At 74.0% G+C, this 42,868-nt stretch carries 44 protein-coding genes, 1 rRNA gene and 1 CRISPR repeat array; of the genes, 28 read left to right on the forward strand and 17 right to left on the reverse strand.

The genetic code is table 11. The annotated features are described in order from the left end of the window. Positions 1-92: ribosomal RNA gene (gene rrf / locus ACWEPX_RS26360) — 5S ribosomal RNA — on the forward strand; the annotation flags it as partial. A gap of 87 nt (positions 93-179) precedes the next feature. On the opposite strand, the gene ACWEPX_RS26365 is transcribed toward rrf, so the two are convergent. After that, positions 180-1,931, reverse strand: coding sequence for a hypothetical protein (locus ACWEPX_RS26365; protein ID WP_451899934.1), 1,752 nt, complete (start codon positions 1,929-1,931; stop codon positions 180-182). An 81-nt stretch (positions 1,932-2,012) separates the two neighbouring features. Here ACWEPX_RS26365 and ACWEPX_RS26370 point away from each other — a divergent pair, with 81 nt between their 5' ends. The 11 genes from ACWEPX_RS26370 to ACWEPX_RS26420 all read left to right on the forward strand — a co-directional run bounded on the left by ACWEPX_RS26370 (position 2,013) and on the right by ACWEPX_RS26420 (position 13,450). Next, positions 2,013-3,356 (forward strand): hypothetical protein, encoded by a 1,344-nt coding sequence (locus tag ACWEPX_RS26370; RefSeq protein WP_451899935.1) that lies wholly within the window; start codon positions 2,013-2,015, stop codon positions 3,354-3,356. A gap of 4 nt (positions 3,357-3,360) precedes the next feature. Further along, positions 3,361-4,347, forward strand: coding sequence for an HAD-IIA family hydrolase (locus ACWEPX_RS26375; RefSeq protein WP_451899936.1), 987 nt, complete (start codon positions 3,361-3,363; stop codon positions 4,345-4,347). 9 nt (positions 4,348-4,356) lie between these two features. Then, complete coding sequence (locus ACWEPX_RS26380) at positions 4,357-4,530, forward strand: hypothetical protein (RefSeq protein ID WP_451899937.1); 174 nt, start codon at positions 4,357-4,359, stop codon at positions 4,528-4,530. Positions 4,531-4,532: 2 nt separating this feature from the next. Next, complete coding sequence (locus ACWEPX_RS26385) at positions 4,533-5,330, forward strand: TlyA family RNA methyltransferase (RefSeq protein WP_451899938.1); 798 nt, start codon at positions 4,533-4,535, stop codon at positions 5,328-5,330. Continuing rightward, positions 5,327-6,211, forward strand: coding sequence for an NAD kinase (locus ACWEPX_RS26390; protein WP_451899939.1), 885 nt, complete (start codon positions 5,327-5,329; stop codon positions 6,209-6,211). Before ACWEPX_RS26385 ends, ACWEPX_RS26390 begins: the two co-directional genes overlap by 4 nt. 42 nt (positions 6,212-6,253) lie before the next feature. Further along, a complete protein-coding gene (gene recN / locus ACWEPX_RS26395; protein ID WP_451899940.1) occupies positions 6,254-8,053 on the forward strand; it encodes a DNA repair protein RecN in 1,800 nt (599 codons plus the stop codon). Between the two features lie 82 nt (positions 8,054-8,135). Then, positions 8,136-9,311: a putative cytokinetic ring protein SteA gene (gene steA / locus ACWEPX_RS26400; protein WP_451899941.1), complete on the forward strand. Its 1,176-nt coding sequence runs from the start codon at positions 8,136-8,138 to the stop codon at positions 9,309-9,311. Further along, positions 9,308-10,249: a copper transporter gene (locus ACWEPX_RS26405; RefSeq protein ID WP_451899942.1), complete on the forward strand. Its 942-nt coding sequence runs from the start codon at positions 9,308-9,310 to the stop codon at positions 10,247-10,249. Before steA ends, ACWEPX_RS26405 begins: the two co-directional genes overlap by 4 nt. A 124-nt stretch (positions 10,250-10,373) precedes the next feature. Next, positions 10,374-11,018 carry a hypothetical protein gene (locus tag ACWEPX_RS26410; protein WP_451899943.1) on the forward strand — a complete coding sequence of 215 codons (645 nt, stop codon included), beginning with the start codon at positions 10,374-10,376 and terminating at the stop codon, positions 11,016-11,018. A 117-nt stretch (positions 11,019-11,135) separates the two neighbouring features. Further along, a complete protein-coding gene (locus ACWEPX_RS26415) occupies positions 11,136-12,839 on the forward strand; it encodes a CTP synthase (protein ID WP_451899944.1) in 1,704 nt (567 codons plus the stop codon). After that, complete coding sequence (locus ACWEPX_RS26420) at positions 12,836-13,450, forward strand: NUDIX domain-containing protein (RefSeq protein WP_451899945.1); 615 nt, start codon at positions 12,836-12,838, stop codon at positions 13,448-13,450. The genes ACWEPX_RS26415 and ACWEPX_RS26420 overlap by 4 nt, the downstream gene beginning before the upstream one ends. On the opposite strand, the gene ACWEPX_RS26425 is transcribed toward ACWEPX_RS26420, so the two are convergent. Further along, entirely contained in the window at positions 13,447-13,932 is a 486-nt protein-coding gene (locus ACWEPX_RS26425) for a DUF1707 domain-containing protein (RefSeq protein WP_451899946.1), read from the reverse strand. The genes ACWEPX_RS26420 and ACWEPX_RS26425 overlap by 4 nt on opposite strands. Before the next feature lie 79 nt (positions 13,933-14,011). Here ACWEPX_RS26425 and xerD point away from each other — a divergent pair, with 79 nt between their 5' ends. The 9 genes from xerD to ACWEPX_RS26470 all read left to right on the forward strand — a co-directional run bounded on the left by xerD (position 14,012) and on the right by ACWEPX_RS26470 (position 20,986). Further along, complete coding sequence (xerD, locus tag ACWEPX_RS26430) at positions 14,012-14,914, forward strand: site-specific tyrosine recombinase XerD (protein ID WP_451900056.1); 903 nt, start codon at positions 14,012-14,014, stop codon at positions 14,912-14,914. An 11-nt stretch (positions 14,915-14,925) separates the two neighbouring features. Further along, complete coding sequence (locus tag ACWEPX_RS26435; RefSeq protein WP_451899947.1) at positions 14,926-15,930, forward strand: Gfo/Idh/MocA family protein; 1,005 nt, start codon at positions 14,926-14,928, stop codon at positions 15,928-15,930. Positions 15,931-15,963: 33 nt separating this feature from the next. Beyond that, positions 15,964-16,272, forward strand: coding sequence for an ArsR/SmtB family transcription factor (locus ACWEPX_RS26440; RefSeq protein ID WP_451899948.1), 309 nt, complete (start codon positions 15,964-15,966; stop codon positions 16,270-16,272). 100 nt (positions 16,273-16,372) lie between these two features. Next, a complete protein-coding gene (locus ACWEPX_RS26445; protein WP_451899949.1) occupies positions 16,373-17,314 on the forward strand; it encodes a ParA family protein in 942 nt (313 codons plus the stop codon). Beyond that, positions 17,248-17,550, forward strand: a complete 303-nt coding sequence (locus ACWEPX_RS26450; RefSeq protein ID WP_451899950.1) for a hypothetical protein — start codon at positions 17,248-17,250, stop codon at positions 17,548-17,550. Before ACWEPX_RS26445 ends, ACWEPX_RS26450 begins: the two co-directional genes overlap by 67 nt. Further along, positions 17,547-18,368 carry a segregation and condensation protein A gene (locus tag ACWEPX_RS26455; RefSeq protein ID WP_451899951.1) on the forward strand — a complete coding sequence of 274 codons (822 nt, stop codon included), beginning with the start codon at positions 17,547-17,549 and terminating at the stop codon, positions 18,366-18,368. The genes ACWEPX_RS26450 and ACWEPX_RS26455 overlap by 4 nt, the downstream gene beginning before the upstream one ends. Continuing rightward, on the forward strand, positions 18,365-19,168 hold the full coding sequence (gene scpB, locus ACWEPX_RS26460; protein ID WP_451899952.1) for an SMC-Scp complex subunit ScpB: 804 nt from the start codon (positions 18,365-18,367) through the stop codon (positions 19,166-19,168). Before ACWEPX_RS26455 ends, scpB begins: the two co-directional genes overlap by 4 nt. Further along, positions 19,158-19,901 (forward strand): pseudouridine synthase, encoded by a 744-nt coding sequence (locus ACWEPX_RS26465; protein WP_451899953.1) that lies wholly within the window; start codon positions 19,158-19,160, stop codon positions 19,899-19,901. Before scpB ends, ACWEPX_RS26465 begins: the two co-directional genes overlap by 11 nt. 2 nt (positions 19,902-19,903) lie before the next feature. Continuing rightward, positions 19,904-20,986 carry a DUF1015 family protein gene (locus ACWEPX_RS26470; protein ID WP_451899954.1) on the forward strand — a complete coding sequence of 361 codons (1,083 nt, stop codon included), beginning with the start codon at positions 19,904-19,906 and terminating at the stop codon, positions 20,984-20,986. Here the strand turns inward: ACWEPX_RS26470 and ACWEPX_RS26475 are convergent. From ACWEPX_RS26475 to ACWEPX_RS26535, 13 genes are all read right to left on the reverse strand, one after another. Next, positions 20,983-22,161, reverse strand: coding sequence for a cation:proton antiporter (locus tag ACWEPX_RS26475; RefSeq protein WP_451899955.1), 1,179 nt, complete (start codon positions 22,159-22,161; stop codon positions 20,983-20,985). The genes ACWEPX_RS26470 and ACWEPX_RS26475 overlap by 4 nt on opposite strands. A gap of 4 nt (positions 22,162-22,165) precedes the next feature. Beyond that, positions 22,166-22,648 (reverse strand): cation:proton antiporter regulatory subunit, encoded by a 483-nt coding sequence (locus tag ACWEPX_RS26480; protein WP_451899956.1) that lies wholly within the window; start codon positions 22,646-22,648, stop codon positions 22,166-22,168. Continuing rightward, complete coding sequence (locus ACWEPX_RS26485) at positions 22,645-23,175, reverse strand: DUF4240 domain-containing protein (protein WP_451899957.1); 531 nt, start codon at positions 23,173-23,175, stop codon at positions 22,645-22,647. Before ACWEPX_RS26485 ends, ACWEPX_RS26480 begins: the two co-directional genes overlap by 4 nt. 261 nt (positions 23,176-23,436) lie before the next feature. Then, a CRISPR array of direct repeats spans positions 23,437-23,770; the repeat unit is 28 nt; unit sequence GGACCAGCCCCGCGTGCGCGGGGACGAC. Between the two features lie 166 nt (positions 23,771-23,936). After that, entirely contained in the window at positions 23,937-25,025 is a 1,089-nt protein-coding gene (locus ACWEPX_RS26490; protein WP_451899958.1) for an acyl-CoA dehydrogenase family protein, read from the reverse strand. 100 nt (positions 25,026-25,125) lie between these two features. After that, positions 25,126-25,344: a hypothetical protein gene (locus ACWEPX_RS26495; RefSeq protein WP_451899959.1), complete on the reverse strand. Its 219-nt coding sequence runs from the start codon at positions 25,342-25,344 to the stop codon at positions 25,126-25,128. After that, on the reverse strand, positions 25,341-25,565 hold the full coding sequence (locus ACWEPX_RS26500; protein WP_451899960.1) for a hypothetical protein: 225 nt from the start codon (positions 25,563-25,565) through the stop codon (positions 25,341-25,343). The genes ACWEPX_RS26495 and ACWEPX_RS26500 overlap by 4 nt, the downstream gene beginning before the upstream one ends. Continuing rightward, on the reverse strand, positions 25,562-25,960 hold the full coding sequence (locus ACWEPX_RS26505; protein WP_451899961.1) for a RidA family protein: 399 nt from the start codon (positions 25,958-25,960) through the stop codon (positions 25,562-25,564). Before ACWEPX_RS26505 ends, ACWEPX_RS26500 begins: the two co-directional genes overlap by 4 nt. Beyond that, a complete protein-coding gene (locus tag ACWEPX_RS26510; RefSeq protein ID WP_451899962.1) occupies positions 25,957-26,778 on the reverse strand; it encodes an enoyl-CoA hydratase family protein in 822 nt (273 codons plus the stop codon). The genes ACWEPX_RS26505 and ACWEPX_RS26510 overlap by 4 nt, the downstream gene beginning before the upstream one ends. Further along, positions 26,775-27,455 (reverse strand): SDR family NAD(P)-dependent oxidoreductase, encoded by a 681-nt coding sequence (locus ACWEPX_RS26515; protein WP_451899963.1) that lies wholly within the window; start codon positions 27,453-27,455, stop codon positions 26,775-26,777. Before ACWEPX_RS26515 ends, ACWEPX_RS26510 begins: the two co-directional genes overlap by 4 nt. Next, positions 27,452-28,951 (reverse strand): benzoate-CoA ligase family protein, encoded by a 1,500-nt coding sequence (locus ACWEPX_RS26520; protein ID WP_451899964.1) that lies wholly within the window; start codon positions 28,949-28,951, stop codon positions 27,452-27,454. Before ACWEPX_RS26520 ends, ACWEPX_RS26515 begins: the two co-directional genes overlap by 4 nt. Then, on the reverse strand, positions 28,951-29,724 hold the full coding sequence (locus ACWEPX_RS26525; RefSeq protein ID WP_451900057.1) for a creatininase family protein: 774 nt from the start codon (positions 29,722-29,724) through the stop codon (positions 28,951-28,953). The genes ACWEPX_RS26520 and ACWEPX_RS26525 overlap by 1 nt, the downstream gene beginning before the upstream one ends. A 392-nt stretch (positions 29,725-30,116) precedes the next feature. Then, the gene (locus ACWEPX_RS26530; RefSeq protein ID WP_451899965.1) at positions 30,117-32,144 is read right to left on the reverse strand and encodes an FAD-dependent monooxygenase; all 2,028 of its coding nucleotides are present in this window, start codon (positions 32,142-32,144) and stop codon (positions 30,117-30,119) included. Beyond that, positions 32,141-32,971: an LLM class flavin-dependent oxidoreductase gene (locus ACWEPX_RS26535; protein WP_451899966.1), complete on the reverse strand. Its 831-nt coding sequence runs from the start codon at positions 32,969-32,971 to the stop codon at positions 32,141-32,143. The genes ACWEPX_RS26530 and ACWEPX_RS26535 overlap by 4 nt, the downstream gene beginning before the upstream one ends. 87 nt (positions 32,972-33,058) lie before the next feature. Between ACWEPX_RS26535 and ACWEPX_RS26540 the strand changes: the two genes are divergently transcribed. Genes ACWEPX_RS26540 through ACWEPX_RS26550 form a run of 3 tightly spaced genes read left to right on the forward strand, consistent with a single transcriptional unit; the run spans position 33,059 to position 35,801 of the window. Further along, positions 33,059-33,850 (forward strand): PaaX family transcriptional regulator, encoded by a 792-nt coding sequence (locus ACWEPX_RS26540; protein WP_451899967.1) that lies wholly within the window; start codon positions 33,059-33,061, stop codon positions 33,848-33,850. Further along, the gene (locus ACWEPX_RS26545) at positions 33,847-34,638 is read left to right on the forward strand and encodes a tryptophan 2,3-dioxygenase (protein ID WP_451899968.1); all 792 of its coding nucleotides are present in this window, start codon (positions 33,847-33,849) and stop codon (positions 34,636-34,638) included. The genes ACWEPX_RS26540 and ACWEPX_RS26545 overlap by 4 nt, the downstream gene beginning before the upstream one ends. Continuing rightward, positions 34,635-35,801: a kynureninase gene (locus tag ACWEPX_RS26550; RefSeq protein WP_451899969.1), complete on the forward strand. Its 1,167-nt coding sequence runs from the start codon at positions 34,635-34,637 to the stop codon at positions 35,799-35,801. Before ACWEPX_RS26545 ends, ACWEPX_RS26550 begins: the two co-directional genes overlap by 4 nt. Here ACWEPX_RS26550 and ACWEPX_RS26555 read toward each other — a convergent pair. Further along, a complete protein-coding gene (locus ACWEPX_RS26555) occupies positions 35,786-38,161 on the reverse strand; it encodes an ATP-binding cassette domain-containing protein (protein WP_451899970.1) in 2,376 nt (791 codons plus the stop codon). The two genes, ACWEPX_RS26550 and ACWEPX_RS26555, sit on opposite strands and share 16 nt — an antisense overlap. Positions 38,162-38,347: 186 nt before the next feature. On the opposite strand from ACWEPX_RS26555, the gene cmk reads away from it, so the two are divergent. Genes cmk through der form a run of 3 tightly spaced genes read left to right on the forward strand, consistent with a single transcriptional unit; the run spans position 38,348 to position 41,084 of the window. Then, positions 38,348-39,037: a (d)CMP kinase gene (gene cmk / locus ACWEPX_RS26560; protein WP_451900058.1), complete on the forward strand. Its 690-nt coding sequence runs from the start codon at positions 38,348-38,350 to the stop codon at positions 39,035-39,037. Then, complete coding sequence (locus ACWEPX_RS26565; protein ID WP_451899971.1) at positions 39,034-39,678, forward strand: lysophospholipid acyltransferase family protein; 645 nt, start codon at positions 39,034-39,036, stop codon at positions 39,676-39,678. Before cmk ends, ACWEPX_RS26565 begins: the two co-directional genes overlap by 4 nt. Further along, positions 39,675-41,084, forward strand: coding sequence for a ribosome biogenesis GTPase Der (gene der / locus ACWEPX_RS26570; RefSeq protein WP_451899972.1), 1,410 nt, complete (start codon positions 39,675-39,677; stop codon positions 41,082-41,084). The genes ACWEPX_RS26565 and der overlap by 4 nt, the downstream gene beginning before the upstream one ends. Here the strand turns inward: der and ACWEPX_RS26575 are convergent. Beyond that, positions 41,081-41,830, reverse strand: coding sequence for an alpha/beta fold hydrolase (locus ACWEPX_RS26575; RefSeq protein WP_451899973.1), 750 nt, complete (start codon positions 41,828-41,830; stop codon positions 41,081-41,083). The genes der and ACWEPX_RS26575 overlap by 4 nt on opposite strands. 104 nt (positions 41,831-41,934) lie before the next feature. On the opposite strand from ACWEPX_RS26575, the gene ACWEPX_RS26580 reads away from it, so the two are divergent. Further along, positions 41,935-42,600 (forward strand): response regulator, encoded by a 666-nt coding sequence (locus tag ACWEPX_RS26580; protein ID WP_451899974.1) that lies wholly within the window; start codon positions 41,935-41,937, stop codon positions 42,598-42,600. Positions 42,601-42,868: the final 268 nt, after the last annotated feature.

Genomic DNA, 42,868 nt, shown 5'->3' on the forward strand with positions numbered 1-42,868 from the left:
CGCCCGGTCCCATTCCGAACCCGGAAGCTAAGCCCATCAGCGCCGATGGTACTGCACTCGTGAGGGTGTGGGAGAGTAGGACACCGCCGGACTTCTTACCAGAGAAGGGGTTTGTGGGGGGACGCAGCTAGCTGCGCCCCGGCCACAAGCCCCTTTTCTGCGTCTGCAAAGGTTGTCTGTCAACGTTTGACGGGTGGGGTGGGACTGCCCCCACCCGAGCTAGCAGGAGGATTCGGGTGTCGGAGTTCGGGCGAGGCGACGACGGCGGTCGCGACCGCGGTGACCGCAGGTCGGAGCAAGGCCGCGGCGACCGCAAACCGCGCCGCGACGCAGGCGACGGCCCGCGCCGCCCGCGCTCCGACGACGACCGCCGCGGCGGCTTCCGCCCGCGCGGCGAGGGGGGCTTCGACCGCGACCGGGACCGCGGCCGCAGCCATGACCGCGACCACGGCCGCCGCGACTTCCGCGACGGCGACCGCGGCTCGCGCGGCGGCAACCGCGACTACCGCAGCGACGACCGCGGCTTCCGCGGTGGTGACCGCGACAACCGAGGCGGCGACCGCGATTCCCGCGGCGACCGCCCCTACAACTCCCGCGGCGACCGCTCCTACGGCGGCCCGCGCGGCGACCGCGACAACCGCGGCTCCCGGGACGACCGCCCCTACGGCAACTCCCGCGAGGGCCGCTCGTACGGCGGCCAGCGGGACAACCGCTCCTTCGGCGGTGACCGCGAAGGTCGCTCCTATGGGGGCGACCGGGAAGGCCGTTCCTACGGCCAGCGTGAGGGCCGCTCTTATGGTGGCCAGCGCGGTGATCGCTCCTACGGGGGCCAGCGCGACGACCGCTCCTTTGGTGGTCAGCGTGAAGGTCGCTCTTTCGGTGGCCAGCGCGACGACCGTTCCTTCGGCGGGCAGCGCGACGACCGTTCCTACGGTGGTCAGCGCGACGACCGTTCTTACGGTGGTAAGCGCGAGGGCCGCTCTTTCGGGGGCCAGCGCGACGATCGCTCCTTCGGCGGGCAGCGCGGGGATCGGTCCTTCGGTGGTTCGCGGGACGACCGTTCTTCCGGCGGTCAGCGGGAAGGTCGCTCCTACGGCGGTCAGCGCGAGGGCCGTTCCTACGGCGGGCAGCGTGACGATCGCTCGTACGGTGGGCAGCGGGAGGGGCGCTCCTACGGCGGGCAACGCGGGGACCGTTCTTACGGTGGCCAGCGGGAAGGCCGTTCCTTCGGGGGTGACCGCGAAGGTCGCTCCTATGGGGGCGACCGGGAAGGCCGTTCCTACGGCCAGCGTGAGGGCCGCTCTTATGGCGGTCAGCAGGAAGGGCGTGGCGGTCCGCGGGAAGGGCGTTCCTTCGGCGGGCAGCGCGAGGGCGGCTCGTTCGGTGGCCAGCGCGAGGGTCGGTCCTTTGGCGGGCAGCGCGAGGAGCGGTCTTACGGCGGTCAGCGCGAAGGGCGCTTCGGCGGCTCGCGGGATGAGCGCTCGTTCGGTGGGCAGCGGGGGGATCGATCCTTCGGTGGTTCGCGGGGTGAGCGGTCGTATGGCGGGTCTCGTGGGGACTCGCGGGATGAGCGGTCCTACGGCGGGCAGCGCGGTGGGTACCGCGACGACCGCGGGTCGCGGGATGACCGCTCCGGTGGGCAGCGGTCCTACGGGGGTCGGCGGGATGACCGCGAGTCGCGGCCCTCTGGCGACCGGTCCTTCCGGGACGACCGCGGGCCGCGTGGGGATCGCAAGCACGAGCGGCCGCGCGAGGAGCGTCCGTACGGTAAGCGCGATGACGAGCGCGCGCCGCGGATCGACCGCGGTGAGCAGGACGCCACGCAGCTCGACGCGACCCAGGCCGACCTGACCCAGACCGAGGCGGGCCAGGCTGACGCGCCCTCCGCCGACCGGGCTGAGGCGGCGCAGACCGAGGGCGGTGCCCCCCATGGCGAGGCGGATGGCAGCGCTGGCCAGGGTGGCTACCGCGCTGACGAGCAGTTCGAGGACCGGCGGGAGCGGGAGCCGGAGGTGCCGCAGGGCGCCGACTACTCCGCGCTCGACGTCGAGGTCCGGGCCGGGCTGCGGAGCCTGCCCAAGACGCTCGCCGAGCGGGTGGGCAAGCACCTGGCGGCGGCGGGCCTGCTCATCGACGAGGACCCGGAGCGGGCTCTTGCGCATGCGCGGTACGCGCGGGCGCGGGCGTCGCGGGTTGGTGTTGTGCGGGAGGCCACCGGGCTGACCGCGTACCACGCGGGGGAGTGGGCCGAGGCGCTCGCCGAGCTGCGGGCTGCGCGGCGGATGACCGGCGGCGACTACCACATCGCCGTCATGGCCGACTGCGAGCGGGCGCTCGGCCGCCCGGAGCGGGCGCTGGAGCTGGCGCGCGAGGCGGGCCCGGACCTGCCGCCGGACGTCGCAGTCGAGCTGCGCATCGTCGTGGCGGGGGCGCGGCGGGACATGGGGCAGCTGGACGCGGCGGTCGTCGGCCTGCAGGGGCCCGACCTCGACCCCAAGCGCCGCGACCCGTGGAGCGCGCGGCTGTTCTACGCCTACGCGGACAACCTCGCGGCCGCCGAGCGCACCGAGGAGGCCATCCGCTGGTTCCTCAACGCCGCCCAGGCCGACGACGACGGTGAGACCGACGCCGCCGAGCGCGCCTTCGAACTCGGCGCCGACGAGTCCGCGGTGGCCGCGGTCCGCCCGGAGACGATCGTCGAGCTGATCGAGGACCGCCCCAAGCGCGACCGCCCCACCCCACCCCAGCAGCCGCAGCGCCCCACCGAGCCCGAGGCAGCCGACGACCCCACCACCCCGGACGACACCGATCCCTCCGACTCGCCCGACAGCGAGGACGAGGACAGCGCCGATTCCGCCGATAGCGCCGATTCCGCCGATAGCGCCGACTCAGCCGATAGCGCTGACTCCGCGGACAGCGCGGACTCGGCCGACTCTGCGGATTCCGCCGACTCTGCGGATTCCGCCGACTCAGCCGACAGCGCCGACTCAGCCGACTCGGCGAACTCGGCGGACAGCCCGGACGAAGACGAGGAAGAGGACGAGGAAGAGGAGTCCGAACCCGAGGAGTCCGAAGCCGACGAGCCGAAGGCGGACGATCCCGAATCAGGCGAGCCCGCAAGCAGCGAGCCGAAGGCAGACGAGCCCGCGGCAGACGAGTCCAAGGCGGACGACCCGGCCGATGAGGCTGCGCGGATCGACACCGCGGTCACCGCGGCCGACTCCCCGGACGAGGCTGGCTCGGACCGGGCTGACTCGGACGAGGCCGAGTCCCCGGGCAAGGCTGAATCGGGCGATGGCGACTCGGACGGGGCCGGTTCCTCGGACAAGGGCGACGCTCCGGGGAAGGCCGACTAGGGCGATGACCGGACGGCTGCTCGACACCTGTGATGCCCTGCTCCTCGACCTCGACGGCACGGTCTTCCGGGGTGGGCAGGCCATCCCGGGGGTGCCCGCCGCCATCGAGGCGGTGCGGGCCGAGGGGGTGGCTGTCCGGTTCGTCACCAACAACGCATCGCGGGCGGCCCGCGACGTCGCCGCGCACCTCACAGCGCTCGGCGTCGCGGCCGATCCGGATGAGGTCAGCACCAGCGCCCAGGCGGGCGCGCTCGTCCTCGCCGAGCGGCTGGAGCCCGGCGCGGAGGTCCTCGTCGTCGGGTCGCCTGCCCTCGCCGACGAGGTCCGGGCGGTCGGGCTCACCCCGACCGACCACGCCGGGCCGGGCACCAAGGCCGTCGTCCAGGGCCTCTACCAGGAGCTGGGCTACCCGCTGCTCGCCGAGGCCGCCGTCGCGCTGCGCGCAGGCGCGCTCTGGGTCGCCTGCAACGTCGACAAGACCATCCCCACCGAGCGCGGGCTGCTCCCCGGCAACGGCGCGCTCGTCGCGGCCCTGCAGGCGGCCACCGACCTCGACCCCGTGGTCGCTGGCAAGCCCGCCGCGCCGCTGATGGAGGCCGCAACCAAGGCGGCGGGGGCGCAGGCGCCGCTCGTCGTCGGCGACCGCCTCGACACCGACATCGAGGGGGCCGCGGCCGTCGGCCTGCCCGCCCTGTTCGTCCTCACCGGCGTCGACACCCCGGCCGCGCTGCTGGCCGCCGAGCCGCACCGCAGGCCGACGCACATCGCCCAGGACGTCGCCGGGGTCTTCCGCCCGGAGGCCGAGCTGCGGGTCGGCCCCCAAGCGGGCTGGACCATCCGCGACGGCCGCGTCAGCGGCGACGGCGACCCGCTGGCGCTGCTGCGCGCCCTGTGCGCGGCCGTGTGGTCGGGGCAGGCCGTCACCTCGGCCGACCCCGCGGCGGATCACGCCATGGCAGCGTTGGGCATCTCCACCCGCTCGATCGGATAGTTTGGGGACGTGCACCCAGACATCCCACGGCCCGGGCCGCCGCCGACGCACGACGACGCGATCGAGCAGGCGCTGGCGGGCCTGGCCGGGCTCGACGCGGTCCCGGTCGCCGAGCACGTGGACCGGTTCGAGGCCGTGCACGTCGCGCTGACGGCGGCGCTGGCCAGCATCGATAAGGTCTGACCGTGCCCAGGAGGGCGCGGCTCGACGCCGAACTCGTCCGCCGGGGCCTGGCCCGCTCCCGCGACCACGCCGGGACGCTGATCGCCGCGGGACGGGTCACCGTCCGCGGCACCGTCGCCGCCAAGGCCGCCACCGCCGTGGCGGCCGACGCCCCGATCGTCGTGCGCGAGGACGCCGCCGACGAGAACTGGGCCTCCCGCGGCGCGCACAAGCTCATCGGCGCGCTCGACGCCTTCGGGATCCCGGTCGAGGGCAAGCGCTGCCTGGACGCGGGCGCGTCCACCGGCGGCTTCACCGACGTCCTGCTGCGCCGCGGCGCCCGGCACGTCGTGGCCGCCGACGTCGGCCGCGGCCTGCTCGTCTGGCGGTTGCAGACCGACGAGCGCGTCACCGTCCTCGACCGCACCAACGTGCGCGCCATCGACCCCGCCGCGGTGGGCGACCCGGTCGACCTGGTCGTGGCCGACCTGTCCTTCATCTCCCTCGGCCTGGTCCTGCCCGCGCTGCTGGCCTGCACCGCCCCCGACGCCGACCTGCTCCCGATGGTCAAACCGCAGTTCGAGGTCGGCAAGGAGCGCCTGGGCTCCGGGGGCGTCGTGCGCGACCCGGCCCTGCGCGCCGAGGCCGTCCGCGGCGTCCTCGACCAGGCGGGCAAGCTCGGCCTGCGGGCCCACGGCGTGGTCGCCAGCCCGCTGCCGGGGCCGTCGGGCAACGTCGAGTACTTCGTCTGGCTGCGCCGCGGCGAGCCGGTCGACGCCGCGGACCTGGTCGACACCGCCGTCCGGGAGGGACCTGCATGAGCCGGGAGATCCTGCTGGTCGTCCACACCGGACGCGAGGAGAACCGGCGCACCGCCGAGAAGGTCGCCGCGCGCTTCGCGGGCGCCGGGGTGCGCCTGCGCGCCCTCGACGACGAGGCCGCCGACCTCGACAACTCCTGCTACAGCAGCGTCGTGCCCTTCGGCGAGGACGCGGCCAAGGGCGTCGAGCTGGTCTTCGTCCTCGGCGGCGACGGGACGCTGCTGCGCGCCGCCGAGGCCGCCCGGCCCGCTGGCGTGCCGGTGCTGGGGGTCAACCTGGGCCGGGTCGGGTTCCTCGCCGAGGCCGAGTCCGCCGCGCTGGACGACGCCGTGGCCCGGGTGGTCGACGGGACGTACCTGGTCGAGGACCGGATGACCGTGGACGTCACCGCCCACCTCGGCGCCGAGGTGCTGGCCCGCACGTGGGCGCTCAACGAAGCCAGCCTGGAGAAGTCCAGCCGGGAGCGGATCCTCGACGTGCGCATCGAGGTCGACGGGCGGCCGGTGTCCTCCTTCGGCTGCGACGGCGTGCTGTGCGCCACGCCGACCGGCTCCACCGCCTACGCCTACTCCGCTGGCGGGCCGATCGTGTGGCCGGACGTCAACGCCATGCTGGTCGTGCCCAGCAACGCCCACGCGATGTTCTCCCGGCCGCTGGTGGTCTCCCAGCGCTCGGTGGTGGCCGTGGAGGTCGACCCGGACGGCCACCCGGCCGTGCTCTGCTGTGACGGCCGCCGCACCTACGAGATCCCGCCCGGGGCCCGGGTGCAGGTCGTCGGCGGGGCGTTGCCGCTGCGTCTGGCCCGGTTGCGCGACGATCCGTTCACCGACCGCCTGGTGGACAAGTTCGATCTGCCCGTGCAGGGCTGGCGGGCCAGGTAGCGCCATCCCCACACGTCGGCGGGAACCGCTAGGGTTCGCCGTGTGCTAGCCGAGATGCGCATCCAGGACCTCGGCGTCATCGACGAGGCCACGCTGGACCTGCACCCGGGGTTCACCGTGGTCACCGGTGAGACCGGGGCGGGCAAGACGATGGTCGTCACCGGCCTCCACCTGCTCTCCGGCGGCCGCGCCGAGGCGTCGCGGGTCCGCAGCGGCAAATCCAAGGCCGTCGTCGAGGGCCGGTTCGAGAACCTGACCGGGAGCCGCGCCGCGGCCCTGGCCACCGAGGCGGGCGCCGAGCCCGACGAGGACGGCGCGCTGATCACCATGCGCAGCGTCGCCGCCGACGGCCGCTCCCGCGCCCACGTCGGCGGCCGCTCCGCCCCCGTCGGCCTGCTGGCCGACCTCGCCGAGCACCTGATCGCCGTGCACGGGCAGAACGACCAGCTGCGGCTGCTGCGCCCGGCCGAGCAGCGCGCCGTGATCGACCGGTACGCGGGCGACGACGTGGCGGGCGTGCTGGCCGCCTACCGCAGGGTCCGCGACGAGTGGGTCGCCGTCGCCGCCGAGCTGGCCGACCGCACCACCCGCGCCCGCGAGCTGGCCCGCGAGGCGGACCTGCTGCGCCTGGGCGTGCAGGAGATCAGCGCGGTCGACCCCCAGCCCGGCGAGGACGACGAGCTGGTCGTGCGCGCCCGCAGGCTCGCCGACGCCGAGCAGCTGCGCGAGGCCGCCACCGCCGCCGCCTACGCCGTCTCCGGCTCGCCCGACGGCGACCCGGACGCCCCCGGCGCGCTCGGTCTGCTCGGCGAGGCCCAGCGCAGGCTCTCCGGCAGCGACGACCCCCGGCTGCGCGAGCTGGAGCCGCGGCTGGCCGAGGCCGCCGTGCTCATCGGCGACATCGGCGCGGAGCTGACCGCCTACCTGGAGTCCCTCGACGCCGACCCGGCCGCGCTGGAGCAGGTGCTGGCCCGCCAGGCCGAGCTGAAGGCGCTGACCCGCAAGTACGCCGCCGACATCGACGGCGTGCTGGCCTGGGCGGCGAACGCGGCCGAGCGGCTGGCCGGGCTGGACACCTCCGAGGAGGCGCTGGCCGAGCTGGCCGCGCGCCGCGACGCGCTGGCCGGGGAGCTGGCGGGCATCGCCGCCGAGCTCAGCGCCGCCCGCCGGGTGGCGGCCGAGGCGCTGGCCAAGGCGGTGACCGACGAGCTGAGCGGCCTGGCGATGGGCCAGGCGAGCCTGCAGATCTCGGTCAAGCCCCGGCCCGCCGACGCGGGCGACCCGCACGGCATCGACGTCGACGGGCAGCGCCTGCACGCCGGGCCCGACGGCGTGGACGAGGTGGAGCTGCTGCTCGTCGCCCACGACGGCGCCCAACCGCTGCCCGTGCACAAGGGGGCGTCCGGTGGCGAGCTGTCGCGGGTGATGCTGGCCATCGAGGTCGTGCTCGCCCACTCCGACCCGGTGCCGACGCTGGTCTTCGACGAGGTGGACGCGGGCGTCGGCGGGCGCGCCGCGGTCGAGATCGGGCGCAGGCTGGCCCGGCTGGCGCGCAGCCACCAGGTCATCGTGGTCACCCACCTGGCCCAGGTCGCGGCGTTCGCCGACCGGCACCTGGTGGTCGACAAGAGCGCCGCAGGCGGGGTGACCCGCAGCGACGTGCGCACCCTCGACGAGGGCCAGCGGGTGATCGAGCTGGCCAGGATGCTGGCGGGCATGGAGTCCACCGAGACCGGCCGCGCCCACGCCGAGGAGCTGCTGGCGCTGGCCGAGGGGGAGAAGCACGACCTGGCCATGACCGGGAAGCCGCGCCCCGCCAAGGCCAAACGACCCACCGGCTGATCACCCGTTCGGGGGATGTGCCACCCGTCCGATGACGGCGTGGCACCCCGCCGGACGGCGGTGCGTTTGCCACGATCGGCGCATGAAGCTGCCCGGACTGCTCAACCGGTCGCACGAGACGCCGCCCGGGGTGACGGGGATCGCCCGGGTGGACCGCCGCACCGGGGACCTGCTCAAACGCCTCTCGCCCGGCGACATCGCCGTCATCGACCGCATCGACATCGACCGCCCGACCGCCGACGCGCTGGTCGCCGCCGAGGTCGTCGGGGTGGTCAACGCCGCGCCGTCGATCTCCGGGCGCTTCCCCAACCTCGGCCCGGAGGTGATCGTCGCCGCGGGCATCCCGCTGATCGACAACGTCGGCGCCGAGGCCGTGCGCGCCATCCGCGAGGGCAGCAAGCTGCGCCTGCACGAGGGCGGGGTGTACGTGGGGGAGCGGGAGGTCGCCCAGGGCACCCGGCAGACGCCGGACTCGGTGGCCGACCAGATGATCGAGGCGAAGGCGGGCATGTCCGCCCAGCTGGAGGCGTTCTCGGCCAACACCATCGAGTTCCTGCGCCGGGAGCGCTCGCTCATCCTCGACGGCGTGGGGGTGCCCGAGCTGGAGACGCCGGTGCGCGGGCGGCAGGTGCTCGTCGTCGCGCCCGGGCACGAGCACGTGGCCGACCTCAAGCGGCTCAAGCGCTACATCGCCGAGCACCGGCCCCTGCTCATCGGCGTCGACTCCGGCGCGGACACCCTGCGCGCGCTCAAGCACAAGCCGGACGTCATCGTCGGCGACCCGGACGGCATCAGCACCGACACGCTGCGCTGCGGCGCGGAGGTCGTCGTGCCCGCCTACGCCGACGGGCACGCCCCCGGCCTGGCCCGCATCCAGGACCTCGGCGTCGGCGCGGTCACCTTCCCGTCGTCGGGCAACCCGGAGGACCTGGCCCTGCTGCTGGCCGAGACGCACCAGGCGAGCCTGATCGTCACCGTCGGCTTCCAGGCGACCCTGCGGGAGTTCCTCGACCGCGGGCGGTCCGGATCCAACCCGTCGACCTTCCTCACCCGGCTGCGGCTGGGCAGCAAGCTCGTCGACGGCAAGGCGGTCGCCGCCCTGCACCGCAGCCGCGTCTCGGTGGGCGCGGTCCTGCTGCTGGTGGTGGCCGCGCTCGGCGCGGCGCTGGCGGTGTCCGGGGTCGGCGGGGCCTACCTGGACTGGGCCGCTGGCGTGGGCAACTCGATCATCGACTGGGTCAAGGGGCTGTTCTCGTGATCTCCCTGCGCTACCACATCGTCTCCACCGCCGCGGTGTTCCTCGCGCTGGCCGTGGGGGTGGTGCTCGGCTCCACCACGTTGAGCCGCACGCTGCTGTCCGGCCTGGCCGCGGAGAACGGCGACCTCGGCACCGAGGTGACCCGGCTGCAGGCCGAGCGCACCGCGCTGGACGGCAGGCTGGCCGAGGCCGACGCCTTCGCCGCCACGATCGGGCCGATGGCCGTGCGCGGCGCGCTGGACAAGCGGACCGTCGTGCTGATCAGCACCCCGGACGCGCGCCCGGAGGACCGCGACGCCCTCACCGCGCTGATCAGGGGCGCAGGTGGCATCGTCACCGGCGAGGTGACCCTCAGCGACGCCTTCGCCGACCACACGCGCTCCGCCGAGCTGAAGCAGATCGCCACCCGGCTGCTGCCCGCGGGCGTGCAGCTGCCCACCGCGACCGATCCCGGCACGCTGGCGGGCGGCCTGCTCGGCCCGGTCCTGCTGATCTCCAGCACCGACAACAAGCCGCAGGCGGGCCCGGAGGAGTCGGCCGCCGCGCTGGCCGGGCTGGCCGACGGCGGCTTCCTCAAGACCACCCCGGACCTCAAGCCCGCCCAGCTGGCGATCATCCTCACCGGCGGGGCCAACACCGGGCCCGCCGCGGGCGACCGGGCCGCCATCATCGCCCGCTTCGCCACCCAGGTGGACCGCTCCGGGGCGGGCGCGGTGCTGGCCGGGGGCCAGGGCTCGGCCGACGCCACGGGCGCGGTCGGGGCCGTCCGCGTGGACACCGCGGCCACCTCCGTGCTGTCCACCGTGGACAACGTCGACACCGCGGCAGGCCGCGTGGTGACCGTCCTGGCGCTGGTCGAGCAGCTCGACGGGCAGGCGGGCCGCTACGGCACCGCGGGCACCGCGCAGGGGGTCGCGCCGGGCATGCCGGAGCAGTGACGGCCCGCGCCTCGGAAGGCTGATTCCGTTCCCCGATCGGGTGGCGGGGCGTGTGGCTGCGCGGGTCGGCAGGGCCGCGCGTCAATCATTCGAGCAGTCCACGCACCCAATCAAGGGAGTCGCCATGCTCAAGAGAATCGGCGCCTGCGCGGTCATCGCCCTCGCGGCGACGGCGGCGCCCGCCACCGCGGCCACCACCCCGGCGGGCGTCGCCGACACGGGCTCGGCGGCCTACGGCGGCGCCGGCGGCCAGGTCGCCATCGACCCGATCGCCCCGTGCTCGGTGGACGGGCCCACCTCCGGCAGCTCGGGCGTGCGCTCGGCGTCCGGGGTGACCTTCGGCGGTGGCACGTCCTCGTGCACGCGGACCGACATCGACCCCGCCACCCACACCACGCAGACGGTCTCCACGGCCACCGGCACCGGCTTCGAGCTCTCGGCGCTGGTGCCGGTGGGCGGTCCGCGCATCCGCATCGCCGAGTGGACCGTCACCTGCACCGGCTCGCCGACCGGCACCCACGTCAGCTGGTCGTACGAGGGGATGTCGGGCCTGAGCGCGCTGCCCGACCCGGTGCCGGTGAACTACGTCCGGGAGATCCGCGCGGCCGACGGGACGCTGCTGGCCACCGCCACGTTCAACGCCGTCACCCGCCCGTCGCCCAACGACGGCAGCATCGGGCTGACCATGCTGCGCATCCGGTTCCAGCCGGGCTCCGGCCTGGACGGGGAGGTCCGGCTCGGCAGCACCGCCTGCTCGCCGACGCCCTGACCGCCGGTGGCCGCCGGGCCGTGCTGCGACGGGGCGACCAGGTGTTAGGGTGGACTTCCGTGGAACTGCGGCTGGCAAACCCGCCGCGGACGGACGCCGGACACCACGGGAGCCTCGTTGCAGCACGCTCGGACGACCAAGCACGTCTTCGTCACCGGAGGCGTCGCCTCCTCCCTGGGCAAGGGGCTCACCGCGTCCAGCCTCGGCCAGCTGCTCACCGCGCGCGGCCTGCGGGTGACGATGCAGAAGCTCGACCCCTACCTCAACGTCGACCCCGGGACGATGAACCCGTTCCAGCACGGTGAGGTCTTCGTGACCGACGACGGGGCCGAGACCGACCTCGACATCGGCCACTACGAGCGCTTCCTCGACCGCAGCCTGGCGGGCAACGCCAACGTCACCACCGGGCAGGTCTACTCCGCGGTGATCGCCAAGGAGCGGCGCGGGGAGTACCTGGGCGACACCGTGCAGGTCATCCCGCACATCACCGACGAGATCAAGGCCCGCATCCTGGCGATGGCCGACCCGGACCCGTCGGGGCGCACCCCGGACGTGGTCATCACCGAGGTCGGCGGCACGGTCGGCGACATCGAGTCGCTGCCGTTCCTGGAGGCCACCCGCCAGGTGCGCCACGACGTCGGCCGGGACAACGTCTTCTTCCTGCACGTCTCGCTCGTGCCCTACCTGGCGCCGTCGGGGGAGCTGAAGACCAAGCCCACCCAGCACTCGGTGGCCGCGCTGCGCAACATCGGCATCCAGCCCGACGCGATCGTCTGCCGGGCCGACCGGGAGATCCCCGACGGGCTCAAGCGCAAGATCGCGCTGATGTGCGACGTCGACACCGACGCCGTCGTCGCCGCCCCGGACGCACCGTCCATCTACGACATCCCGCGCGTGCTGCACCGCGAGGGCCTGGACGCCTACGTCGTGCGCCGCCTCGGCCTGCCCTTCCGCGACGTCGACTGGACGGTGTGGGGCGACCTGCTCGACCGCGTGCACAAGCCCAAGGAGACGGTGCGCATCGCCCTGGTCGGCAAGTACGTCGACCTGCCGGACGCCTACCTGTCGGTGACCGAGGCGCTGCGGGCGGGCGGGTTCGCCCACCGGGCCAAGGTCGAGATCAGCTGGGTGCCCTCCGACGACTGCGAGACCCCGGCCGGGGCCGCCGCCGCGCTGTCGGATGTGGACGGCGTGCTGATCCCCGGCGGCTTCGGCGTGCGCGGCATCGAGGGCAAGATCGGCGCGATCACCTACGCCCGCACCCACCGCATCCCGCTGCTGGGCCTGTGCCTGGGCATGCAGTGCATGGTCATCGAGGCCGCGCGCTCGCTGGCGGGCATCGCCGACGCGAACTCCACCGAGTTCGACGACACCACCTCCAACCCCGTCATCTCCACGATGGCCGACCAGGAGGACGTGGTCGCGGGCGAGCGGGACATGGGCGGCACGATGCGCCTGGGCTCCTACCCGGCCGTGCTCACCCCCGGCTCGGTCGTCGCCGAGGTCTACGGCGCCCGCGAGGTCACCGAGCGCCACCGGCACCGCTACGAGGTCAACAACGCCTACCGCGACCGGCTCACCAAGGCGGGCGTGGTGTTCTCCGGCACCTCCCCGGACGGGCGCCTGGTCGAGTTCGCCGAGCTGCCGCGCAAGGCCCACCCGTTCTTCGTCGGCACCCAGGCCCACCCGGAGCTCAAGAGCCGCCCGACCCGCCCGCACCCGCTGTTCGCCGGGTTCATCAAGGCCGCCGTCGACCACCTGCGCGCTCAGCGCCTGCCGGTCGAGGTTGACGAGCCGGTCGCGGAGACGGTGGGCGCGTGAGCAGGCACGACTTCGAGGTGGTGGCCACCCGCGACGTCCACGTCGGCCGGATCCTCGCGCTGCGCGTGGACGAGGTGCGCATGCCCGACGGCAGCGTGCACAGCCGCGAGGTGGTCGAGCACCTCGGCGCGGTCGCCGTGGCCGCGGTGGACGACGAGGGCCGGGTCGTGCTGATCCACCAGTACCGGCACCCGGTGGGCAGGCGGCTGTGGGAGCTGCCCGCCGGGCTGATCGACAAGGCGGGCGAGGACCCGCTGGCCACGGCCAAGCGCGAGCTGGTCGAGGAGGCGGGCGTCGAGGCCGCCGACTGGTCGGTGCTGGTGGACCTGGCCTCGTCGCCGGGCTTCACCGACGAGGTGCTGCGGGTCTACCTGGCCACCGGGCTCACCGAGACCGCCCGCCAGCACATGGGCGAGGAGGAGGCGGACCTGGAGATCCACCGGGTGCCGCTGGCCGAGGCCGTGCGGATGGCGCTGGCGGGCGAGGTGGTCAACTCCACCGCGGTGGCGGGCATCCTCGCCGCGCACGCGGTGGTCACCGGCGCCGCGCCGACCCGGCCCGCGGACGCGCCGTGGGCGGACCGGCCGACGGCGTTCACCGACCGGCTCTAGTCCTGGAGCCTGCGGCCCTCGGCGTCGGTGGAGTCGGTGCTGAGCAGGATGATGCCGTCGATCAGCGACCAGATCCCGAAGCCGCCGCAGGTCAGCAGCTGGGTGACGGCGATGCCGTAGTGGCCGGTGTAGAAGCGGCCCGCGCCGATCGGGACGAAGATCTGCAGCAGCCCGGCGGCCAGCTTCGACTTGGGGGAGTAGACCACCGGGGGCGGCGCGGTCGGCGGCGGGTAGATCGGCAGCGGCTGCTGCGGGGCGACCGGCCACGCGGGCGGGGCCACGAACGCCGGGTAGGGCGGCGGCAGGTCGGCGAACAGCGCGCGCAGCTCGCCGCGCGTCACCGCCGCGGTGGCCTCGCCGACGCGCTGCTCGTACTCGTCCATCTGCAACCGGCCCGCGGCGAAGTGCTCGCCGAGGATGCGGATGGCGTCATCCCGCTCGGCGGTGCCGACCCGCAGCGCGTCTCCCCCTGCGTCGTTCATCGTCCCCACTCTAAGTAGACGAACGGCAGGCTGCTGACGTTCCGTTACCCTCGCCGGGGTGACGTCCAGCGTCGATCACGTGATCCGCGGCTACCTCGACCACCTGGCGGTCGAACGCGGCACCGCGGCCAACACCCTCGACGGCTACGCGCGCGACCTGCGCCGCTACCGCGACCACCTGGCCGCCGACGGGGTGCACGACCTGGCCGACGTCACCGAGCGGCACGTCTCGGCGTATCTGGCGCGGCTGCGCGAAGGCGGACCGGACCACCCCCCGCTGGCCGCGTCCTCGGCCGCCCGCGCGCTGGTCGCGGTCCGCGGGCTGCACCGCTTCGCCGTGCTCGACGGCCTGGTCGCCCACGACCCGGCGCGCGAGGTCAAGCCGCCGACCCCGCCGCGGCGGCTGCCCAAGGCGCTGCCGGTGGACGACGTGCTGCGGCTGCTGGACACCCCCGCCGCCGACGGCCCCGGCGGCCTGCGCGACCGCGCCCTGCTGGAGCTGCTGTACTCCACGGGCGCGCGGATCTCCGAGGCGGTCGGCCTCGACCTGGACGACATCGACGCCACCGAGCGCGCGGTCCGGCTCGACGGCAAGGGCGGCAAGCAGCGGATCGTGCCGGTGGGCCGCCCCGCGCTGGCGGCCCTGGACGCCTACCTCGTGCGGGCGCGCCCGGCGCTGGCGGCGGGCGGGCGCGGCTCGCCCGCGGTGTTCCTCAACGCGCGCGGCGGGCGGCTGTCGCGGCAGAGCGCGTGGGCGGCGCTCAAGACCGCGGCCGAGGCGGCGGGGATCACCGCGTCGGTCTCCCCGCACACGCTGCGCCACTCCTTTGCTACCCACCTGCTGGAGGGCGGCGCGGACGTGCGGGTGGTGCAGGAGCTGCTCGGCCACGCCTCGGTCACCACCACGCAGATCTACACGCTGGTGACCGTCACCACCCTCCAGGAGGTTTACGCCAGTGCCCACCCGCGGGCCCTGGGGTAGCCTTCTGAATCGTGCCCACCACTGTTCCGTCCGACCGCCCCGTCCGGTGGGGCATCCTCGGCGCCGGGTCGATCGCAGGCACCGTCGGCGCGGACATCGCCGCGTCCGCGGACAGCGAGGTCGTCGCCGTCGGCGCCCGCGACCTCGGCCGCGCCCGCAAGCTCGCCGACCGCCTGCGCGCCCCGCGCGCCTACGGCTCCTACGCCGAGCTGGTCGCCGACCCCGACCTCGACGTCGTCTACATCGCCACGACCCACGCCCAGCACCACGAGCACGCCCTGCTGGCCATCGCGGCGGGCAAGGCCGTGCTGGTGGAGAAGGCGTTCGCGCTGACCGCGCGGCAGGCCTCGGAGATCGTCGCCGCGGCCGCCGAGCGCGACGTGTTCTGCATGGAAGCCATGTGGATGCGGATGAACCCGCTGGTGCGCCGCGCGCTGGAGCTGGCGCGCGACGGTGCGATCGGGCAGGTGGTGAGCGTGCACGCCGACCTGGGCCACCGCTTCCCCTTCGACCCGGCGCACCGGCTGTTCGACCTCGGCGCAGGCGGCGGCGCGCTGCTCGACATGGGCGTCTACCCGGCCACCTTCGCCTGGATGTTCCTGGGCGCGCCGACCGCTGTGGCCACGACCGGTCACCTCTCGCCGACCGGCTCGGACTCGACGCTGGCGATGCAGTGGTCCTACGACGACGACCGCTACGCCCACGTCGCCTGCACCACCGCGGCGCGGACGCCGGGGGAGGCCACGGTCGTCGGCACCGAGGGCTGGCTGCGCGTGGGCACCCCGATCTACCGGCCGTGCGAGCTGGTCGTGCACACCCGCGGCGCGGGCACCGAGGTCGTCACCGAGGCGCTGCCCGGCAACGGCTACGGGCCGCAGGTCGCCGAGGTGGAGCGCTGCCTGCGGGCGGGCCTGGCCGAGAGCCCGCTCGTCCCGCTGGCCGAGACCGTCGCCATCCTGGGCATGATGGACCGCGCCCGCGCTGACCTGGGGGTGCGTTACCCGGCTGATGGCTGACACGGCCCGGATCGCGGTCTACGCTGTCCGGCCATGAGCGGAGTCGACGAGCCGCGCGAGCTGAGCCTGCCCGCCGTGCTGGCCGCGCTCAGCGACCCGACCCGGTTGGCCGTCGTGGCCCAGCTGACGGCCGCGCAGGAGATGCCGTGCGGGGCGCTGACGGTGTCGGTGGCCAAGTCGACCCTCTCCCAGCACCTGCGGGTGCTGCGGGAGGCCGGGGTCACCCACACCCGCCCGGACGGCACCCAGCGGATGCTGTCGGTGCGCCGCGAAGACCTCGACCGGGCGTTCCCGGGGCTGCTCGACGCCGTGGTCGGCGCGCTGGCGGGCGCCGATCGCTAGCGGTCAATCGTTTGCGCACGGCGAGCCGCGTTGGTGGGTCCCCCGCGCGCACTTACGCTGCGGTGGAGACCGATCGCAGGCGACAAGGAGCTAGATCGCCATGTCGACACTTCCGCCACCGGGCGCCCGGCGCGGCGGCACGGTGGAGCTGTCCATCGCGCCCCGCGCCGCGTCCGACGCCGACGACGACCTGCTCGACGACGTCTCGCCGAACGGGACCGGGCCGACCGGGCGGCCCCGGCGGCACATCCCCGAGCCCCCGCTGCTCGACCGGCACGGCCCGGCCCGGGTGCTCGCGATCTGCAACCAGAAGGGCGGGGTCGGCAAGACCACGTCCACGATCAACCTCGGCGCCGCGCTGACCGAGTTCGGCAGGCGCGTGCTGCTGGTCGACTTCGACCCGCAGGGGGCGCTGTCGGTCGGCCTCGGCATCCCGGCCCACCAGCTCGACCGCACGATCTACAACGCGCTCATGGGGCAGAACGTCGAGCTGCGCGACGTGGTGCTGGGCACCTGCGTGGAGAACATGGACCTGCTGCCCAGCAACATCGACCTGTCCGCGGCCGAGGTGCAGCTGGTGTCGGAGGTGGGCCGCGAGCACGCGCTGCTGCGCACCCTGCGGCCGATCGTGGCCGACTACGACTTCGTGCTCGTCGACTGCCAGCCGTCGCTGGGCCTGCTGACGGTCAACGCGCTGGCCGCCGCCGACGGCGTGCTGATCCCGCTGGAGTGCGAGTTCTTCAGCCTGCGCGGTGTCGCGCTGTTGATCGACACCATCGACAAGGTGCGTGAACGGCTCAACCCGAAGCTGGACATCACCGGGATTCTCGCGACGATGTTCGACCCGCGTACGCTGCACTCCCGCGAAGTGATGGCGCGAGTAGTGGAGGCGTTCGGCGAGACCGTGTTCGACACCGTCATCAACCGCACCGTCCGGTTCCCGGAGACCACCGTGGCGGGGGAGCCCATCACCACGTGGGCCCCGCGTTCGGCGGGCGCCCGCGCGTACCGGCAGCTCGCGCGCGAGGTGATAGCCCGGTGACCCACCCCGGTGCCTCCCCGCGCCAGAAGCACGACGCCAAGATCACCGTGTACATCTCCGACGAGGAGTTATTGGCCCTGGAGCACGCCCGGCTCGCGCTGCGCGCCCAGCACGGCGTCGCCGTGGACCGCGGGCGGGTGGTGCGCGAGGCGGTGGCCGTGGTGCTGGCCGACCTCGCCGACAACGGCGCGGACTCGGTGCTGGTCCGGCGGCTGCGCCAGGACAGCGGGCCGTGACCGCCGTGGCCGACCCGCCCGCCGACGGGCGCTTCACCGTCCGGCTGGCCAACTTCGAGGGCCCGTTCGACCTGCTGCTGCAGCTGATCTCCCAGCACCAGCTCGACGTCACCGAGGTGGCGCTGCACCGGGTGACCGACGACTTCATCGCCCACATCCGCGCGCTCGGCCCGGACTGGAACCTCGACGAGACCACCGAGTTCCTGGTCATCGCCGCGACCCTGCTCGACCTCAAGGCCGCGCGCCTGCTGCCCGCAGGCGACGTGGAGGACGAGGAGGACCTGGCGCTGCTGGAGGCCAAGGACCTGCTCTTCGCGCGGCTGCTGCAGTACCGGGCCTACAAGCAGGTGGCCGCGCTGTTCGGCGAGCTGGAGGCGGGCGCGCTGCGGCGCTACCCGCGCTCGGTCGCCCTGGAGGAGCGCTTCCAGGCCCTGCTGCCCGAGGTCATGCTGGGCGTCGACCCGGCCCGCTTCGCCGAGATCGCCGCCGCGGTCTTCCGGCCCAAGCCGCCGCCCACGGTGTCGATCGACCACCTGCACATGGGCAAGGTGTCCGTCCGCGAGACCGCGGCCCTGCTGCGGGTCCGCCTCGCCGAGCACGGCACGCTGACCTTCGCCGAGCTGACCGCCGACTGCGAGCACACCATGGAGGTGGTGGCCCGGTTCCTGGCGCTGCTGGAGCTGTACCGCGAGGCCACCGTCCTGTTCACCCAGGACGAGCCGCTGGGCGAGCTGCGCGTGGAGTGGACCGGCGGCTCGGTCGAGGACGCCAAGGCGGCCTCGGCCGCGGCGACCGACGAGGAAGAGGAGTACGGGTGACCGAGGAGATCGCGCCCCCCGCGGCGGCCCCGGCCGCCAACCCCGAGGCGCCGACCGAGCCCGAGGCAGCCCAGCCCGCGAACGCGGGGTCGTCGGCGGCCGAGCCAGAGGCAGCGGAGCCCGGGACGGTGGACCCGCCGACCGCGGAGCCGGAGGCGGTCGAACCGGCGAGCGAGGCGCAGGGGGAGCCGGCGAGCGCTCAAGCACCGGTCACCGAGCCGCAGGACGTGGGCGGGGCGGGTGAGGAGCCGCCGCTGGCTGATGACGAGGTGTTCGACGCCGCGCTGGAGGCCGTGCTGCTCGTGGTCGACTCGCCGATCGAGGAGGAGGCGCTGGCGGGGGCGCTCGACCAGCCGGTCCGACGGGTGCGGGCCGGGCTGCGCCGCCTCGCCGATGGCTACACCGCGCGCCGCTCCGGCATCGACCTGCGCCGCTCCGGCGAGGGCTGGCGCTTCTACACCCGCGACGTCTACGCCCCCTACGTCGAGAAGCTCCTGCTCGACGGGCAGCGGACCAAGCTGACCAGGGCCGCCTTGGAGACCCTGGCCGTCATCGCCTACCGTCAGCCGGTGACGCGCTCGCGGGTGGCCGCGGTGCGCGGGGTGAACGTCGACGGCGTGATGCGGACGCTGGTGGTGCGCGGGCTGGTCGAGGAGACCGGCACCGACCCCGACACCGGCGGCCACCTGTACCGCACGACCGAGTTGTTCCTGGAGCGGTTGGGGCTGTCCTCGCTGGCGGACCTGCCCCCGATCGCCCCGCTGTTGCCAGAAGTGGATGCGATCGACGATGTCGTCTAGCCCAGCGGCCGAGGGAATCCGGCTGCAGAAAGTCCTGTCCCAGGCGGGGGTGGCCTCCCGCCGCGCCGCCGAGGACCTCATCGACCAGGGGCGGGTGAGCGTCGACGGCGAGGTCGTGCGCGAGCAGGGCCGCCGGGTCGACCCGCTCACCGCGGTGATCCACGTCGACGGCGTGCGCGTGAACGTGCGCGACGACCGCGTCTACCTCGCGCTCAACAAGCCGCGCGGCGTGCACTCCACGATGGAGGACGACCAGGGCAGGCCGTGCGTCGGCGACTACCTGCGCCAGCGCTCCGAACGGCTGTTCCACGTCGGCCGCCTCGACGCCGACACCGAGGGCCTGCTGCTGCTGACCAACGACGGCGAGCTGGCCCACCGGCTGATGCACCCCTCCTACGGCGTCAAGAAGACCTACCTCGCCGAGGTGCCCGCCCCGGTCGCCCGCGATGTGGGCCGCACCCTGCGCCAGGGGATCATGCTCGACGACGGCCCGGTCAAGGTCGACTCGTTCAAGCTGGTGGACAACTTCGGCAACCGCGCGCTGGTCGAGGTCGTCATCCACGAGGGGCGCAAGCACATCGTCCGGCGGCTGCTGGCCGAGGTCGGCTACCCCGTGCACAGCCTGGTGCGCACCCGCATCGCCGACGTCGCGCTCGGCAACCAGCGCCCGGGCTCGATCCGCGCGCTCAACCGCTCCGAGATCGGCTCCCTCTACGGCGCGGTCGGGCTCTGAGGGTGCTGCGCCCGATCCGCCGCGGCTGGGTCGTGCGCGCGGAGGTGCCCGGCCCGGACGTCGACGAGTTCGCCGACGAGGCCAGCGTGACCGCCGCGCTGGCCCGCGCGTCGGCCGGGTCGCTGCTGGCCGTGCAGCACCCGCACCGCACGCCCGCGGCCATCGCCGCCGGGCTCGGCCTGGACGACGCGCTGCCCGCGGCCAGGTCCGCGCTGCGGGAGCTGACCCGGCGGGCCTACCGGCCGGTGTCGGAGGTGGTCGCGCCCTACCAGATCGACGGCCCCGACGGGTCGGCGATCGGCGTGCTGTGCATGGTCGACCCCGACCCGGCGTTCGTCCGCCACAGCGAAGACGTCTTCCCCGACGTGGTGGCCGAGCGGGCCCGGGTGCTCGCCGGGCTGGGCACGGCCACCAGCGCCGCCCTGCTCGTCCCGGTGCACTCCGGCGACGAGCTGACCGCCGCCGTCCGCGCCGCCACCACCGGACCGCCTGCGGTGTCGACTGTGGACAGCGCGGGCAGGCGGCACCGGCTGTGGCTGCACGACGGGCTAGACCTGCTGGCCGTCGCGTCGGCGGCGCCGCTGCTGGTCGCCGACGGCAACCACCGGGTGGCCGCCGCGGCGACCGCGGGCGGGCTGCTCGCCTTCGTCACCGCGGGCCCGGACCTGCGCATCCGCGCCTTCCACCGGGTCCTGCGCGGCGTCGACCCGGCCCACCTGCTGCGCGCGTGGCGGGACTTGGACATCCGGCCTGCGCCGCAGGCCATGCCGCCCACCCGGCCCGGCACGCTCGTCGCCCGGCTGGCAGGCGACCGCTACGCGATCACCCTGCCGCGGGTCGACGGCGCGATCGACCACGCCGTGCTGGAGACCCTGCTGGCCGAGGCGGGCATCGACCCGGCGGGGCCGGGCGTGCGGGCGGTGCCGGACGGCCACGAGCCGCCCGACGCCGACGTGCTCTACCTGGCCCCGGTCCCGCTGCCCGACGTCCTCGCCGTGCACGCCGCGGGCGGGCGGATGCCGCGCAAGAGCACGTACTTCACCCCGAAGCCGCGCAGCGGCCTGCTCCTGGCCGAGCTGCCCTAGGCCGTCGCCGGGCGCACCCGCCGCTGCACGGCCAGCGCGACCGGCTCGACCACGCGGGCGGCGATCGGGCCGATGATGGCCATCAGCAGCACGTACGCGGTGGCCAGCGGCGCGAGCTGCGGATCGACCGCGCCGGTGCCGACGGCCAACCCGGCGATGACGATGGAGAACTCCCCGCGCGCGACCAGCGCGGCCCCCGCGCGGGCCCGGCCCATCCGGCCGATGCCCTGGTGCTTGGCGGCGAACCAGCCGGTGGCGACCTTGGTCAGCGTGGTGATCACGGCCAGCGCGATCGCGAAGCCCAGCACCGGGGGGATCTGGCGCGGGTCGGTGTTCAGGCCGAAGACCACGAAGAACACCGCGGCGAACAGGTCGCGCAGCGGTTCCAGCAGCTTGGTGGCGTTCTCCGCGGTCGACCCCGAGATCGCGATGCCGAGCAGGAACGCGCCCACGGCCGCGGAGACTTGGAGCTGCGAGGCAATCCCGGCGACCAGCAGCGCCGCGCCCAGCACGCGCAGCAGGAACACCTCCGGCTCCGGGCTGTCGACGACCATCGACACGAACCGCCCGAAGCGCAGCGCCACCACCAGCACGACGGTGATCGCGATGAGCGCGACGCCCACCGCCGTCAGCCCGCCGATCAGCGTCGCCCCGGCCAGCAGGGCGGTCAGGATCGGCAGGTAGATCGCCATCGCCAGGTCTTCGAAGACCAGGATCGACAGCACCACCGGCGTCTCCCGGTTGCCCAGCCTGCCCAGGTCGCCGAGGACCTTGGCGATGATGCCGGAGGAGGAGATGTAGGTGACCCCCGCCATCGCCAGCGCGCCCACCGGCCCCCAGCCCAGCATCAGCGCCACCGCCACACCCGGCAGGGTGTTGAGGACGATGTCGAGGATGCCCGCCAGCCAGGAGCGGCGCAGCCCCGTCACCAGCTCGGCGGCGCTGTACTCCAGGCCCAGCAGCAGCAGGAGCAGCACGACACCGATCTCACCGGCGATTTCGGTGAACGGCTCGATGCCCTCCAGCGGGATGAGCCCGCCAGCGCCGAAGGCCAAGCCGCCGACGAGGTAGAGCGGGATGGGGGAGATGCCGATCCGCCACGCGAGCCTGCCGAGCAGGCCCAGGCCGAAGAAGACCGCACCGAGTTCAATTAGGGAGATCGCGGTGTGGTGCACGCGCTCAGCCGGTTTCGAGGACTTCGACGGCCTTGGCCAGCCCGTCGGCCGTACCAACCGTCACCAGCATGTCACCGCCCGCCAGACGGAAGTCGGGGCGGGGCGAGGGGTGCACCGTGCCGCCGCGGACCACGGCCACGACCGACACCGCGGTGCGGGTGCGCAGGGCGGTGTCGCCCAGCGTCCGCCCGTCGTACGGGGAGGCGGGGGCCAGCGGGAGCTGCCGGGTTGTGACCCCGGCCACATCTCGGTTCTGCTCCTCCAGCTGCGCGACCAGGCTGGGCGCGCCGAGCAGGTTGGCCAGCGTCGCCGATTCCTCGACGGTCAACGGGATCGACGCGATGCACGAATCCGGGTCCTCGCGTTTGGCCACGATCAGGTCGAAGTGGCCGTCCCGGTAGGTGATCACTCCGATCCGCCTGCCGGACTTGGACACGAAATCCTGGCGCGTGCCTATCCCGGGTAGCGGGGTCACCTCGACGTTCACCATGACACCGTAACAACCGCCACGTCCGTTTCGTTCCGGGCCGGGTGGATCGGGGCGTCGAAGAGCGCGGTGAGCCGCGGCAGCGACGGCTCCGGCCCCCGGGCAGGCGCCGGGAACCACCCGCACTCCACCCCGACGACCTCCGCCACGGCCCCCGCGAGCGACGGCCACGCCGGGTGATCACCCACCGACCACCCGCCCGCCAACGCCTGCACCCGGGGGACATCGGCGAGGCTGTCGGCATCAACCACCGCCCGCTCGACGGCTTCTCGGCCGAGCGAGAGCAACCACGGCTGGAAGTCCCAGTACCCGTCATCACTGAGCCTGCGCCCAAGCACCACCCGCCCGGCCGCCCGCAACCCAGCGGTGTCGACGCGGTGGTCGATGAGGTGCCGGTGGAAGTCCCGAACACTGGCCCGAGGCAACCGCCCCAACTCAACCACCACAAACTCCGTCCGCTCCCCCTCAGTGGGCCGCTCCGCCGCCCGCCGCAGCAACTCCCAGAACGCCTCCACCGTCATACCCATACCGATCATGCTCCCAGCCCCCACCGACACCCCACCCCCACCGAACCCACCCACAACGCGCTACTGCGGCAGTGGCGGCATGGCCCAACCCCACCCACGAGACACGCCGCTCACCGCTGGCCCGGTACTCCACGTCTCCGGACCTAGGCCCCCGCAGCGCACGACGGCCACATCGAAGAACACCAAGCCGAGGCACAAGGAGAACCACCCCCGCGCACACGGGACGACATGTCCCACCGCCTCGCGAGCCACGGACGGAAAGGACCAGCCCCGCGTGCGCGGGGACGACTCCAGCTCGGCGCGGTCCATGCCGATCTTGGGGGGACCAGCCCCGCGTGCGCGGGGACGACGTACTGCAAGCGCGACTCGTTGCCCGGCTTCTGGGGACCAGCCCCGCGTGCGCGGGGACGACCGCGAGTGGCAGCGGGTCACGATCGCGGCCGACGGACCAGCCCCGCGTGCGCGGGGACGACAACCGCTCCAGCGGCGCACGCCCGTACCGGCGCGGACCAGCCCCGCGTGCGCGGGGACGACTTCAGGGAGGCCATGCCGATCACGTGGGCCGCGGGACCAGCCCCGCGTGCGCGGGGACGACGCTTGTTGAACAGGGACGATAGCGTGCCGAACGGCATTCTGGGATCGGTTTGGCCGATTTTCAACAGGTGTTGACTTCTAGGGGATGCGCGGGCCGTCGCCGGTTCGGTGGCTTGGGCTGGCATCAGCTGAAACGAGCCGACCACCAACTTCATCCACGCCGGACGTCACGTGAACAGGCTGCGGGCGATGATCTCGCGTTGGATTTCTGAGGTGCCTTCGTAGATTCGGGGGGCTCGGACCTCCCGGTACAGGTGCTCCAAGAGATGGCCGCGCTCCAGTGCACGCGCCCCGTGCACCTGGACCGCCAGGTCCACCGCCACCTGGGCCGTCTCGGTGGCGAAGAGCTTGGCCATGGCCGAGAGGTGGCCGGTCGTGCCGGGGGCGGCGTCGTAGGCGGTGGCGGCGTCGTAGACGAGGAGGCGGGCGGCGCGGAGGCGGGTGGCGACGTCGGCCAGTTGGTGGGAGACGCCCTGGAAGGCGGACAGGGCCTTGCCGAAGGCGTGGCGGTGGGCGGCGTGGGTGACGGCGGCGTCCAGCGCGGCTTGCGCCATGCCGACGGCGAAGGCGCCGACGCTGGGGCGGAACAGGTCCAGGGTGCGCATGGCGACCTTCCAGCCGTCGCCGGGTTCGCCGATGAGCTGGTCGCGCCACACGGGGACGTCGGCGAAGCGGAGGGTGCCGATGGCGTGGGCGGCCATCAGGTCGAGGTGGGTGCCGGTCAGGCCGGGGCTGTCGCGGGGGACGGCGAAGGCGGTGATGCCCTGCCTGCCCTCGCCGGTGCGCGCGAACACCGAGTACACCTCGGCCTCCGGCGCGTGCGAGATGAAGGTCTTGACGCCGTTCAGCCGCCAGCCGTCGCCCGCGGGCGTGGCGGTCAGCGCCAGGGCGGCGGCGTCGGACCCGGCCTCGGGCTCAGTCAGCGCGAACCCGACGGCGGCGCGTCCCGCGGCGATCTGCGGCAGCCAGCGCCGCGCGGCGGGTCCACCTGCCAGCAGCATCGGGTACGCCCCGAGCCCCTGCAGCGCGAAGGCCGTCTCCGCCTCGGTGCAGTGCCGGGCCAGCCCCTCGCGGATCTCGCACAGCTCCACCGCCGAGGTCGGCAGGTACTCCCCGTCCCGCACCCGGAAGACCCGCTCCAGCAGCCCATGCTCGGCCAGCGCGACCAACAACTCCCGGTTGATCCGCCCCGGCACCCCCCGCGCAGCGACCGCACGCAACGGCCCCGCCGCCAGCTCCTCAGCCCGCTGCCTCATACGACCGCCACCCCCACCGACTCCCAGTCGACCAGCTCGGCCACACCCCGCGTTGCGACCGCACCCAGCGGTCCCGCCGCCAACTCTTCAGCCCGCTGCCTCATGCCACCGCCACTCCCACCAGCTTGAGCGTCGCCTTCCGCTGGAACAGCTCGGCCCCGTCCTGTGTGGCGACCGCGCGCAACGGCCCCGCCGCCAGCTCCCCAGTCCGCTGCCTCATGCGGCCCCCCACCGCCTCCCGGTCGAGCAGCTCGGCCACGCCCCATGTGGCGACCGCGCCCAGCGGCCTCGCCCCCAGCTCTTCAGTCCGCTGCGTCATGCGACCGCCACTCCCACCAGTTCGACCGTCGCCTTTCGCTGGAACAGCTCGGCCCCGCTCCGTGCACCGACCGCGCGCAGCGGTCCCTTCGCCAGCTCTTGAGCCCGCTGCTTCATGCGACCGCCACCCCCCACCGACTCCCAGTCGACCAGCTCCGCCGCGGCCCATGTGGCGACCGCGCGCAGCGGCCCCGCCGCGAGGTCCTCAGTCCGCTGCCTCATACCACCGCCACCCCCACCAGCTCGACCATCGCCTCCCGGTCGAACAGCTCCGCCACGCCGAGCAGCGCCACCGCCGGGTAGTGCCGACCGAAGTGCTTGCGCCACACCGGCCCCAGCGAGCCCAGCGCCGCCTTGTACGCCCCCACATCGGTCACGAAGATCTGCAACGACACCAGATCCCCCGGCACCCCACCCGCCGCCGCCAGCGCCGCCACCACGTTCCCCGCGGCGACGTCGAACTGCTCCACCATCGTCGTGCCCACGATCGCCCCCGTCGCGTCCTGCGCGGTCTGCCCTCCCAAGTGGACAGTCGACCCGGGCGCGGCGACGACGGCGTGCGCGAAGCCCACCGGTGGGGCCAGTTCCGGTGCGGTGACCACGCGGTGCCTGGTCATCGGCCGCTCCAGGTCGGGCGGCGGCCTGCGGACCAGGCGGCGTGGAACTCGGCGTGGTCGGCGGTGCGCATCATCAGGGCCTGGGCCACGGCCTCCAGCTCGATGGCGCCCGCGAGGTCCATGTCCTGCTCGCGCGTCAGCAGCACCTTCGTCGCCGAATAGGCCTGCGCGGGGCCGTCGGCCAGTCGGCGGGCCAGGGCTGCGGTCTCGGCGGGCAGGTCGTCGACCACCCGGGTCGCCAGGCCGATGCGCTCGGCGTGCTCGGCGTCCACCGAGTCGCCGAGCATCAGCAGTTCGGTGGCGCGGCCCAGGCCGACGATGCGGGGCAGCAGGTAGGCCGAGCCCATGTCGGCCCCGGCCAGGCCGACCCGGGTGAACAGGAACGCGAACTTCGCCGCGCGCGCCAGCAGCCGGAAGTCCGCCGCCAGCGCCAGCACCGACCCCGCGCCCGCGGCGACCCCGTTGACCGCGGCGATCACCGGCAGCGGGCACTCCCGCAGCGCCCGCACCACCGCTCCGGTCATCCTGGTGAATTCCAGCAGCCCGGTCACGTCCAGCTTCCGCAGCTCGCCGATGATCTCCTCGACGTCGCCGCCGGAGCAGAACCCGCGCCCGGCCCCGCGCAGCACCAGGACCCGCACGTCGCCGCGGTGCGGCAGCTCGGCGACGAGGTCGCGCAGGTCGGCGTAGGCGTCGAAGGTGAGGGCGTTGAGCTTCTCCGGCCGGTCGAGGGTGACCGTGGCGACGCCGTCGTCGACGGTGAAGCCGAAGTGCGCCCACTCGCGCGTGAACTCGGCCGAGGCCCGGTACGGGCTCATGTGACTCCTCCTCCATCCAGCACCAGCGCCTGGCCGTTGACCGCGGCCGCGTCCGCGAGGAACACCACCGCGTTGGCGACCTCGCCGGGTTCGAGCAGCCTGCCTAGCGGCGAGGTCGCGGCGATGGACCGCTCGGCCTCGGCGGTCGAGCGGCCGGTCAGGTGCGCGACCCGCCGCACCGATTCGGCGGTCATGTCCGTGCGCACGAACGTCGGGCACACCGCGTTGCAGGTGACCCCGGTGCCCGCGACCTCCGCGGCGACCGCCCGCATCAAGCCGACCGCGGCGTGCTTGGCGGCGCTGTAGGCCGAGGTGTAGCGCGCGCCCGAGATGCCTGCCGTCGACGCGATGGTGATGATCCGGCCGTGGTCGCGCTCGACCATCCCGGGCAGCACCGCGCGCGTGCACAGGAACGGCCCCAGCGCGTTGACCTCCATCGCCGACCGCCACTGGGCCGTGGTCGTCTTGGCCAGCGGCGCGCTCGTGGCGACCCCGGCGTTGTTGACCAGCACGTCGACCGCGCCCACCCGGGCGAAGAAGGCGGTCACCGCGGCCTCGTCGGTCACGTCGCATTCCGCACGGCCGACGGCGACCACCGTGTCGCCCAGCGCGGTGAAGCGGGCGGCGATGGCCGCGCCGATGCCGCGCGTGCCGCCGGTGACCACGACCCGCCTCATGGCAGCGCCTTGCGGTCGAGCTTGCCGTTCGCCGTGCGCGGCAGCTCCGCCAGGAACACGACCTTCTCCGGCGTCTTGTGCGGGGCCAGCCGGGCGCGGACGTAGGCGCGCAGCTCGTCGCCGTCCACCCCGTCGCCGACGACGTACGCCCACAGCCGGGTCAGCCCGTCGCTGTCGTGGCCAGCGACCGCGCACTCCACGACCCCGGGATGGCCGACCAGGCAGTGCTCGATCTCCGCTGGCGCGACCCACACCCCGCTGACCTTGAGCAGGTCGTCGGCCCGGCCGCGGTAGGCGAAGGCACCGTCGGGGCTGCGGACCACCAGATCGGCCGTGCGCACGGTGCGTGCGCGGGGGAAGGTCGTCGCGGTCTTGCCGGGATCGCCCTCGTACCGCAGGGCGACGCTGTCGCCGGTCACCTCCAGCGCCCCCACCACCCCGTCCGGCACCGGGACGCCCTCGGGATCGACCACCCGCGCCGCGTACCCGGGGACCGGCATGCCGATCGTCCCCGGCCGCGGCTGCCCGGGCCGGTTGGACAGGAAGATGTGGTACGCCTCCGACGACCCCATGCCGTCGACCACCTCGACGCCGAACCGGTCCACCCACCGCCGGTGCAGCTCCGGCGGCAGGGCCTCCCCGGCCGAGGTGCACAGCCGCAGGCAGCTCAAGTCCACATCAGACGGATGCGCCACCATCGCGCTCATCATCGTCGGCACGTTGACCAGGATCGTCGGCCGGTGCTCGGCGATCAGCGCGAAGACCCGCTCCGGGGTGGTCCGCTCGGGGAACACGATGCCCGCCGCGCCCACCCAGAACGGGAACAGCGCGGCCAGGTCGCGGGCGTAGCCGAAGAACAGCTTCGGCACCGGCAGCACCACGTCGTCGCGGTCGAGGGCCAGCACGCCCTGGCCGTAGGCGAGGTTGCTGAACAGCGGGCTGCGGGCGGTGTGCACGCACGCCTTCGGCCTGCCCGTGCTGCCGGTGGTGAACTTCCACAGCACCTCGTCGTCCAGGCCCACGGGCGCGGTTTCCGCTGTCGTGGTGGCGGCTTCGGCGAGGACATCGAGGTCGAACTCGTTGTCGCGCAGGTGGATTCCGCCTGCTCGGGCGACGAGCACCCTCCTGCCCTCGGTCCCGGCCTCCCGCACGCGGTCGAGCGTCTGCGGGTCGACGACCACGACGGCGGCGTCGGTGTAGCCGATGAAGTAGGCGTAGTCCTTGGCGGGCAGGAAGGTGTAGACCTCGGCGGTGATCGCGCCCGCCCGCTGCGCGCCGAACCACGCGGCGACGAAGTCCAGCCCGTCGGCCAGCGCCAGCAGCACCCGGTCACCCGGCCGCACGCCCAGCGCGCGCAGCACGGCGGCCAGCCGGTCGGCCCGCTCGACCAGCGCGGCGTAGGTGACCGGGCCGCTGGGGGTGAGCAGGGCGGTGCGCTGGCCGTCACCGCGCTCGACGGCGGCGTCGAGGAAGCGGGCGGCGAGGTTGGCGTCCATCACCCCTCCCCGACCAGCTCGGCGATCGTCTCCAGCAGCAGCTCGGCCAAGGTGTCGAAAGTGGACTCGCCCTCGGCCGCCGTCGCCGCGGCGGGAGCGCCGCAGTAGGCGCGCTCCATGCCCATCGCCGGGAAGTCGGCCGCGCCCGCCGCCATCCGGGCGGGCATGTCCACGAAGACCTCGGGCAGGTCGGCCATCGCCGCGCTGTCGACCAGCTCCGGCCGATCGGCCAGGACCAACGACGTCTCGTACCGTCCCGCGTGGCAGGAGCCGCTGCGAAACTCCTCGGTCAACCGCGCGGCGACGGCCCGCCTGGTCGGGTCGAGGTGACCGGTGCGGATACCGCGCTCGGCGAGCGTGCGCACGGCCTTGCGGATTGCCGCGACCTGCCCGGGCTCGAAGTGGTTGTTGACGATGACAACGTGCGGAAATCCTTGAGCGGCCAGCGCGGAGCAGATCTGCACGATGAGGTCGTGCAACACGCCCTCGCTAATCCCGACTGCGCCGGGGAAGTCGGTGCTCATGGTCGTGACGCCGTAGGGAATCGGCGGCAGCACCCGCACCGGGAACCGCCCCGCGACCCGCTCGCACACCCCGAGGGAGATCAGCAGATCAGTCCCCAACGGCGCATGCGGCCCATGCGGCTCGACCGCCCCGAGCGGCAACAACAGCACTGGTGGGTTGGCGGCTAGCTCACCTGCGGCGGGGGAGGTGAGATCGGCGAAGTTGACCCCAGCGCCTCCAGGGGGAAGGGCCGGGGAGCCGTCGGCCAACTCGCCCGCGGCGGGGGAGGGGAGGTCGTCGGACTTCAGTCGAGCGCCCCTGGCGGGGGCAGTGCGCGCTGGTGGGGCGGCGGCTGGTTCGCCTGCTGAGGCGAGGTCGTCAGAGTTGCCCCGGATGCCCTCGGTGGGGCGGTCCGTGCGCGGTGGCGGGGCGGCGGCTAGCTCGTCTGCCGCGGAGGAGGCGATGTCGCCGGTGTTGAGCCGAGTGCCGTCGGAGGGGTGGGGCACGGTCGCAGTGGGCGCCGGCGGGTTGGTGCCCCGTTCGCCTGCCGCTGGGGCGGTCTGGTTGGCGGAGGTGTCTCCGGCAGTGAGGGGAGTGGGGGCGGCGTGCGTTGGTGGGACGGCGGTCGGTTCGGCCGCCGGGGGTGCGGTGTCGCTGGTGGTCAAGTCAGGGCCTCCAGCGGGGAGGGGCGCGGGGTGAGGGCGCACAGGTCGGCTCGGCCTGCGGAGAGGATGGTGTTGGCCTCGTCGGTGGTGGTCAGGTAGCCGCCGACGAGGGTGCGGATGGCTGCTTCGGCGCGCACGCGGTCCGACAGGGCCGTGAGGTGGCCGCGGCCGTACTCCGGGCGGGACTCGGCGATGGTGTGGCCGGCGCGCACGTGCACCACGTCCGCGCCCCGCTCGCGCGCCTGCCGGGCCAGCGCCACGCCGTCGTCCGGGGTCAGGCCGCCGGGGGCGAGGTCGGCGACGCACAGCCGCACGACCAGCGGGCCCGGCCACTCCGCGCGCACCGCGTCGAGGACCTCCAGCGGGAAGGCCCGGGTGTGCGGGCGCGGGTTGGTCAGCGGGGACAGGAAGCCCGCCAGCAGGTGCCCGTCGGCCAGGTCCAGTTCCAGGACGTCGGCGTCGCGGGCGTGGCGGGCCGCGGCGGCGAACTGCACGCGCACGGCGTCGAAGTCGGTCAGCTCGGTCGGGACGGCGCTGAACGGCCCGTACGGCACGGCCGAGGCGGCCACCAGCGGCCAAGCCTCCTCACGCGGCAGCGGGATGTCCGCGCCCGCGTCGGCGGGCCGGGTCGCGCCGCGCGCACCCGCGTGGGTCAGCCGCACCGCCAGCAGGCCGCCGACCGCGTGCACGGCGTCGGCCAGCTTCGCCCACGGCGCGGAGGAGTCCAGGACCGGGGTGTCGGGGCAGATGCGGCCCTGCGGGGACACCGCGGCGGTCACCACGGCCAGGCCCGCGCCCGCCCGGATCGCCTCGACCGCGGTGTCGGGCGCGGCGTCGGCGACCAGCCGGTTGGGCAGCCGGGTCGCGCCGATGGCCAGCGGGGTGAACGCCGGTGGCGGCACGACCGCCCCGGGTGCGGCGCCCGCGAACCAGGCGTCGGCGACCCGGACCAGGTCGGGGTCGCGGGCGGCGAGGTTGGCGTGGGAGACCCGGCCGCTGCGGGTGAGCAGGTTGACCGCGAACTGGATCGGCGCGTAGCCGGTGTAGCGGGCGGTGTGCCGGAAGTAGGTCGCGCTGTCGCCCGCGGCCTGCTGGAACCGCTCGACCACCGGCTGCCGCTCGCCCTCGTACTCGGCCAGCGCCTCGCTCAGCGAACTCGTGCGCTCCACAGCGGCGGCCAAGGCGACGGCATCCTCCATCGCCAGCTTGGTCCCCGAGCCGATGGAGAAGTGCGCGGTGTGCGCGGCATCCCCGACCAGCACGGTGTTGCCGTCGTACCAGCGCTTGCAGCTCACCCGGGGGAAGTCGAGCCAGCGGGAGCGGTTGGACAGCAGGCGGTGCCCGGCCAGGTCGTCGGCGAACACCTCCGCGCAGAAGGCGATGCTCCCGGCCTCGTCGAGCCCGTCGAGCCCGGCCCGCCGCCACACCGGCTCGGCGCACTCGACGATCCACGTGCCCCGGTGCTCGTCGTAGGGGTAGGCGTGCGCCTGGAACAGCCCGTGCTCGGTCTCCCGGAAGCTGAAGGTGAAGGAGTCCAGCGGCAGGTCGGTGCCGTACCAGATGTACTTGCCGCCTTCGGGCCGCACCGACGCGTCGAAGCGCCCGGCGGCGCGCAAGCGGCTGTGGGCGCCGTCGGCGGCCACCACGAGATCGGCCTCGGGCGGGGTGTCCACCTCGACGCCGAAGCGCAGATCGGCGCCCAGGGACCGGGCGCGCTCCTGGAGGATGGCCAGCAGCCGGGTGCGGGCGATGGCGGTGAACTCGTTGCCGCCCGCGTGCACGAGCTTGCCGCCGAAGCGGATGTCCACCGCCGACCAGCGGGCGAACGAGTCGGTGATCGCCTGGTGGGTGGGCGCGTCGGCCTCGCGGAGGCCGCCGAGGGCGCCCGCGGAGAAGACCACGCCCCAGCCGAAGGTGGCGTCCGGGGCGTTGCGCTCCAGCACGGTCACCCCGTGCCCGGCCTTGCGCAGCAGGATCGCCAGGAAGAGCCCGGCAGGCCCGCCCCCGACCACGACGGTGTTCATGCGACCACCTCGGCCAGCCGCTGCGCCTCCGCGGGATCGGCGGTGGTGGGGAACAGGACCAGCTCGTCGCAGCCCGCGTCGGCGTACCCGCGGACGAAGTCGCGCACCTCGCGCGCCGAGGTCAGCGCCCCGGCGGCGATCCGGTCGGCGAACGGGCCGGTGAAGGCGTAGTAGTCGCGCAGGTAGTCCCGGCCGCGGTCGGGGTCGACCAGCGCGACGTACCCCTGGCCCCACAGCAGCGGCTCGCCCGGCCTGCCCAGGTCCTGCCAGGCGGCGCGGGCCTTGGTGGCCGCCGAGGCGAACGCCCGCGGCGGGCCGCCGCCGTGGGCGTAGCCGTCGCCGTAGCGGGCCATCCGCGCCAGCGCCGCCCCGCTGCTCCCGCCGACCAGCAGCCCGACGCCGCCGCGGCCGAAGCGCGGCACCGGGAACTCGGCGACCTCGCCGCGCAGGTAGGCCAGCTGGGCCGAGAGCGCCCGGCCCCGGGTGCGGTGGTCGACGCCCGCGGCCGCGTAGTCGTCCCGGCGGGCGCCGACGGCCAGGCCGAGGGTCAGCCGACCGGGGGCCAGCGCGTCGATCGCGGCGGCCTGCTTGGCCAGCAGGGCGGGGGAGCGCAGCGGGCCGATGGCGATCATGGTGGCCAGGCCGATGCGGGTGGTGACCGCGGCCGCGGCCGCGAGCGCGGCGAACGGCTCGACGCTGCCGTAGCGGATCCGGTCGAGGACGCCGAGGGTGCTGAAGGGGCCCGCGTCGGCCGTCCGCGCCCAGTCGAGCAGGGCCTGCCCGGTCATCCCGGGGACCGTCGTGGGCAACCCGATTCCGACCTGCACCAGCCACACCGCCCTGTGCGCCGTACGGTCCTGCGGACGATCAAACGTTACGGTTGACTCCGGTAGGGTGTCAACTAAACTGCGACCGTGTCCGACAGCGCGCCCCAGGACCTCGTCCTGACCATCCTCGGCGCGCATCTGCGGCCCCGCGAGTCGACCCCGGTGTGGTCCGGCGGGCTGGTCACCCTGCTCGGCGGCTTCGGGTACACCCCAGGAGCCAGCCGGGTCGCGCTCAACCGGCTCGTGGCGGGCGGCCTGCTGGCCAGGGCCCGCGACGGCAGGCTCGTGCACTACACCCTCACCCGCCGCGCGCTGGACGTGCTGGCCGAGGGCGACGAGCGCATCTTCGGCCTCGGCGCGGCGCGCACCGGCGAGGTGGCGTGGACCGTGCTGTGGCACAGCATCCCCGAGGAGCGCCGCGACGCGCGGACCCGGCTGGTGCGCAGGCTGCGCTTCCTCGGCTTCGGCCAGGTCCAGGACGGCGCCTGGCTCGCCGCCCACGACCGCGCCGCCCAGGTCACCCGGCTGTGCGCCGAACTCGGCGTGGAGAAGCACACCGGCGTGCTGGTCGGCGCGCCCGTCCCCGACTTCGCCGACTTCGCCCGCCGGGTGTGGGACCTCGACGCCCTGGCCGAGCGCTACCGCGCCTTCGTCGCCGACTTCGCCGACGTGCGCGCCGACTCCGACGCCGCGGCCTTCCACCTGCGGGTGCGGCTGGTGCACGCCTTCCGCCAGTTCGCCCTGCTCGACCCGGAGCTGCCCGCCGACCTCATCGCCCCACCCCCCGACCGGGCCGCGGCCGTGCGGCTCTTCCATGACCGGTACCCCGCGCTGGAGACCCCGGCGCGACGGCACTTCGACGGAGTGATGACGCCGTGACCGACCAATCGGCCGCCCTGACCTACACCTCCTATCTCGCCCTGGACGAGATCCTGGGCGCCCAGCGGCCGCGCTCCGACGAGCACGACGAACCGCTGTTCATCGTCGTGCACCAGGTCTACGAGCTGTGGTTCAAGCAGCTGCTGCACGAGCTGGAGCACCTGCAGGAGCGGCTGGCCGCGGGCGACACCGCGCACGCCGTGCGCACCCTGCGCCGCGTGCTGACCATCCTCAAGGTCGTCGTCGCCCAGATCGACGTGCTGGAGACGATGACCCCGCGCCAGTTCACCAGCTTCCGCGCCCGCCTCGACTCCTCCAGCGGCTTCCAGTCCGCCCAGTTCCGCCAGCTGGAGGCCGTGCTGGGCCGCCGCGACCGCCGCGCGTTCGCCCACTACCCCGAGGGCGGCGAGCAGCGCGCCGCGATCGAGGCCGCGATGGCGCGGCCCTCGGTGATGGACTCCTTCGTGGCCTACCTGGTCAAGCACGGCTACGACGTCCCGGCGTCGGTCGTCTCCCGCGACGTCGGCCAGGCGTGGGTGGAGTCCCCCGAGCTGCAGCGCGTCCTGCTGCAGGTCTACACCGACGACTCCGGGCCGTCCACGGTGGCCGAGCACCTGGTCGACCTGGACGAGGGGATGCAGGAGTGGCGCTACCGGCACGTCAAGATGGTCGAGCGCACGATCGGCGACAAGCGCGGCTCGGGCGGCTCGGCGGGCGCGAAGTACCTGCGGGGCACGCTGTTCCAGCCGGTGTTCCCGGACCTGTGGGCCGTGCGGAGCCTGCTGTGAGCCTGGCCGAGCACTACTCGCGGTTCGCCGTCGCCGACCGCCTGCTGCTGACCGGCCACTCCCACCAGGCGTGGCCGGACGTCGCCAGGGACGCCCAGCTGGCCGCCTTCGACGCCGCCGCGTCCCTTGTGGACGAGAAGTGGGGCGAGGCGTTCGCCAAGGCCGACCGGGTGCGCGAGCACTTCCGCGCGCTGCTGTCCGAACCCGGCGGCGACATCGCCCTCGGGCAGAACACCCACGAGCTGGTCATCCGGTTCCTGTCCGCGCTCGACCTGCGCGCCCGACCCCGGCTGATCACCACCGACGGCGAGTTCCACACCCTGCGCAGGCAGCTCGCCCGCCTGGCCGAAGCCGGGTTGGCCGTCGTGCGCGTGCCCGCCGAGCCCGCCGACAGCCTCGCGGCCCGGCTGGCCGCCGAAGTGGACGACCGCACCGCCGCGGTCCTGGTGTCCTCGGTGCTGTTCGAGACCGCCCGCATCGTCCCCGACCTCGGCGAGCTGGCCGCCGCCGCGGCGCGGGTCGGGGCCGAGCTGCTCGTCGACGCCTACCACGCGCTCGGCGTCGTGCCGTTCCCGCTGGCCGAGCAGGGCCTGGCCGACGCCTGGGTCGTCGGCGGCGGGTACAAGTACCTGCAGCTGGGGGAGGGCAACTGCTTCCTGCGCCTGCCCGCCCACGCCCAGGCCATGCGCCCGGTGCTGACCGGCTGGTTCGCCGAGTTCGACGCGCTGGCCGCCGAGCGCGACCCCGCCCACGTCGACTACGCCCCGGGCGGGCACCGGTTCGCGGGCTCGACCTACGACCCCACCAGCCACTACCGCGCCGCCCGGGTCGCCGACTTCTTCGCCGAGCACGGGCTCACCGACCACGCGCTGCGGGCGATCTCGCTGCGCCAGACCGCCCTGCTGGCCGCCGAGTTCGACGCGCTCGACCTGCCGCCGGGGCTGATCACCCGCGACCGCGACCTGCCGCGCACCTCCTACGGCGGGTTCCTCGCCCTGCGCACCCCGCGGGCCGCGCAGCTGCAGGCCGCGCTGCGCGAGCGCGGGGTGCTCACCGACAACCGCGGTGAGCACCTCCGCTTCGGCCCCGCGCCGTACCTGGCCGACGACCAGCTCCGGGCGGCGATGGCCGCGCTCGGCGAGGCGGCTCAGGCGCCCACGTAGTCCGCGAGGTGCTCGCCGGTGACCGTCGAGCGGGCGGCCACCAGGTCGGCGGGCGTGCCCTCGAAGACGATCTGGCCGCCGTCGTGGCCCGCGCCCGGACCGATGTCGATGATCCAGTCGGCGTGCGCCATCACGGCCTGGTGGTGCTCGATGACGATGACCGACTTGCCCGAGTCGACCAGCCGGTCGAGCAGGCCGAGCAGCTGCTCGACGTCGGCCAGGTGCAGACCGGTGGTCGGCTCGTCGAGGACGTAGACGCCGCCCTTCTCGGCCATGTGCGTGGCCAGTTTGAGCCGCTGCCGCTCGCCGCCGGAGAGCGTGGTGAGCGGCTGGCCCAGCTTGAGGTAGCCCAGGCCGACGTCCACCAGGCGCTTGAGGATGGCGTGCGCGGCGGGCAGCTTGGCCTCGCCGTCGGCGAAGAACTCCTCGGCCTCGGTCACCGACATCGCCAGCACCTCGCTGATGTCGCGCCCGCCGAAGTGGTACTCCAGCACCGCGGCCTGGAAGCGCTTGCCGTCGCACTCCTCGCAGGTGGTGGCCACCCCGGCCATCATCGCCAGGTCGGTGTAGATCACCCCGGCGCCGTTGCAGGTCGGGCACGCGCCCTCGGAGTTGGCGCTGAACAGGGCGGGCTTGACGTCGTTGGCCTTGGCGAAGGCCTTGCGGATCGGCTCCAGCAGGCCGGTGTAGGTCGCCGGGTTGCTGCGCCGCGAGCCGCGGATGGCGGTCTGGTCGACCGAGACGACCCCGGCCGACGCCGGGATGGAGCCGTGGATCAGCGAGCTCTTACCCGAGCCCGCCACGCCGGTGACCACGCACAGGACGCCGAGCGGGACGTCGACGTCGACCTTCTTCAGGTTGTGCCGGTCGGCGCCGCGGATCTCCAGCTTGCCCTTGGGCTTGCGCACCTTGGCCTTGAGCGCGGCCCGGTCGTCCAAGTGCCGCCCGGTCACCGTGTCGCTGCCGCGCAGGCCGTCGACCGGGCCTTCGTAGCAGACCGTGCCGCCGCCGCTACCGGCGCCGGGGCCGAGGTCGACCACGTGGTCGGCGATCGCGATGACCTCCGGCTTGTGCTCGACCACCAGCACGGTGTTGCCCTTGTCGCGGAGCTGGAGCAGCAGCTCGTTCATCCGCTGGATGTCGTGCGGGTGCAGGCCGATGGTGGGCTCGTCGAAGACGTAGGTGACGTCGGTGAGGCTGGAGCCGAGGTGGCGGACCATCTTGACCCGCTGCGCCTCGCCGCCGGAGAGCGTGCCGGAGGGCCGGTCGAGGGAGAGGTAGCCCAGGCCGATCTTGACGAAGGAGTCCAGGGTGTGGCCCAGCTTGGCGATCAGCGGGGCCACCGACGGCTCGTTCAGCTCGCTGACCCACTTGGCCAGGTCGCTGATCTGCATCGCGCAGGCGTCGGCGATGTTGATCTTCTTGATCTTCGAGGACCGGGCCGCGGCGTTGAGCCGGGTGCCGTCGCAGTCCGGGCAGGTGTCGAACTTGACCGCGCGCTCGACGAAGGCCCGCACGTGCGGCTGCAGCGACTCCTTGTCCTTGGACAGGAACGACTTCTGGATCTTCGGGATGAGTCCCTCGTAGGTGAGGTTGGAGCTCTCGACCTTGACCTTCGTCGGCTCCTTGTAGAGGAAGTCCTGCATCTCCTTCTTGGTGAAGTCCTTGATCGGCTTGTTGGGGTCGACGAACCCGGACTTGGCGTAGATCTGCACGGTCCAGTAGTTGTCGGACTTCCACCCGGGGATGGTGAACGCGCCCTCGGCGATCGACTTGGTGTCGTCGTAGAGCTGGGTGAGGTCGATGTCGGAGACCTTGCCGCGGCCCTCGCACCGCGGGCACATGCCGCCGGTGATGCTGAACTCGCGCTTCTCCTTGACCGCCTGCCCGCCGCGCTCGACGGTGACGGCCCCGGCCCCGCTGATCGAGGCGACGTTGAAGGAGAACGCCTGGGGGGAGCCGATGTGCGGCTTGCCGATCCGGCTGAACAGGATCCGCAGCATCGCGTTGGCGTCGGTGACCGTGCCGACGGTGGAGCGCGGGTCGGACCCGATGCGCTCCTGGTCGACGATGATCGCGGTGGTCAGGCCGTCGAGCACGTCGACGTCGGGGCGCGCCATCGTGGGCATGAACCCCTGGACGAACGTGCTGTAGGTCTCGTTGATCATCCGCTGCGACTCGGCGGCGACCGTGCCGAAGACCAGCGAGCTCTTGCCGGAGCCGGAAACCCCGGTGAACACCGTCAGCCGCCGCTTGGGGATCTCGACGCTGACGTCCTTGAGGTTGTTCACCCGCGCGCCGTGCACGCGGATCATGTCGTGGCTGTCCGCGACGTGCTCCACAATCGTCTCCTTGCTCATGTGGCCACACGCTAAACCCGCCCGCCCGCCGCCCGCTTCTCGATTCATGCTCCGTCGGCGACCGGGCGGCCAGCGGCAGCCCACCGGCCGACCCGCGGGCTCCACCGGGCAGAATGGGCCGTCACGTGCGCACGGTTCGGGGAGGAAACAGCGGTGGATCACGGCGAGTTGCGCGGTGTGGTCGCGATGGACGGCCCCTCCGGCACCGGTAAGTCCACCGTCGCCAAGCGGCTGGCGGACCGCCTCGGCGCGGCCTACCTCGACACCGGCGCGATGTACCGGGCCATCACCCTGGCCGTGCTGCGCGCGGGCGTCGACCCCGCCGACGCCGCGGCCGTGCTGCGCGTCGCCGAGGCCGCCGACCTGGGCATCGGCGCCGCGGTGGACGCCCCCGTGCTGCTCGACGGCGACGACGTCTCCGCCGAGATCCGCGGCCCCGAGGTCACCCTGGCCGTCTCCGCGGTGTCGGCGGTGCCCAAGGTCCGCGAGCGCCTCGTCGCGCTGCAGCGGCGGATGATCAGCGAGGCCAGGGCGCGCCGCGGCGGCATCGTCGTCGAGGGCCGCGACATCGGCACCGTCGTCGCCCCCGACGCCGCGCTCAAGGTCTTCCTCACCGCCAGCGCCGACGCCCGCGCCCAGCGCCGGGCGATGCAGGACAGCGCCGCCGGGCGCGAGGTCACCGTCGACGCCACCCTCGCCGACGTCGAGCGCCGCGACCGCCTGGACTCCACCCGCGCCGTCTCGCCCATGCGCCCGGCCCACGACGCCGTGGAGGTCGACACCACCGACCTCGACATCGACGGGGTCCTGGACCGGCTGGTCGAGCTGGTCGACGAGCGCGGGATGCGGGCCACTGCGGAGGCCAACGGCCGATGATCGATGCGCCCGACCTGCCCGAGGGCGCGGTGCCCCGGCTGGCCGACACCGCCCGCTGGATCGGCGCCTGGCTGCACCGGCCCGCCTTCCGGGTCCGCGTCACCGGCCGCGAGCGCGTGCCGCGCACCGGCCCGGTCGTGCTCGTGGCCAACCACAGCTCGCTGCTGGAGCCGCAGCTGATCTACGGAATGCTGCCGCGCCGCTCGGTGTTCCTGGTCAAGGAGGAGCTGTTCCGCGGCCTCGCGGGACGGCTGCTGCGCGCCATCGGCCAGGTGCCGATCCGGCGCGGCGAGGCCGACCGCGCGCCGCTGATGGCGGCCGTGCGGGTGCTGCGCGGCGGCGGGCTCGTCGGGGTCTTCCCCGAGGGCACCCGCGGCGCAGGCGACGTCACCGCGGCCGAGCAGGGCGCGGCCTGGCTGGTCCGCGCCTCCGGGGCGCTGGTGCTGCCGGTCGCCACCCGCGGCACCCGCCGTCCCGACGGCGCCCGCAGGCGGTTCCGGCCGGTCGTCGACCTGCTGGTCGGCGAACCGTTCGCGCTGGAGGTCGGGCGCGGCCGCTCGGGCCTGCACGAGGCCACCGAACAGATCCGGGTCCGCCTCGCGGGCCTGGTGCACGAACTAGACGAGAAGCGACGGGCATGACCGAACTGGATGGCACCTGGTCCGACGAGTCCGAATGGACCGCGGTCACCGAAATCGAGGACGCCGGGGACGGGGGCGCAGCCCCCCCGCAGCCGGTGCTGGCCATCGTCGGTCGGCCCAACGTGGGCAAATCGACGCTGGTCAACCGCATCCTGGGCCGCCGGGAGGCGGTCGTGCAGGACGTGCCGGGGGTGACCCGCGACCGGGTCGCCTACGACGCGCAGTGGAGCGGGCGCAAGTTCACCGTGCTCGACACCGGCGGCTGGGAGCCCAAGGCCGAGGGCATGGCTGCCGCGGTCGCCGCCCAGGCCGAGTACGCGATGCAGCACGCCGACGCCGTGCTGGTCGTGGTCGACGCCACCGTCGGCGCAACGGCGACCGACGAGGCGGTGGCCCGGGTGCTGCGCCGCTCCAAGCGGCCCGTGCTGCTGGTGGCCAACAAGGTCGACGACGAGCGCCTGCTCGCCGACACCGCGGCCCTGTGGTCGCTGGGCCTGGGCGAGCCGTACCCGGTCAGCGCCCTGCACGGGCGCAACTCCGGCGACCTGCTCGACGCCATCCTGGCCGTGCTCCCGGAGACCCCGCGCGAGACCTACACCGCCGCCGCGGGCGGCCCGCGCCGGGTCGCCCTGGTCGGCAAGCCCAACGTCGGCAAGTCCAGCCTGCTCAACCGGCTGACCGGCGAGGACCGCGCCGTGGTCGACTCGGTCGCGGGCACCACGGTCGACCCGGTGGACTCCCTGGTCGAGCTGGACGGCCAGGTGTGGCGGTTCGTCGACACGGCGGGCCTGCGCAAGCGGGTCAACTTCGCCAGCGGCGCGGAGTACTACGCCTCCCTGCGCACCAAGGGCGCGATCGAGTCCGCCGAGGTCGCAATTGTGCTGCTCGACGCCAGCGAGCCCATCTCCGAGCAGGACCTGCGGGTGCTGACGATGGTGGTCGACGCGGGCCGGGCGTGCGTGCTCGCGCTGAACAAGTGGGACCTCGTCGACGAGGACCGCCGCCACGAGCTGGAGCGGGAGCTGGAGCGCGGCCTGGTGCGGGTCACCTGGGCCGAGCGGGTCAACGTCTCGGCGCTCACCGGCCGCGCCGTGCGCAAGCTCGCCCCCGCGCTGCGCACCGCGCTGGCGTCCTGGGACCAGCGCATCCCCACCGGGCGGCTCAACGGCTGGCTCAACGACCTGGTCGCCGCCACCCCGCCGCCGGTGCGCGGCGGCAAGCAGCCCAAGATCCTCTTCGCCACCCAGGCGTCCACCCGGCCGCCGACGTTCGTGCTGTTCACGACCGGTTTCCTGGAGGCTGGCTACCGCCGCTTCGTCGAGCGCAGGCTGCGCGAGGAGTTCGGCTTCGCAGGCAGCCCGATCCGCATCTCGGTGCGCGTGCGGGAGAAGAAGCAGCGCCGCTAGGCCGCGTGCTCCCGCAGCAGCTTGGCGGTCAGCTCCGGGCGCTCCCACCAGAACAGGTGGCCCACCTCGGCCATGACCTCCAGGCGGGCGCCGGGGATGGCCCCGGCGACGTGCGCGGCGTTGGCGAAGGGGACGATCTCGTCCGCGGTGCCGTGGATGACCAGCGTGGGCGCGGTGACGCCCGCGAGGTCGGCCACGGCGTCGTGCCGCAGCGCGGCGAGCTGCTGCATCATGATCACCTGGGTGGGCACCCGCTCGGCCAGCGCGGCATCGGCGAAGCGGGCGAACCAGCCCTCGTCGGCGCGCGTCGCGGGGGAGAGGTTGGCCTCGTAGCTGGCGCGCATGGTCTCGCGGACGTCCCCAGTCGAGCGGGCCCTGGCGATGCGCGCCAGCCCGGGGCTGCTCAGGGTGCCGCCGCTGCCCGCGTACGTGCAGCCCAGGGCCAGCGTGCGCACCTTCTCCGGGTGCCGGATGGCCAGCTGCTGGGCGACCATCCCGCCGAGGCTCGTGCCGAAGACGTGGGCGTCGGCCCAGCCCAGCGCGCCGACCAGCGCGGCGGCGTCGTCGGCGAGGTCGGTGACCTCGTAGGGCGGCTCGGCCCGGCTGCTGGCGCCGATGCCGCGGTGGTCGTAGGCCACGACGTCGAAGTCGCGCTCCAGCTCGGCCAGCAGCGGCTCGCCCCACATCCGGTGGTGGCCCGCCATCCCCTGGATGAGCAGCAGCGGCGGACCGTCACCGCGCCTCACGTAGTGCAGTGAACGGTCACCCAGATCGGCGATGGCCACGGCGGTTTCTCCTGTCGTCGGACGGGGACGAGGTTAGGCTCGAACCGCACACGGGGAGGACCGACGTGGCCGCAGACACACCCATCCGTGTCGTCCTCGCCGACGACGAGCCGCTCCTGCGGCACGGGCTGCGGGTGCTGCTCACCGCCGACGGCCGGGTCGACGTGGTCGCCGAGGCGGGCGACGGAGCCGAAGCCGTCGCCGCCGTCCGCCACCACCGCCCCGACGTCCTCCTCCTCGACGTCCAGATGCCCGTCGTCGACGGCCTCACCGCCCTCCGCGAACTCTCCGACGTCCCGGTCATCACCGCGATCCTCACCACCTTCGACCTCGACGACTACGTCGCGCGTGCCCTGGAGTTGGGCGCCGCGGGCTTCCTCCTCAAGGACGCCGAACCAGACGTCCTCATCCGCGCCGTCCTGGACCTGGCAGCAGGCGGCGCGGTCCTCGACCCGCGCATCACCGCCCGCCTCCTACCCCGCCTCCGCAGCGCGGGCCTGTCCCTGCGCCGCTCCCAAGCCCTCACCGCCCTCAGCGCCCGCGAACGCCAAGTCCTCGACCAGCTGGCTGACGGCCGCGCCAACGCCACCATCGCCGAGTCCCTGGGCCTGACCGAGGCAACGGTCAAGAGCTACGTCTCCCAGGTCCTGACCAAACTGGGCGTCCACAACCGAGTCCAAGCCGCCCTCCTACTCCACGGCATAGACCTCCCCGCCGAGGAGCGCCTATGACCACCCAACCCCAACCCCGCCCCCACCACACCGCCCACCCACCCCCTCCACCCTCACGTATCGCTACCGCCACCCCGTTCCCACCCTCCACCCCACCCCGCCCCCCGCTGACCACCCCCATCCCTGGCGGCCGCGCCCGTCGCCCTCAACCCGCCAACCCACCTCCGCCGACCGCGACCGTCCCCGACGACCCCACCTGTCGCCCTCATTCCGCCAGTCCACCTCCGCCGCCTGTGACCGCTGCCGCCTCCGACGGTTCCGCCCGGCG

The sequence above is a fragment of the Actinokineospora sp. NPDC004072 genome (genome assembly GCF_053604195.1).

Coding starts and splice junctions, on each gene's coding strand:
- der (WP_451899972.1), top strand. CDS start 39,675: ATGACCGAACTGGATGGCACCTGGTCCGACGAGTCCGAATGGACCGCG.
- ACWEPX_RS26445 (WP_451899949.1), top strand. CDS start 16,373: ATGTCGACACTTCCGCCACCGGGCGCCCGGCGCGGCGGCACGGTGGAG.
- ACWEPX_RS26520 (WP_451899964.1), bottom strand. CDS start 28,951: ATGGACGCCAACCTCGCCGCCCGCTTCCTCGACGCCGCCGTCGAGCGC.
- ACWEPX_RS26490 (WP_451899958.1), bottom strand. CDS start 25,025: ATGAGGCAGCGGGCTGAGGAGCTGGCGGCGGGGCCGTTGCGTGCGGTC.
- ACWEPX_RS26390 (WP_451899939.1), top strand. CDS start 5,327: ATGAGCCGGGAGATCCTGCTGGTCGTCCACACCGGACGCGAGGAGAAC.
- ACWEPX_RS26495 (WP_451899959.1), bottom strand. CDS start 25,344: ATGACGCAGCGGACTGAAGAGCTGGGGGCGAGGCCGCTGGGCGCGGTC.
- ACWEPX_RS26515 (WP_451899963.1), bottom strand. CDS start 27,455: ATGAGGCGGGTCGTGGTCACCGGCGGCACGCGCGGCATCGGCGCGGCC.
- ACWEPX_RS26365 (WP_451899934.1), bottom strand. CDS start 1,931: ATGGGGGGCACCGCCCTCGGTCTGCGCCGCCTCAGCCCGGTCGGCGGA.
- ACWEPX_RS26425 (WP_451899946.1), bottom strand. CDS start 13,932: ATGAACGACGCAGGGGGAGACGCGCTGCGGGTCGGCACCGCCGAGCGG.
- cmk (WP_451900058.1), top strand. CDS start 38,348: ATGGACGGCCCCTCCGGCACCGGTAAGTCCACCGTCGCCAAGCGGCTG.
- ACWEPX_RS26465 (WP_451899953.1), top strand. CDS start 19,158: ATGTCGTCTAGCCCAGCGGCCGAGGGAATCCGGCTGCAGAAAGTCCTG.
- ACWEPX_RS26500 (WP_451899960.1), bottom strand. CDS start 25,565: ATGAGGCAGCGGACTGAGGACCTCGCGGCGGGGCCGCTGCGCGCGGTC.
- ACWEPX_RS26505 (WP_451899961.1), bottom strand. CDS start 25,960: ATGACCAGGCACCGCGTGGTCACCGCACCGGAACTGGCCCCACCGGTG.
- steA (WP_451899941.1), top strand. CDS start 8,136: ATGAAGCTGCCCGGACTGCTCAACCGGTCGCACGAGACGCCGCCCGGG.
- ACWEPX_RS26375 (WP_451899936.1), top strand. CDS start 3,361: ATGACCGGACGGCTGCTCGACACCTGTGATGCCCTGCTCCTCGACCTC.
- ACWEPX_RS26510 (WP_451899962.1), bottom strand. CDS start 26,778: ATGAGCCCGTACCGGGCCTCGGCCGAGTTCACGCGCGAGTGGGCGCAC.
- ACWEPX_RS26555 (WP_451899970.1), bottom strand. CDS start 38,161: ATGAGCAAGGAGACGATTGTGGAGCACGTCGCGGACAGCCACGACATG.
- ACWEPX_RS26530 (WP_451899965.1), bottom strand. CDS start 32,144: ATGAACACCGTCGTGGTCGGGGGCGGGCCTGCCGGGCTCTTCCTGGCG.
- ACWEPX_RS26440 (WP_451899948.1), top strand. CDS start 15,964: ATGAGCGGAGTCGACGAGCCGCGCGAGCTGAGCCTGCCCGCCGTGCTG.
- ACWEPX_RS26485 (WP_451899957.1), bottom strand. CDS start 23,175: ATGGGTATGACGGTGGAGGCGTTCTGGGAGTTGCTGCGGCGGGCGGCG.
- ACWEPX_RS26410 (WP_451899943.1), top strand. CDS start 10,374: ATGCTCAAGAGAATCGGCGCCTGCGCGGTCATCGCCCTCGCGGCGACG.
- ACWEPX_RS26565 (WP_451899971.1), top strand. CDS start 39,034: ATGATCGATGCGCCCGACCTGCCCGAGGGCGCGGTGCCCCGGCTGGCC.